The organism is Roseivivax sp. (genome assembly GCF_054552075.1).
The window spans coordinates 1-56,186 of sequence record NZ_JBTOLZ010000014.1 but is presented as its reverse complement, the minus strand read 5'-3'; the positions used below and the strand labels follow the sequence as shown (position 1 = coordinate 56,186).

Below are 56,186 nucleotides of genomic sequence, written 5' to 3'. Positions count from 1 at the left end.
ACGCCGCCGCGCAATATGTATCCGGAGACACCCCCTCATGAGCCTTGTGCATCTTTCCGCCCCCGTCGCCGCCGCGCTAGAGGCCGGAAAGCCGGTGGTGGCGCTGGAATCGACGATCATCACCCATGGGCTGCCGCGCCCGCAGAACCTCGAGGTGGCGCGCCGGATCGAGAACACCGTGCGCGAGAACGGCGCCGAGCCCGCGACCATCGCGGTCCTCGAAGGCCGTCTCTGCGTCGGCCTCGATGACGCGCAGCTTGAGTGGCTCGCCGATGCCGAACGGGTGGCCAAGCTCAGCCGCGCCGACATGGCGGTCTGCATGGCCGAGGGGCGCACCGGGGCGACCACCGTGGCCGCGACCATGATCGCCGCGCGCATGGCGGGCATCGAGGTCTTTGCCACCGGCGGGATCGGCGGTGTGCACCGCGGCGCCGAGCAAAGCTTCGACGTCTCTGCCGACCTGCAGGAGCTGGCGCGCTCTCCGGTGACCGTGGTGGCCGCCGGGGCCAAGGCGATCCTCGATTTGCCGAAAACGCTCGAGGTGCTGGAAACGCTCGGCGTGCCGGTCATGGCCTACGGGCAGGACATGCTGCCGGCCTTCTGGTCGCGCTCGGCGGGCCTGCGGGCGCCCCTGCGCATGGACAGCCCCGGGGTGATCGCCCGCGCGCACCGGATGCGCCGCGAGATGGCGCTTGATGGCGGGCAGCTCGTGGCCAACCCGATCCCCGAAGACGCCGAGATCCCGCGCGCCGAGATGACGCCGATGATCAGTCGCGCCATGCAGGACGCCGCCGACCACGGCATCACCGGCAAGGAGGTCACGCCCTACCTCCTCCAGCGCATCTACGAGCTGAGCGAAGGCCGCTCGCTCGAGGCGAACGTGGCGCTGGTCCTCAACAACGCCGCCCTCGGGGCCCGGATTGCCGCGGAATTGGTCGCAGAGCGCCCCTGAGGGGCCTTCCGCGCCGGAAAGCCGTTGTAGTTCGCGCGGCGGCGTCTTAGCTCTGTCCCGGGGACAGGGGTAATTTGGGAACATGACCGAGCCTTTTGACACCAAACCGCCGAAGCCGGGACTTCTGTCGCGGCTGCGCGCGTCCTTCCTGACCGGGATCGTGGTCATCGCGCCGGTCGGGCTGACCATCTGGCTGATCTGGACGGTGATCGGCTGGATCGACGCCTTCGTGCTGCCGCTGGTGCCGGCCCGTTTCAATCCCGAGGAATACATCGGCATCAACCTGCGCGGCATCGGGGTCATCTTCCTTCTGCTGTTCACGATCCTCGTGGGCTGGGTCGCCAAGGGGCTGATCGGCCGCTCGCTGATCCGCTGGGGCGAAAGCCTCGTGCTGCGCATGCCGATCGTGCGCTCGGTCTATTCCGGCGTGAAGCAGATCGCCGAGACGGTCTTCGTGCAGTCCGAACGCAGCTTCGAGAAGGCCTGCCTGATCGAATACCCGCGCAAGGGCATCTGGGCGATCGGCTTCATCTCGACCGACACCCGTGGCGAGGTGGCCGACAAGGCGGTGACAAGCGGCGGGCTGGTGTCGGTCTTCGTGCCGACGACGCCGAACCCGACCTCGGGCTTCCTGCTGTTCTTCCCGAAGGAGGACGTGATCGAGCTCGACATGACGCTCGAGGAGGCGGCGAAGCTGGTGATCTCGGCGGGGCTGGTCTATCCGAACTCCAAGGATCCGACGCAGCCGCCGGCCCAGCAGGTCGAGCCGCCCGCCCGCGCGGCGGAGTGACGGGCGGAGGCTGGGGCTCGTAGAGCGCCGATTGGAGGGCTCTGAAGCCTGCTGAGCCAGATGCCCGGAGAGCCCGAGGTTCGCCCTTACAAGCGCAGACCGGACCTCTGACGCGCACCTCTTTTCCCAGACAAACCGAAAAACCCGGCCCCGCGCCCTACCCCTCAGTTGAACATGGCCACCAGGTCCGCGGTCTGCCGCTGGCCCAGGTCGTCGCGGTGCTCGCTCAGGAACCGGTCCGCCGCCGCGCGGCCGGCGTCGCGCAGTTGGCAGATCAGCGTCGGCACCGGCACCATCTTCGTCGCGACCGAGAGATCCGTCATCAGGTCGTCGTCGGCGATCATATGCACCAGCACGTTCTTCATCCGCCCCGGCAACACCGAGCCGTCGGCCAGGAGCCGCTGCACGAATTCCACCGCGCGCAGCTCCTTCAGGAGCGCGGAGTTGAAGCTGATCTCGTTGATCCGGTTGTGAATCTCGGGCGCGGTGGTGGGCAGGGTCTCGCGGATCAGCGGGTTGATGTTCACGATCACCACGTCGTCGGGCAGATCCTTGGCGTAAAGCGGGAAAAGCGCGGGGTTGCCGGAATACCCCCCGTCCCAGCAGTATTCCGGCTTGCCCGAGATCGGGCAGGTCACCTCGACCGCCTGGAAGAGCGTCGGCAGACAGGCCGAGGCGAGGATCGCCTCGCGGGTGATCGCCTCGCCGGTGAAGACCCGGATCTTGCCGTCGCGCACGCTGGTGGCCCCGACAAAGAGGCGCGGCCCCCCTGCCCCGCAGACCCCGCCGAAGTCGAGCTGATCGACCACCGGCGCCAGCGGGTTGCGGTAATATGGCCCCCAGGCATAGGGCGAGATCACCCGGTTCGCGGTGTCGCCGATCGCGTAGCCCGGCGAATATTCCAGCGCCAGCGAGGTGATGCCGGGATGCGGCAGCCAGGCGTTCATCCAGTCCGGCAGGCCCAGCGTCTTGACCTGGGTGACCTCGTTCCAAAGCCAGGCCAGCCGCTCGCGGGCGCCCTCGCGGCCACCGGCCTGCCAGCCGCACTTCAGCGCCGCGCCGTTCAGCGCCCCCGCCGAGGTGCCCGAGATCGCGGCGATCTCGACCTCCTCGTCCTCGAGGATCCGGTCGAGCACGCCCCAGGTGTAAGCGCCATGCGCGCCGCCGCCCTGCAGGGCCAGGTTGATGCGTTTGGTCATGGCGTCGCCCCTTCCTGCCTGCTGGAGCGGGAGCTAATGCCGCAGCGCGGCATTGCAAGCCTCAGCCGAGGGCGTAGCCCGCCCCGCGCACGGTGCGCAGCACGTCCTCGCCGCCGTGCTGGGACAGCGCTTTGCGCAACCGTCCGACATGCACGTCGACAGTGCGTGTGTCGACATAGACGTCGCGCCCCCAGACCCGGTCGAGCAGCTGTTCGCGGCTCCAGACCCGCCCCGGCTTCTCCATGAAGGTCGAGAGCAGCCGGAACTCCGTCGGCCCGAGCTTCAGGGGCTGGCCGTCGCGGGTCACGCGATGGGTCTCGGCGTCGAGCAGGATGTCCTGGTATTCGAGCTGCTGGCCCGCCGCCGCCGGCCGGGTCCGGCGCAGCTGCGCGCGCACCCGGGCCATGAGCTCGATCACCGAATAGGGTTTCACCACGTAGTCGTCGGCGCCGGTCTCGAGGCCGCGCACGCGGTCGACCTCTTCGGAGCGGGCCGAAAGCATGATCACCGGCACGCCCCGCGTCTCGGGGCGGATCTTGATCTGGCGGCAGACCTCGATGCCCGAGAGCTTGGGCAGCATCCAGTCGAGGATCACGATGTCGGGCTGTTCCTCGTCAAAGAGCAGCATCGCCTCCTCGCCGTCCTCGGCCCGGGCCACGCGGAAGCCCTCGGCCTCCAGGTTGTAGCTCAGAACCTCGCGCTGCGCGGCCTCGTCCTCGACCACCAGCACGATCGGTTTCGCCCCGGACATGCCTCGTTACCCTTCCTTGGGATCCAGCGAATAGGTCGCGTCCGACGAGGTCTTGTCGGCTTTCTCGCGCGGCAGGTCGCCGCGTTCGCCGGAAACCACGAAGACCACCTGTTCGCAGATCGAGGTCACGTGGTCGCCCATGCGCTCCACGTTCTTGGCGATGAAATGCAGGTGCATGCAGGCGGTGATGTTGCGCGGGTCCTCGAGCATGAAGGTCAGGATCTCGCGGAAGATGGTGTTGTACATCCGGTCGAGTTCCTCGTCGCGCGCGATCACGTCGCGGGCGAGCTCGGCGTCGCGCTGGATATAGGCGTCGAGCGCGTCCTTCAGCATCAGCTCGACCTCGCGCGCCATGCGCTTCAGCGAGGCGCCGACGCCGGCGACGGGCTGCAGCTGCGCCAGCACCCCGGTGCGCTTGGCCATGTTCTTCGACAGATCGCCGATGCGCTCGAGGTTGGCCGACATCCGCATCACCGAAAGCACCAGCCGCAGGTCCGACGCGGTGGGCGCGCGCAGGGCCAGCACCCGCGCCGCCTCGTCGTTGAGGCTGTCTTCCAGCGCGTCGACCGCCCGGTCGCTGGCGCGCACCTGTTCGGCCAGCTCTTCGTCGCGGGTCGCCAGGCTCTGGGCGGCATCCCGGATCTGGGTCTCCACCAGGCCGCCCATCTTCATGATCTGGGCCTGGATGCCTTCGAGGTCGCGGTCGAAGGCCGAGCTGATGTGGGGCGTCATGTCACTCATGTCTTATCCGATCCGTCCGGTGATGTAGCTTTCGGTCCGGCTGTCCTGGGGGTTGGTGAAGATCTTGTCGGTCTCCCCGTATTCCACGAGATTGCCGAGGTGGAAGAAGGCGGTCTTCTGGCTGACCCGCGCGGCCTGCTGCATGGAGTGGGTGACGATCACCACGGAGTAATCCTGGCGCAGCTCGTCGATCAGCTCCTCGACCTGGCCGGTGGCGATCGGGTCGAGCGCCGAACAGGGCTCGTCCATGAGCAGGATCTCGGGTTCGGTGGCCACCGCGCGGGCGATGCAGAGCCGCTGCTGCTGGCCGCCCGAGAGCCCGGTGCCCGGCGCGTCGAGCCGGTCCTTCACCTCGTCCCAGAGCGCCCCGCGGCGCAGCGCCCGCTCGACGATCTCGTCGAGCTCGGCCTTGTTCTTGGCCAGCCCGTGGATCTTCGGCCCGTAGGCCACATTGTCGTAGATCGACTTCGGGAAGGGGTTCGGCTTCTGGAACACCATGCCGACCTTGGCGCGCAGCTGCACCGGGTCGACCCGCTTGTCGTAGATGTCCTCTCCGTCGATGCGGATCGAGCCTTCGATGCGGGCGATGTCGATGGTGTCGTTCATGCGGTTCAGGCAGCGCAGGAAGGTCGACTTGCCGCAGCCCGACGGGCCGATGAAGGCCGTCACCGTCTTGTCGAGGATGTCGACCGAGACGTCCTTGATGGCGTGGGTGTCGGCGTAATAGACCTGCACGTCCTTCGCGGCGATCTTGACGTCTTTGGCGCTCACTTCTCTCTCCGCTCGGGTTGGATTGTCGTACATGATGATAACTCCTTACCAGCGGCGCTCAAACTTGCGGCGCAGGATGATCGCGATGGCATTCATCGCGAAGAGGAAGACCAGGAGGATGATGATCCCGCCCCAGGCGCGCTCGTAATAGGCCGGATCGGCGCGTTTGGCCCATTCGTAGATCTGCGCCGGCATGGCCGAGTTGGGGTCGAGGAACCCAGAGGCGAGGCCGTCGGGATAATTGGTCGCGATATAGCCCACCATGCCGATCAGCAGGAGCGGCGCGGTCTCGCCCAGGGCCTGCGCGAGGCCGATGATCGTGCCGGTCAGGATGCCGGGCAGCGCCAGCGGCAGCACGTGATGGAAGACCGCCTGGGTCTGCGAGGCGCCCACCCCCAGCGCCGCGGCGCGGATCGAGGGCGGCACCGCCTTCAGCGCCGCGCGGGTCGAGATCACGATGGTCGGCAGGGTCATCAGCGTCAGCGTCAGCCCGCCCACGATGGGCGCCGACTGCGGCAGCTCCACGACCTGGATGAAGACCGCGAGCCCGAGGATGCCGAAGACGATCGAGGGCACCGCCGCGAGGTTCGAGATGTTCACCTCGATCAGGTCGGTGAAGCGGTTTTTCGGCGCGAATTCCTCGAGGTAGATCGAGGCGGCGACGCCGATCGGCAGCGACAGCCCCAGCACCACCAGCATCATGAAGAAGGAGCCCAGCATGGCGACCCCGATGCCGGCCTGTTCGGCGCGGCTTTCCGAGGCGTCGGTGCCGGTGATGAAGTCCCAGTTGAAGGATTTCTGCACCAGCCCCTCGGCGCGCATGGCGTCGATCAGGTCGAGGTGCTCGGGGTCGATGTTGCGGTCGCGCTCGGCGCTGGCGCGGTCGACCCGGCCCTTGAGGTAGCCGTCGGTGCGCGAGCCCGCAAGGATGCGCACCTCGAGCCGCTCTCCGATCAGCTCGGGGTTCTCGATCACCCGGTCGCGCACCTGTGCGGCCGCCGAGGCCGAGATCAGCGGGCCCATGTCGCCGGCGCCGCCGAATCTCTCCTCGAAGCCCAGCTCGCGTGCCTGTTCCCAGACCGCCTCCTGGATCAGCGGCTTGTAGGTGAAGGTCGTGGCCTTGGAGGGATCCTCGCGGTCGAGCTTCTCGGGATCGAGATAGACCGGCACCTCGATGAAGGTCTGCTGGAAGGCCGAGACGCCGTTCCAGAGGATCGAGCCCAGGAGCACCACCAGGAAGAAGACCCCAGTCGCGATGGCGGCGATGCCATAGGCGCGGAAGCGGCCCTCGGCGGCGTTGCGCTTGCGGGTATTGGCATCGGCCGAGATGATCGACCGGCCCTGACCGGAGGCGGCGGCCGGGCTGGCAGAGGCGTTTGCGTCGGTCATTCGTACTGCTCCCGGTACTTGCGGACGATGTAGAGGGCGAAGACGTTGAGCGCGAGCGTCAGCACGAAGAGCGTCATGCCGAGCGCGAAGGCCACCAGCGCCTCGGGCGAGGCGAAATCGGCGTCGCCGGTGAGCTGGCTGACGATCTTGGCGGTCACCGTGGTCATCGCCTCGAAGGGATTGCCCGAGATCCGCGCGGCGGCGCCGGCGCCCAGCACCACGATCATGGTCTCGCCGATGGCGCGCGAGGCGGCCAGCAGCACCGCGCCGACGATGCCCGGAAGCGCGGCGGGCAGGATCACCTGCTTGATGGTCTCGGACTGGGTGGCGCCCAGCCCGTAGGAGCCGTCGCGCAGCGACTGCGGCACGGCGTTGATGATGTCATCGGAGAGCGAGGAGACGAAGGGGATGAGCATGATGCCCATGACCAGCCCCGCGGTCATCACCGCGGTGCCCGCGGGCATGATGCCGATGCCGCCGTCGCCGAAGACCTTCATCAGGAGCGGCCCGACGGTCAGCAGCGCGAAGAGGCCGTAGACGATGGTCGGAATGCCGGCGAGGATCTCGATCGCGGGCTTGGCCACGGCGCGCACCTGCCTGGTGGCGTATTCCGACAGGTAGACCGCCGCGAAAAGCCCGATCGGCACCGCCACCAGCAGCGCGATGAAGGAGATGTAGAGCGTGCCCCAGAGGAGCGGCAGGATGCCCAGCTCCGAGCCGCCGCCGAAGGAGGGCGACCAGGTGGTCGAGAAGAAGAAGTCGCTGGCGGGATAGAGGCGGAAGAACTCGATGGTGTTGAAGACCAGGCTCAGGACGATGCCGATGGTGGTCAGGATCGCGATCGAGGCGGCCAGGATCAGGAGCGCGCGGATGCCCTGCTCCACGGTGTTGCGGGCGCGGAAGTCCTTGCGGGACTCGGCGATGCCGTAGACGAGGCCTGCGAGCGCCAGCGCCAGCACGACCACGGTGCGCAGCGTGCCCGCGGTGGCGCTGAGCGCGCGGTAGTCCTGCGCCGAGATCAGCACCTGGGCGGTCACGTCGGAGCCAAGCGCCACGCCCGCGTCGGCGAGCCGCGCGCGCACGTCCGAGGTCTCGACCCGCATGGTCTCGGCCTCGTCGAAGGTCATGCTGCCTCGCGCCACGGCCACGTCGAGCCCGTTGGCCACCCGGCGCACATCGGCCATCACCAGGCTCGTCGCCCGGTCCGAGCGCGAGGCTTCCTCGGCGATGTCGCTGCGGATTATCTGCTCGACCGCGAAGGGCTGCAGCACCAGCCAGAGCGCCATCATCAGAAGCGCCGGCACGGCGACCTTCATCGCCACGTTGGTCCCGTAATAGGAGGGCAGCGAATGCAGGCGGCGGGCGTCTCCGCCGGCCCCGGCAAGCGCCCGCTGGCGTCCGCCGACATAGCCGATCACGGCCAGCGCCAGAACGATGAGGATCAGCCAGGATGACGGCATGGTCTGTGGCTCCGCTGTCTTGGGCAGTCAAAAAGGGAAGGGGCGGCGATATAGCGGCCGCCCCTTCCCGTCAATCATCGCGGGCCGGTTAGGAGCCGGTGCCCATGACGGTTTCATTCTCGATCTTGGCCTGGGTCTCGGCCAGTTCCGGATCGGGCACCAGGCCGTAGTTGGCCAGCGGGCCGCCGGGGCCGGCGATCTCGTCGGCGACGAAGAAGGAGGCGAATTCCTTCAGGCCGGGGATGACGCCGATGTGGGCCTTCTTGATGTAGAAGAACAGCGGGCGCGAGACCGGGTATTCACCGGCTGCGATCGACTCGGTGGTCGGCTCGACGCCGCCCATGGTGGCGACCTTCAGCTTGTCGGTGTTGTTCTCGTAGAAGGCCAGGCCGAAGACGCCGACACCCTCGGGGTTGCTGTCGATGCGGGCCAGGGTCTCGGTGTAGTCGCCGTCGATGTCGACCGAGGCGCCATCGGTGCGGACCGCCATGCAGGCGTCCTCGGCGTCGTCCTCGGACATGCCGCCGTCGAGCATCGCCTGCATCGCGCCGGTGTCTTCGCAGCCCTGCAGCAGGACCTTCTCTTCGAAGACCTCGCGGGTGCCGTGCTTGGTGCCCGGGATGAAGGCCGCGATGTCGACCGCCGGCAGATCGGCGTTGGCATCGGCCCAGGTGGTGTTCGGGTTCTCGACCAGCTCGCCGTCGACGAGGATCTGCTCGCCGAGCGCGTTGAACCAGTCGGAGGGCTCGAAGGCGGTGAAGGCCGGGCCGTCGATCTGGCTGGCGAAGACGATGCCGTCATAGCCGATGCGGACCTCGATGATCTCCTCGACGCCGTTGGCGGCGCAGGTCTCGACCTCGCCGCTGCGGATGGCGCGCGATGCATTGGCGATGTCGATGGTGTTCTCGCCCACGCCTTCGCAGAAGCGCTTCAGGCCCGCCGAGGACCCGCCCGATTCCACGACCGGGGTCGGGAAGTCGAAGTTCTCGCCGAAGGCTTCGGCGACGATCGAGGCATAGGGCAGAACGGTCGAGGAACCGGCCACCTGGACGTTGTCGCGCGACTGCGCGAAGGCCGGAGCCGCGACGGCCAGCGCCAGTGCGGAGACGGTGAGGGTCTTGGTCATGAATCACTCCATTCGAGTGTGTGTTTTCCTATCGGACGAGCGCTCCCGAGGAAGCGAACTCGGCGCGACGCCTAAAGATCACCGCTGAAGCTTTTGTGACGGGGATGTAACAGTTTCATGACAGCGCCCCGGGGAATCTTCCCGAAATCGCCCCGAGGCATCACGATAAAGCCAGCGCCCTAGCCGGGCCCCTACCCCGGAATACCTTTTTGTCGGCGGGATTGGGCCGCAATCTCGTCCGCAATCGCCCGGAATTCCGCCGCCTTCGCGGGGTAGGATAAAATAATGGTCCGAGATCTGACATATTGGGGCGCAGCCCTGCACAATGGCCCACCGCTGAGTTTCCGGGCCTGGCTGACCGATGCGATCGTCAATCTCGCCGGGCTGATTCTGGCCCTCGGAGGGGCCGCCTTCCTGATGGGCTGGGCCACGGTTTCGGGCGCCTCGGGGCCGGTGCTGATGGCGCTGTCGCTCTATGCCGCGGCGCTGGTGGCGAGCTTCCTGGCCTCGCTGGTCTACAACTCCGGGCCCTGGCACGCGCAGCGCCCGCTCCTGCGGCGGCTCGACCACGCGGCGATCTACATCAAGATCGCGGGCACGGCGACGCCCTTCGCGGTGATCGTCGCCTCGCCCTTCGCGCTGTCGATGATGTCGCTGGTCTGGGTGCTGGCGCTCTACGGCGCCTCGCGCAAGCTGTTCTTCTGGTGGAAGCCCGGGCGCTTCGACCCCTTCGTCTACCTGGGCCTCGCCTGGTTCTCGGCGCTGCCCATGGTGGCGCTGCCGGGGCTGGTGCCGCAGGCGACGATGTGGCTGATGCTCGCGGGCGGGCTGATCTACACCGGCGGGGTCTATTTCTACATGCGCCACGACTGGCCTTATGCGCGGGCGCTCTGGCACATCTGCGTGCTGGCCGCCGCGAGCGCCTTCTACGCCGCGGTGATCCTCGGCGCGCCGGGCCGGCTGTTCTGAGCGGAGACGGCGGGGCCTGCGCCCGCCGGCTTGTCCCTGACCCACCCAAGTCAGAGGACAGACCCGCCGCCCCGGCCAAGTCTCACTTCCCGAAGCGCCGCATCTCCACCGTCACCAAACCCGAGGCATCAGCGCGCACGACCGCCAGGTCGCCGTAGTTCAGAGGCGCGGGCCCGGGCAGCGACAGCGCCTCCCAGATCGGGGCGATATTGCCCTTGTTGCCGACCCAGAGCAGCGCCCGCCCTTCGTTCCCCGGCAGGATGCGCGCGGCGATGCGCGAGTCGGGCACCGTCTCGATCTCGAGGTCCTGCACGGCGGCGACCGGCGCGGCGGTGGCGCGGTTCCGGGCGTAGCTCGTGGAATAGATCCGGTCGATCTGCGCCTCGGCCAGGGCCAGCGCCAGCGCCTCGGCGCGGGCGACGCCGGCCTTGGTCAGCGCGTCGCCGTCCTTCTCGCCGTGGCGCACGACGTAAAGCGTGGTGCCCGGCGCCAGCCGCGCCTGGGGCCCCGGCCCCGCGCAGCCCGCAAGCCAAAACGCGCCGGCGCCCGCCAGGAATATCCGTCGGTCCATCTGGTCATCCTCCCCCGTCCTGTCCCGGCGGAAAGACTGCCCCGCGCGGGAGGCCCTTGGCAATCGCCTAGCGCGGCAGGATGACCTGCACCTCGGTGCCCTTGCCTGGGGTGGAATCGATCCGCACACGGCCGCGGTGGCGGTTCACGATGTGCTTGACGATGGCGAGCCCCAGCCCGGTGCCGCCCTTCTCGCGCGAGCGGTGCGAATCGACGCGGTAGAAGCGTTCGGTCAGCCGCGGCAGATGCACCGGGTCCATGCCCGCGCCGGTGTCGCGCACGATGATGCGCACGCCCTCGTCGCGGACCGGTGCCTCGTAGCCCGGCCGGGTCACCGCGATGGTCACCCGCGCGCCCTTGCCGGCGTATTTCAACGCGTTCTCGGTGAGGTTCACCAGCACCTGCCGCAGCTGGTCGGAATCGCCCCGGACCTCGACGCTTTCGGGCACTTCGGTGACGATCTCGATGCCCGCGTCCTCGGCAATCCGCGAGAGGCCGAGCGCCACGGATTTCACCAGTTTCGCCAGGTCGAGCCGCGCGGTCGGGCGCACCCGCTCCTCGGCCTCGACGCGGCTGAGCGACAGGAGATCCGCGATCAGCCGGTTCATGCGCTCGGCCTCGGCCTCCATGACGCCCAGGAAACGCTCGCGCGCGGCGGGGTCCTCCTTGGCGGGGCCCTTCAGCGTCTCGATGAAGGAAATCAGCGCGGTGAGCGGCGTCTTCAGCTCGTGGCTGACGTTGGCCACGAAGTCGCGGCGCATCTGCATGGCGCGTTCGAGAGAGGTCTCGTCCTCGAAGCTGACCAGCACGCCGGTGCCGGGCACCGCCTTCACGCTGACCCGGAAGGTGGTGTCCTGCTGGCCGTCGTTGGTCAGGTAACGGGCCTCGCGCGGCTGGGCGTCGCGCATCACCGCCTCGACCGCATCCAGCACCACCGGCTGGCGCAGCGCGGTGATGAAATGCCGTCCCACGAGGCCGCGGCCCAGCATCTGCCGGGCCTTGTCGTTGGCCGCCTCGATGCGCTCGTCGCGCCGGATCAGGAGCGCGGCCAGCGGCATCGCCTCGAGGAAGGCCTCGGAGGTCATCCCCGCGCCGCCCGGGCCGCGGCGAGCCCCGCGTCGAAGGCGCCAAGGAGCGCCTCGGGCTCCTCGAGGCCGACGGAGACGCGGAACATCCCCTCGGAGATCCCCAGCGCCGCGCGGCCCTCGGGCGTCAGCGCGCGATGCGAGGAGGAGGCGGGATGCGACAGCGTGGTGCCCACATCCCCCAGCGTCGGCGCGAAGGCCAGCGCCTCCGCGCCCTTGGTGAAGGCATTGGCCGCGGCGCGGCCGCCCTCGATCTCGAAGCTGACCATATTGCAGCCCTGCCCGGCCAGAAGCCCCTGCGCGCGGTTGCGGTCGGGGTGATCGGCACGGGTCGGATAGAGCACCTTGGTGACGCCCTCCTGGCCCGCGAGATGCGCGGCCAGACGCTCGGCGCTATCCTGGGTGCGGGCGAAGCGCAGATCGAAGGTCATCATGCCGCGTTCGGCCAGCCAGCAGTCGAAGGGCGAGGGCGTCATGCCCGTCGTCACGGCGAAATCGCTCATCGCCTTCTGCTGCGCGGGATCCTTGGCGGCGACCCAGCCCAGCGTGACATCGGAATGCCCGGCGAGAAGCTTGGTCACCGAATGGATCACCACGTCGGCGCCGTGCTCGGCGGGCCGGATCGCGGAGGGGGTGGTGAAGGTGTTGTCGACGACCAGCGTGACGCCCCGCGCGCGGCAGAGCTCGGCGATGCCGTCAAGGTCGGCGACCCGCAGCGTCGGGTTCGAGACCACCTCGATCAGCGCCAGCTTGGTCTCGGGACGGAAGGCGGCGGCGAAGGCCTCGGCGTCGGTCGGATCGGCGCGCGAGGTGGCGATGCCGAGGCGCGGCAGATCCTCGGCCAGAAGCCGCAGCGAGCGGCCGTAAAGCTGGTCGCCGCCGACCACGTGGTCGCCCGCCCGCGTCAGACCCAGGAGCGCCGCGGTCACCGCCGCCATGCCCGAGCCCAGCGTCAGCCCCTGCTCCATGCCTTCGCGCCGGGCCACGGCGCGCGCGAGCGAGACGGCGTTGGGATGGCCCTCGCGGGCGTAGGTATAGCCCTGAACCCGGCCCTCGTATTGATCGTCGAGCGAATCCGGCGTCTCGGAGGCATAGACCACCGAGGGCTGGATCGGCGGGACCACCGGGCGCGAGGCGCCTTCCTCGAAACCGTCGGGGCGTTGCAGGGTGCGTTTGGTGCTCATGCACATCTCTCCTCAGGGCGGGCGCCACGCGCGCCGCGGATCATCGTCAAAAACCGTCGGGCGGCCGTCAGGGTGCAGCGCCTAGAGCGCGGTCAGCCCCTCGCGGAACCGCCGGGCGTTCTCCTGGTATTTCCGGGCCGAGAGGCGCAGGCCCTCGATGGCCTCGGCGTCGAGCTCGCGGACCACCTTGCCTGGCATGCCCATGACCAGGCTGCCGTCGGGGATCTCCTTGCCCTCAGTGATCAGCGCGCCCGCGCCGATCAGGCAGTTCTTGCCGATCCTGGCGCCGTTCAGGATCGTCGCGCCCATGCCGATCAGGCTGTTCTCGCCGATCACGCAGCCATGCAGCATGACCTTGTGGCCGATGGTGCAGCCCGCGCCCACCGTCAGCGGAAAGCCCGGGTCGGTGTGGCCCACCACGTTTTCCTGGATGTTGGTGCCATCGCCGATGGTGATCGGCTCGTTGTCGCCGCGCAGCGTCGCGCCGAACCAGACCGAGGCGCCCTGCCCCAGCGTGACCTGGCCGATGACATTGGCGTCCGGCGCCACCCAGGCATCCCCGGCCAGCTTCGGGGAGACCCCGTCGAGTGCGTAAAGCGTCATGGCTGTCCCTCCTCGAATTCCGATTGCAGGTGGCGGACGTGATCGGTCAGCCCGGGCTGCTGGCTGCGCCGCAGCCGCGTGGCGGTGACGATGGACTTGAGCCGCGCCTCGGTCTCGTCGAGGTCCTGGTTGACCAAGACGAAGTCGTAGCCGTCCCAGTGGCTGATCTCGTCCCAGCTTTTCTGCATCCGCTTGGCGATCACCTCGGGGCCATCCTGGCCGCGCCCCTCGAGCCGGCGCTTCAGCTCGGCGATCGAGGGCGGCAGCAGGAAGATCGACAGCGTGTGCATGCCGAGCGAGGAGTTGCGGATCTGCTGCGCGCCCTGCCAGTCGATGTCGAAGAGCACGTCGTGCCCGGCCTCGATGGCCTCGGCCACCGGCCCGCGCGGCGAGCCGTAGAAATTGCCAAAGACATGGGCGTGTTCCAGCATCTCGCCCTCGGCCACGAGCCGCTTGAACTCGGTCTCCGAGGTGAAGCGGTAATCCGTGCCGTCGACCTCGCCGGGACGCGGGGCGCGGGTGGTGGCCGAGACCGAGAAGACGATGCTCTTGTCCCAGGCCCGGAGCCGCCGCGCCAGGGTGGATTTGCCCGCGCCCGAAGGCGAGGAAAGGATGATCAGAAGCCCGCGCCGGGATGCCTCCATGCCGCTCACTCCACGTTCTGTATCTGTTCGCGCATCTGCTCGATGAGCGTCTTCAGCTCGAGCCCGACCTCGGTCAGCGGCGCCGAGCCAGCCTTCGAGCAAAGCGTGTTCGCCTCGCGGTTGAACTCCTGCATCAGGAAGTCGAGCTTGCGCCCGACCGCGCCTTCCGCCGCGAGCATGCCGCGCGCCGCGGCGATATGGGCGCGCAGCCGGTCGATCTCTTCGGTGACGTCGGATTTCACCGCGATCAGCGCCAGCTCCTGGGCGATGCGGGCGGGGTCGAGCCCCTCGGTGTTGTCCATGACGCGCGCGAGCTGCGCCTTCAGCCGCTCGGCCTGTTCGGGCCGGCGCGCCTCGGCACGGGCCTCGGCGGTGTCGATCAGCGTGGCCATCCGGTCGAGCTGGCCTTTCAGGATCTCGCTCAGCGCCGCGCCCTCTTCGGCGCGGGCGGCGATGAAGGCTTCGAGCAGGGCGTCGAACTCGTAGACCAGCTGGCCGCGCAGCACCTCGGGGTCGTGGCGGGTCTGGACCTCTTCCATGACACCGCGAAGGCCCAGCACCTCGGCGGCGCTGGCGGGCGTGAGGCTCAGCCCCTCGGTCCGGGCGGCGGCCTCGACGCGCGTGAGCGCCGCCAGCACGTCCGAGAGCGCCGCGTCGTTGACCGACTGCCGCGCCGTCGCGGTGCCCGGGGCGAGCTTCAGCGAGACCGAGACCGAGCCGCGGGCCAGCCGCGCCTGGGCGCGGGCGCGCAGCGCGGGCTCCAGCCCCTCGATCCAGTCGGGCACGCGCAGGCGCAGGTCGAGCCCCTTGCCGTTCACGCCGCGGATGTCCCAGGCCCAGGACAGCCCCTCGGTCGCCCCCTCCGCCGAGGCAAATCCGGTCATCGAATGCCGCATGTGGCGCGACCCTCCCGCACGTCGTCTCGCTCCCGGGTTACGTGAGCCCGGGGGGCAAGGCAAGCGCGGGCCGCTGTTAACCAGCGGTAACGAAACTTGCGGCAATTTCAGGAAAATCCGCCTAGTTAAGGCTTTGGTAACGACGTTGACACAGGATCCTCCAAGGGGCTGGCGGTGCCGTTGCGAGTGAGGACCTGCGCATGACCCGCCCGACCCGGACCGAGACTGGAGTGATTTCCATGCTGACCCACAGCCAGGCGCTGCAGCGCGCGCCGCTGGCGATCATCGACGCCTATTGGCACGGCCTGGCCGAGGTCTCGGGCGAGGTGCCGGCGCGGGCGCAGATCGACCCAAGGGCGATCGAGGATGCGCTCGACAACGCCTTCCTGCTGCACCACCTGCCCGAGGGCGTGACCCGGGTGCGGGTGGCGGGGCTGCATCTCAACGACCTTGCGGGCAAAGAGGTCGCGGGCCGGCCTCTGGGGGGTCTCTTCCACCCCAAGGCGCGCGAGGAGCTGGCGCGCGGGCTCGCGGCGGTCTTCTCCGGGCCCGCCGCGCTGAGCCTCCGGCTGAGCGCGCCCGAGGGCTTCGGCCAGGACGCGCTTTTGGGAGAGATGACGGTGCTGCCGCTCCGCGGGGAGCGCGGGCAGGCCGATCGGGCCATCGGCGGGGTGGTGACCTCGGGGCCGATCGGCCAGACGCCGCGCCGCTTCGCGATCGAGGAGATGGAGATCACCCCCATCGAGGGGCTCGCCCCCCTGCCCGCCCCCGGCCAGGGTTTCGCCGAACCCGCCGCGGCCTGGGAGCCCGCGCCGCTTTCGGGCCAGCATCTGCGGTTGGTGATTTCCAACGACTGAGGGGCTGGGTTGCGTGGGGTCCTGAGCGGGCGGATGCGGATTTGAGCGTTTGAAGACGCGACGAAAAACGCGCCCCGGTTTGATCCCGGGGCGCGTTTTTTTCTTAGAAAATGCAGTCAGGTATGGCTCGGGGCGCCCATGGCGTGCCTCTCGCTATAGAAACCGTCACCACCCGGCGCTCCGGCGGTCCGTCCAAGGGTCGCGACGGCCCGCCCCGAGGGTCGCCACCCTCACTCCGCCGCGGTCGTCAGACCGCCCGGCGGTGCGGCGAGGACCGAGGCATAGGCCGCCTGCCCGCCCGCATAGGCCATGGTTGCCGCCAGCATGCCCGCCTTCGAGCCGCAGTCGTAGCGCACACCCGAGAAGCGGAAGCCGCAAAGGCCCACCGTCTCAACGCCCGCGGCGATGGCATCGGTGAGCTGGATCTCTCCGCCCGCGCCCGGGGGCAGCCCGTCCAGGGCCTCGAAGATGCTCGCGTCGAGCAGGTAGCGCCCGACCACCGCCTGGCGCGAGGGCGCCGCCTCGGGCGCGGGCTTCTCGACCATGCCGCGCGCGAGGATCAGCCCGCCCTCGCGGCCCGTCGCATCGAGCACACCGTAGGACGAGACCTCCTCGGCACCCACCTGCATGGTGGCGACCATATGGCCCGCCCGCGCGGGGTCATAGGCCTCGATCATCTCCTTCAGGCAGCCCTCGCCGCCCAGGATCAGGTCGTCGGGCAGCACCACCGCCACCGGCCCCGGCAGCACCTCGTTGCGGGCGCAAAGCACCGCGTGCCCCAGGCCCAGCGGCTCGGGCTGCATGACGAAACGCACCTGCATCGCGTCCTCGTCGACGGCATTGTCGTGCAGCATCTCCGCCAGCCGCGCCTTGCCGCGCTCGCGCAGGGTGGCCTCGAGCTCGGCGTCGGCGCGCACGTAGCGCTCGATCGCTTCCTTCGAGGGGTGGCTGACGAAGATCATCCGCTCGATCCCGGCCTCGCGGGCCTCGTCGATGGCGAACTGGATCAGCGGCGTATCGAGAACCGGCAAGAGCTCCTTCGGCGTCGCCTTGGTGGCGGGAAGAAAGCGGGTTCCGAGCCCCGCCACGGGGAAGATCGCGGTTCTGACCCGGCGGTCTCTGGCGGTTGGCGTGCGGTCCATGTTCAATGCTCCTTGCGGGTCTGCGGTCGGGCGGCGCCCGGCCTTCTGAGAAAAAGGGTATGGATGCCTCAGCTTAAGTCAAAAGCGCCGCGCCCCGTTCCCTCGGGCGCCCGGCGGGCCCGGGATGACATCGGCTAACCCCTTGATTTTGCGCCATCGGCCCCGGGTCCATTCGGGCCGAGACCTGCCGCATTTCGCGCCGTTTCGCTGCAATGCGGCGGCTCCCCCCTGGAAATCGGCAGCCCGCCGCTGAATTCCTGTGCGTGGCCGCGAAAAATTGCCTAAAGAAGGGGCAGAGCGGCGCCTGGGCCCCTGCCCGGCCCGGATCGGGGCCCGCGGTCTGGACGATTCCGCCGCACCCCCTAGCCTTTTTCCTAGGCGCGGCCCTTCGCGGCCCGCAGGATCAACGCAAACAACCAGAGGCCCCAGGCCCCGAGCATGGACGGACAGACCCTGACCCTTCGCAGCGACACAGACGGACGCATCCGCAGATCGGCCCGCCCCTACGACCGGATCACGGTGATCGGCATGGGGGCCTGGGGCACCGCCCTGGCCGCCGTCGCCGCCTCCGCCGGCCGCGAGGTGCGGCTTTGGGGCCGGCGCGCGGATCTTGCCCGCGACATCAACGAGACCCGGGTGAACACGCGCCACCTGCCGGACGCGCATCTGCCCGAGGGCATCTTGGCCCTGACCGACCTGCCCGCCGCGCTCGAGCACAGCGAGGCGGTCCTGCTGGTCACCCCCTCGCGCACGCTGCGCAGGGTCTGCGCCGAGCTGCGCCCCTATCTGCCCCAGGGCGTGCCGCTGGTGCTGTGTTGCAAGGGCATCGAACAGGGCACCGGCTATCTTCTCAGCCACCTGGTCGAGGAGGAGCTGCCGGGCCATCCGGTCGGCGCGCTGTCGGGCCCGACCTTCGCCAAGGAGACGGTGCTGGGCCATCCGACCGCCGCGACCATCGCCTTCGAGTTCCGCTACACCGACCGACTCCGCCCCGAGGACAGCCCCGCCGCGCGGCTCTCGGTCTCGATGTCCTCCTCGGCCTTCCGGCCCTATATCTCGGACGACCTCGTCGGGGTGGAGATCGGCGGCGCGGTGAAAAACGTGATCGCCATCGCCTGCGGGATGATGACCGGCGCGGGCTTCGCCGAGAACACCCGCGCGGCTCTGATCGCCCGCGGCATGGACGAGATGAAGTTCCTCGCCGAGGCGCTGGGCGGCCGGCGCGAGACGATCACCGGGCTCTCGGGCGCGGGCGACCTGACGCTGACCTGCTCCTCGACCACCTCGCGCAACATGTCGCTGGGCGTGCAGCTCGGCCAGGGCAAGGCCCGCTCGGAGTGTTTCGACGGCAAGAAGGTCGTGGTCGAGGGCGAGGTCAACGCCATCTCGGTCGTCGACCTGGCGCGGCGGATCGGGGTGCATATGCCGATCTGCGAGACGGTGCACGCGATCCTGCACGAAGGCGCGGCGCTCGACGAGAGCTTCACCGACCTCTGGGCCCGGCCGCTCGAATCCGAGCCGCGGGCGCTCTCGATCGAACTGGTCCACCCCAAGGCAAGAAGGGATCCCGCCCAATGAGCCAGAGGCCCGCGATCACCACCCCGCTCGACGCGCGCCGCTTCGTGCTGGCGACCGATCTCGACGGCACCTTCCTGGGCGGCAGCCAAGCCGACCGGCGCCGGCTCTACGACTGGATCGAGGCCCACCGCGAGACCATCGGCCTGGTCTTCGTCACCGGCCGCGACCCGGGGTTCATCGTCGAGCTTTGCGACGGCGGCGTGCCCTGGCCGGAATACGTCATCGGCGACGTTGGCACGACCATCGCGAAGGTCGAGGGCCGCGAGATCACCCCGATCCCCGAGCTCGAGACCGAGATCACCGCCGCCTGGGGCGACGCCGGCGAGCGGGTGCGCGCCACGCTCGACGGCCACCCGGGGCTGAGGCTGCAGCCCACGGGCTTCCGCCACCGGGTCAGCTACGACCTCGACCCCGAGACCTTCGATGACAGCGCCAAGGCACGCATCGAGGCGCTGGGCCTCGACTGGCTGATCTCGGACAACCGCTATTTCGACGTGCTGCCCGCCGGGGTTTCGAAAGGCCCCTCGCTCCAACGCTTCGCCAGCGCCATGGCGCTGGACGCGGCCCGGGTCTTGGCGGCGGGCGACACGCTCAACGATGCCTCGATGCTGGAATGCGGCCTGCCCGCCGTGGCCGTCGGCGGGTCCGAGGCGGCGCTGCTCGAACGGGTGGCGCATCTGCCGCATGTGCACAAGGCCGAAGCCGTGGGCGCGGGCGGCATCCTCGAAGCCGTCGCCGCGCTGGAACTTCATCCTGTCCCGGAGGGCGTCTGAATGGGAAGCGATCTGGTCATCGTCTATCACCGCCAACCCTACGAGGAGGTGGTCGAGAACGGCAAAACCGTCTTCAAGGAGAACAAGAGCCCCAACGGCATCGTGCCGACGCTGAAAAGCTTCTTCGGCCGCGTCGAGAACGCCGCCTGGGTGGCCTGGAAAGAGGCCGAGAACGTCACCGACCCGGGCTTCGAGCGGGTCGTCCAGATCGAGGACAGCTTCGGCAAATACACCGTCTCGCGGCTGCCGCTGACCGCCTCGGATGTGTCGAGCTTCTACCATGTCACCTCGAAAGAGGCCTTCTGGCCGATCCTGCACGGCTTCAAGGAAAAGTATAACTACGACCCGGTGGACTGGGGCACCTTCCGCAAGGTGAACCAGGCCTTCGCCGAGGCCGCCGCCGCCGAGGCCGCGAAAAACGCCGCGATCTGGGTGCATGACTACAACCTCTGGCTGGTGCCGGGTTACCTGCGCAAGATGCGCCCCGACCTGCGCATCTCCTTCTTCCACCACACGCCCTTCCCGGCGGCGGACATCTTCAACGTGCTGCCCTGGCGCGGCGAGATCATCGACTCGCTCCTGGCCTGCGACGTGGTGGGCTTCCACATCCCGCGCTACGCCTCGAACTTCGTCTCGGTGGTGCGCTCGCTGCGCGACGTGGGCGAGGTGCCGCGGGTGAAGGTCTCGGAGGATTTCATCTCCGAGGGCTCGGCGCTCTCGGACCGCACCCAGCCGGTGCAGATCCAGACCGAGGACCGCGCGGTCAAGCTCGGCGTCACGCCGGTCGGCGTCGATACCGATTACATCGCGAGGGTCACCAAGTCCGACGAGACCAAGGCCCGCGCCAAGGCCATCAAGGAGGAGCTGGGCGGCGACCGGCTGATCCTGTCTGTCGGGCGCACCGATTACACCAAGGGCGGGGCCGAGCAGCTCCTGACCTACGAGCGGCTCCTGGAGAAACACGAGCACCTGCGCGGCACCACGCGGCTTCTGCATGTCTCGGTTTCGGCCAACCGCAACATGAAAGTCTATGCCGACATCCAGCAGGAGATCGAACAGATCGCGGGCCGCATCAACGGGCGTTTCGGCACCTTCACCTCGACGCCGGTGGCGCTGATCTCGCGCGCCATCCCCTTCGAGGAGCTGGTCGCCTATTACCGCGCCGCGGACGTGGCCTGGATCACGCCCCTGGCCGACGGGATGAACCTGGTCTGCAAGGAGTTCGCCGCCGCCCGCGACGACGAGGACGGGGTGCTGGTGCTGTCGGAGTTTGCCGGCGCCGCGATCGAGCTGGGCTCGGCGATCCTGACCAATCCCTACAGCAACAAGAACATGGACCACGCCATCGAGACGGCGCTGAACATGAGCGCCGAGAACCGCAAGAGCCGCATGACCGAGGCGCGCCGCAAGGTCTGGACCTACAACACCGCGCGCTGGGCGCAGGATCAGCTCGCGCTGCTCTCGCCCGAGGATTTCGCGGCGGAGGGCTGAGCCGCCGCGAGGGGCCATGGGCAATGTCGCGCGCTATCCCTGGTTTCGCGCCGCCCAGAACCTGCTGTTCTGGCAGGCGACCTGGTTTCTGTATTTTCAGGAGGCGCTGACCCCGGCGCAGGCGATCCTGCTTTACGCGGTCTATGACCTCTCGAGCACGCTGGTCGAAGTGCCCTCGGGCGCGATGTCCGACCGGCTCGGGCGCCGGGTGACGCTGATCGCCTCGGCGCTTGCGCTGGTGGCGGGCTCGGTGCTCCTGGCGCTTGGCGGGGCCTTCTGGGTCTTCGCGCTGGGCCAGGCGCTTCTGGGCGCGGGCATGGCCTTCACCTCGGGCACCGACAGCGCCTTCCTTTACGAAAGCCTCGCCGAGACCGGCGAGACCGAGCGCATCGAGGCCGAGGAGCTGCGCGCCTGGCGCTTCTCCTTCGCCGCCCTCCTGGTCGCGGCGCCCCTGGGCGGGGCCGCGGCGCTCTGGAGCCTGCCCCTGCCGTTCTGGCTCTCTGCGCTCTCCTCCGCGGTGGCGCTGGGACTGGCGCTGTCTTTCACCGAGCCGCAGCGCATCCGCAGCTCGGGCGAGGTGCAGCTCTCGCAGCTGGGCGCCCTGGGTCAGGCGCTGCGCGACCGGGTGCTGCTTTGGCTCTTTGGGCTGGCGGTGCTGATGTATGGCTTCAGCCACCTGCCCTTCATCTTCGGCCAGCCCTTCATCCTCGAGGCGCTGGAGCCCTTGGGTCTCGCCGCCGATGCGCCGCTGGTCTCGGGCGGGATCACGGCGGTGATGATGGCGGTCTCGCTTCTGGCCTCGCTGGCGGCACCGGGGCTGCGGGCGCGGATCGGGCTCGGGCCCATGCTGGTCCTGGCCTTCGCGATGCAGGTGGCGCTGGTAGCGGTGCTGGCGCTCAGCGCCTCGGCGCTGGCGATCCTGGCGCTGGCCCTGCGGATGGTGCCCGATGCCTTCTCGCGGCCTTTCCTCCTGGCGGCGATCCAGCCGCGGCTCAAGGGCGAGGCGCGGGCGACCTACCTGTCGATCCAGGCGCTGGTCGGGCGGCTGATCTTCGCGGCCTCGCTCTGGGTGGCCTCCTTCGGGACCGGCGGGGTCGACCGGATGAGCCAGTCGGAAATCTCCGCGATCCTGGGGGTTTACGCGGGCGTGGGCCTGGCCTGCCTGCTGGCGCTGGGCGTGACGGTCCGGGTGATGCGCGGGGCGGCCCCGAAGCCGCGGTGAGCCGCGGGGCGGTCGCACACGGCCATGCGCCTCGCGCCGCGGTTCAGGTCACTCAACGCTGTTTGAAGTGAGAAACGGCGGCGCATTGTTGCGCCGCCAGATGCCCAGCCGGGCGCGGCACGACTGCCCCAGCCCGCCGGAAAGCCCCCCGGGCGAGGCCCAGAAGGCCCCGCCCGGCGGTGGTCTCGATCAGCTCGCCTCGGCGGCGCGGGTCTCGCGGTGGGCGGTCAGCTCCTCGGCGACGAGGAAGGCCAGCTCCAGCGATTGCGTCGCGTTGAGGCGCGGGTCGCAGGCGGTGTGGTAGCGGTCCGAGAGGTTCTCGTCGGAGATCGCATGCACCCCGCCGGTGCATTCGGTCACGTCCTGGCCGGTCATCTCGAAATGCACGCCGCCGGGGATCGACCCCTCGGCCTTGTGCACCGCGAAGAAGTCGCGGACCTCGCGCAGCACCGCGTCGAAGGGCCGGGTCTTGTAGCCCGAGGGCGACTTGATGGTATTGCCATGCATCGGGTCGCAGACCCAGGTCACCTTGGCGCCTTCCTCGCGCACCGCCTGGACGAGCGGCGGCAGCTTCTCGCCCACCTTGCCCGCGCCGAAGCGCGCGATGAGGGTCAGCTTGCCCTCCTCGTTCTCGGGGTTGAGCTTGCGCATCAGCACCTTGAGGTCCTCGGGGTCGGTGGTCGGCCCGCACTTCAGCCCGATCGGGTTCAAGACGCCGCGGGCGAACTCCACATGCGCGCCGTCCGGCTGCCGCGTGCGGTCGCCGATCCAGATCATGTGGCCCGAGCCCGCGAGCCATTTGCCCGAGGTGGAATCAAGACGGCAGAGCGCCTCTTCGTATTCCAGCAGGAGCGACTCGTGGCTGGTGTAGAAGTCCACGGTCTTGAGGTTGTGGTTGCTCTCGCTTTCGAGGCCCGCCGCCTTCATGAAGTCCAGCGTGTCCGAGATGCGGTTGGCCATGTCGCGGTAGCGCGCGGCCTTCTCGCTCTCGATGAAGCCGAGCGTCCACTGGTGCACCTGGTGGATGTCCGCGTAACCGCCCGTCGAGAAGGCGCGCAGCAGGTTCAGCGTCGCCGCCGCCTGGGTGTAGCCCTGCAGCATCTTCTGCGGATTGGGCGTCCGCGCCTCGGGCGTGAAGGCCAGGTCGTTGATGATGTCGCCGCGGTAGGAGGGCAGCTCCTGCCCGTCCACCGTCTCGGTCGGGGCCGAGCGGGGCTTGGCGAACTGGCCCGCCATCCGGCCGACCTTCACCACCGGCACCTTGGCGCCATAGGTCAGCACCATGGCCATCTGCAGCATCACCTTGAAGGTGTCGCGGATCGCATCGGCCGAGAACTGGTCGAAGGCCTCGGCGCAGTCGCCGCCCTGCAACAGGAAGGCCTCGCCCCGGCCGGCCGCACCGAGCTGGCGCTTCAGCGCGCGGCTCTCGCCCGCAAAGACCAGCGGCGGATACTTCGAAAGCTGCGCCTCGACGGCGCTCAGTTCTGCCGCGTCGGTATAATCCGGCATTTGCACCCGAGGCTTCTGCCGCCACGTGTTTTTCTGCCAATCACTCATCGCATCTCTCCAGTCTGCCGCGCTTGCCCGCGCGTCGGGGTCCGGGTGTAGCCCATCGCAGGGCCCGGCGCCATAACCCATTTCCCCGATTTTTCCCCCGTCGCTTGACGCCGGTGCTCGGTTCGGGACTCTGGGCGGATCGGGCGGATTTGAGTCGCGCGAGGGAGGATCCGATGACGCAGGATGCAGCGGTCACCGCCGGCGCAGGAGAGGCGCGGCGCAAGCATTTCGTCTTTGTGCTTCTGCCCAATTTCACGCTGATCTCCTTTGCCGCCGCGCTCGAGACGCTGCGGCTGGCCAACCGCATGGCCGGAGAGACGCTTTATAGCTGGGCGATCCTCGGCGAGGGCGGCGGCAAGATCACCTGTTCGGCCGGCACCACCTTCGAGCTCGACGGCGACCTGGGCCAGCTCGGCCGCGACGACACCGTGGTGGTCTGCGGCGGGCTCGACATCCAGGCGGGCACCACCAAGCCGCTGTTGAACTGGCTGCGCCGCGAGGCCCGGAACGGCCACCGCATCGGCGGGCTCTGCACCGCGGCGCATGTGCTGGCGCGCGCGGGGCTGCTCGACGGCAAGCGCGCGACGATCCACTGGGAGAACCAGGACAGTTTCGCCGAGGAGTTCGACGAGGTGACGCTGACCAAGGCGGTCTTCGCGGTCGACGGCAACCGCTTCACCACCGCCGGGGGCACCGCCTCGCTCGACCTGATGCTGAAGCTCCTGGCCGACGACTACGGCGAGGGGCTGGCCAATGCGGTGGCCGACCAGCTGATCTACTCGGCGATCCGCACCGACCAGGACGTGCAGCGGCTCTCGGTGCCGACCCGGATCGGCGTGCGCCACCCCAAGCTCGCCGAGGTCATCCGCATGATGGAGGCCAACATCGAGGAGCCGATCAGCCCGGCGGCGCTGGCGCGCGACGTGGGCATGTCGACCCGGCAGCTCGAACGGCTGTTCCGCCGCTACCTCAACCGCAGCCCGAAGCGCTATTACATGGAGCTGCGGCTGCAGAAGGCGCGGAACCTCCTGATGCAGACCGACATGACGGTGATCAACGTCGCCCTGGCCTGCGGCTTCACCTCGCCGTCGCATTTCTCCAAGTGCTACCGCTCGCATTACCGCACCACGCCTTACCGCGAGCGCGGCAGCCACGCCGAGGCGCGGGCGAAGTAGCGGGGGCGCTGGGTTGATCCGGGGGTGAGCGCGCTATTGCAACTGTCGTCACCGATGAGGCCGTGGGCGTCCCTCCGCGCCGCGCGAATTGAGCCTGAAAACCCGCCTGAGACGGGCCAAACGCCCCCGCGCAGAGGCCGGAGACCCACCGCATTCGGGCCACCAACCGCCCCGCGCCCGACGCGCCAGCGGACCCGCGAGGCGTCGAAGCCCCGCCCTGCCCCGGCACGCCTCAAGCCCCCTGCCCGGCCCGCCGCAGCGCCGCTTGCGTCACCGCAATGTCACCCTTTCCTTTTCCAAAACCCGCGCCTAACCTCGCCCCAGGACTGAGATCCGAACACAGGGAGACCATTATGAAAAAACTGCTTATGGCGACCGCCGCCTCCGCTCTGACCGCGGGGGCCGCCTTCGCCGAAAGCCACGCGAGCGACGTGCGCCTCGGCATCCTGCTCAGCTTCACCGGCCCGATCGAAAGCCTGACGCCCGCCATGGGCTCCGGTGCGGAACTGGCCGTGGGTGAAGTGACCGGCAACGAGAACTTCCTGGGCGGCGCCTCGGTGACCCCGGTGCGCGGCGATGCGACCTGCGTCGACGCGGCAGCGGCCACCGCCGCGGCCGAGCGCATGATCACCTCGGAAGGTGTCATGGGCATCATGGGCGCCGACTGCTCGGGCGTGACCACCGCCGTTCTGGCCAATGTGGCCGTGCCGAACGGCGTGGTGATGATCTCGCCCGCCGCGACCTCGCCGGCGCTGTCCTCGGCCGAGGACAACGGGTTGTTCTTCCGCACCGCGCCCTCCGACGCGCGCCAGGGCCAGGTTCTGGCCAATGTGCTGAACGAAAAGGGCATCTCCTCGGTCGCCGTGACCTATACCAACAACGACTACGGCAAGGGCTTCGCCGATGCCTTCTCGGCCGCCTTCGAGGAGACCGGCGGCGAGGTGACCCTGGTCGCCGCGCATGAGGACGGCAAGGCCGACTACTCGGCCGAGGTCGGCGCGCTTGCCTCCGCGGGCGGCGATGCGCTGGTCGTGCTGGGCTACGTCGACCAGGGTGGCGCGGGCGTCATCCAGGGCGCGCTCGACACCGGTGCCTTCGACACCTTCGCCTTCGGCGACGGGATGATCGGCGACGCGCTGACCGATGCCTTCGGCAGCGACATCGACGGCTCCTTCGGCACCGCGCCGGGCAGCGAGAACGAGGGCGGCGCCCTCTTCGCCGAGATGGCCGCCGAAGCCGGCATCGACGGCACCTCGGTCTACGCGGGCGAGAGCTATGACGCGGCGGCGCTGATCCTGCTGGCCATGGCGGCCTCGGGCTCGACCGACTCGACCGAATATTCGGGCGCGATCATGGACATCGCCAACGCCCCCGGCGAGCCGATCCTGCCGGGCGAGCTGCAGAAGGCCCTCCAGATCATCGCCGACGGCGGTGAGATCGACTACCAGGGCGCCTCGGGCGTCGAGCTGGTGGGCTCGGGCGAAGCGGCCGGCTCCTATGCCGAATACACCGTCGAAGGCGGCGAGCTGAAGGTGGTCGGCTACCGCTGATCGTGGTGTTGCGCTAACAGGCGGCCCGGGGGTTCCATCCCGGGCCGTTTTCGTTAAAAGGCCGGATCAGCCGGCCAAAGAAGCCGGCGCATCGAAGGGATATTCCAGTGATCCGGGTCGAGAACCTCCACCGCCATTTCGGCGGATTCCGGGCCGTCGACGGCGCCTCTCTCGAGATCGCCACGGGGTCGATCACCGGCCTCGTCGGGCCGAACGGGGCCGGCAAGTCGACGCTGTTCAACGTCATCGCGGGCGCGCTGCCGCCGACCAGCGGGTCGGTCTTCATGGACGGTGAGGACATCACCGGGCTGGCGCCGCACGAGCTGTTCCACAAGGGCCTCTTGCGCACCTTCCAGATCGCGCATGAGTTCTCCTCCATGTCGTGCCGCGAGAACCTGATGATGGTGCCCGGCGCGCAATCGGGCGAGACGCTCTGGAACGCCTGGTTCGGGCGCGGGCGCATCGCCCAGGAAGAGGCCGCGCTTCTGAAGAAGGCCGACGAGGTCCTCGACTTCCTGACCATCAGCCATCTCAAGGACGAGAAGGCCGGCAACCTCTCGGGCGGGCAGAAGAAGCTGCTCGAGCTGGGCCGCACCATGATGGTCGACGCCAAGGTGGTCTTCCTCGACGAGGTCGGCGCCGGGGTGAACCGCACGCTGCTCAACACCATCGGCGACGCGATCAAGCGGCTGAACGAGGAGCGCGGCTATACCTTCTGCATGATCGAACACGACATGGATTTCATCGGCCGTCTTTGCGACCCGGTGATCGTCATGGCCGAGGGCAAGGTCCTGGCCCGCGGCACCATCGCCGAGATCAAGGCCAACGACGAGGTGATCGAGGCCTATCTCGGCACCGGGCTCAAGAACAAGGAGACCGCGGGATGAGCGACAGCGCCTATTCCGGCCGCGGCAACAAGGACCGCTCGATCGGGCGCGAACCCGCGGCGCGCTCGGGCGACCCGGTGCCCGCCGGCGGCAAGGCCCGCCCCGCCCCCGAGGGCCCCTTCCTGATCGGCGAGGCGATGACCGGCGGCTACGGCCGCGGCGCCGACATCCTGCATTCCTGCACCATCGCCGTGGAGCGCGGCGAGATCGCGGTGATCGTCGGCCCCAACGGCGCCGGCAAATCGACCGCGATGAAGGCCGTCTTCGGCATGCTGAACCTGCGCGAGGGCGCGGTGCGGCTCGACGGCGAGGAGATCACCCAGCTCAGCCCCCAGGACCGGGTGCTGAAGGGCATGGGCTTCGTGCCCCAAACCTCGAACATCTTCACCTCGATGACGGTGGAAGAGAACCTCGAGATGGGCGCCTTCATCCGCACCGACGACTTCTCGGACACCATGGCGCAGGTCTACGACCTCTTCCCGATCCTGAAGGAAAAGCGCCGCCAGGCGGCGGGGGAGCTCTCGGGCGGCCAGCGCCAGCAGGTGGCCGTGGGCCGGGCGCTGATGACCAAGCCCAAGGTGCTGATGCTCGACGAGCCCACCGCCGGCGTCTCGCCGATCGTCATGGACGAGCTTTTCGACCGGATCATCGAGGTCGCCCGCACCGGCATCCCGATCCTCATGGTCGAACAGAACGCCCGCCAGGCGCTGGCCATCGCCGACAAGGGCTACGTGCTGGTCCAGGGCCGCAACGCCCATACCGGCACCGGCCGCGAGCTTCTCGAAGACCCGGAGGTGCGCGCCTCCTTCCTGGGTGGATGAGGCAGGGCATGGCACGCGGCATGACATATCACGACACAACGACGGGAGGCCCGGCGCGCATGGCGCCCGGAGCGGCCCGCACGGGGGGCTTTTGCTGATGGATCTTCTGAACGCCTTCGTGGCGCTTTCGAACTTCGTGCTGATCCCGGCCATCGCCTACGGCAGCCAGCTGGCCATCGGGGCGCTGGGGGTCACCATGGTCTACGGCATCCTGCGGTTTTCCAACTTCGCCCATGGCGACACCATGGCCTTCGGCACCATGGCCACGATCATCGCAACCTGGGGGCTGCAGTCCATGGGCGTCTCGCTCGGGCCGCTGCCGACGGCGCTCCTGGCGATCCCGGTGGGCATCGCGGCCTGCGCGGCGCTGGTGCTCGCGACCGACCGGGTGATCTTCCGCTTCTACCGCGCCCAGAAGGTGGTGCCGGTGATCCTGGTGATCGTCTCCATCGGGGTGATGTTCATCTACAACGGCATCACGCGGATCATCCTCGGCCCCGACGACCAGCGCTTCGCCGACGGCGAGCGCTTCATCATCAGCGCGCGCGACTTCAAGGAGATGACCGGCCTCGAGGAGGGCCTGGCGATCCGCACCACCCAGGGCATCACGCTGGTGACCGCGGTGATCGTCGTGGCGCTTCTGTTCTGGTTCCTGAACCGCACGCGCACCGGCAAGTCGATGCGGGCCTATTCCGACAACGAGGACCTGGCGCTTCTGTCGGGCATCGACCCCGAGCGGGTCGTGCGCGTGACCTGGCTGATCGTCGCCGCGCTGGCGACCATCGCGGGCGTGCTTTACGGGCTCGACAAGAGCTACAAGCCCTTCACCTACTTCCAGCTCCTGCTGCCGATCTTCGCCGCCGCCATCGTCGGCGGGCTCGGCTCGCCGCTCGGCGCCATCGCCGGCGGCTTCGTCATCGCCTTCTCGGAGGTGGCGATCACCTATGCCTGGAAGAAGGTGCTGGAATATTCCCTGCCGGAGAGCCTCGCGCCCGAGGGCCTCGTGCAGCTTCTGTCCACCGACTACAAATTCGCGGTGAGCTTCGTGATCCTGGTGATCGTCCTGCTCTTCCGCCCGACGGGTCTTTTCAGGGGGAAAGCGGTATGACCGACAGGCTCCGGGCTGTTTCGCTCTTCGCGCTGGTGGCGCTTCTGATCCTCGGCACCGGGGTTCTGCAAAGCTGGAACTCGGCGCTTCTGATCCTGAACATGGGGCTCGTCAGCGCGCTCATGGCTCTGGGGGTCAACCTGCAATGGGGCTTTGCCGGGCTCTTCAACGTGGGCGTCATGGGGTTCGTGGCGCTTGGCGGGCTCGCGGTGGTGCTGACCTCCATGCCGCCCGTGGGCGCGGCCTGGCAGGCCGGCGGGCTGCGCATCCTCGCGGGCCTCGCGCTTGGCGCGGCCTCGGTGGTGGCGGCGGTCCTGGCCTGGCGGCGGACCTCGGGAAAGATGCGCGGCTGGATCGTCGCGGCGATCCTGCTCGTGGGCTTCTTCCTCTACCGCGCGGTCTTCGACGCCGGCGTCGAGGCCGTGGAGGCCGTGGACGCGGCGACCTCGGGCTACCTGGGCGGGCTGGGCCTGCCGGTCCTCCTGGCCTGGCCGGTCGGCGGGCTCCTGGCCGCGGGCGCGGCCTGGATCATCGGCAAGACCGCGCTTGGCCTGCGCTCGGACTACCTGGCCATCGCAACGCTCGGCATCGCCGAGATCGTCATCGCGATCCTCAAGAACGAGGACTGGATGGCGCGCGGGGTGAAGAACGTGAACGGCCTGCCGCGCCCGGTCCCCTACGAGATCGACCTGCAGGCCGACCCGGCTTTCGTGGAACGCGCGGCGGGCTTCGGGCTCGACCCGACCACCGCCTCGACGCTCTGGGTCAAGGCGGGCTACGCGCTCCTCTTCACCGTGGTGCTGGTCATCGTGCTGATCCTCGCGCAACTCGCGCTGAAAAGCCCCTGGGGCCGGATGATGCGGGCGATCCGCGACAACGAGACCGCGGCGCGGGCCATGGGCAAGAACGTCACCGGGCGGCACCTGCAGGTCTTCATCCTGGGCTCTGCGATCTGCGGCATCGCGGGCGCGATGATGACCACGCTCGACGGGCAGCTGACGCCGACCTCCTACCAGCCGCTGCGCTACACCTTCCTGATCTGGGTCATGGTGATCGTCGGCGGCTCGGGCAACAACCTGGGCGCGGTGCTGGGCGGCTTCTTCATCTGGTTCGCCTGGGTGCAGGTCGAACCCCTGGGCCAGGCGATCATGGGGCTGGTGACCTCGGGCATGGCCGAGGGCGAGCTGAAGCGGCACCTGCTGGACAGCGTGCAGCACATGCGGCTCCTGACCATGGGGGTGATCCTGCTCCTGGTGCTGCGCTTCAGCCCGCGGGGGCTGCTGCCCGAACGCTGAGGCCCGTAGCCCACCCGACATGCAGACAGGCCCCGCGCCCCGCGCGACCTGCCCTGCCCGCTTAAAGCTAAGACCTTTCGGCAGGTGACAGGACGCGCGGGCCGGGCGTAGGCTTTTGCCAGAGGGATGCGAAGGAGAAGTGCGTCACGCCATGATCCAAGCCATGCATGACCAGGGACCGCCGCGTTTCACCCGGGCGCTGGTGGTCGACGATCACCCGCTGTTTTGCGACGCGCTGACGCTCACGCTGACCTCGATCAGCGATTTCGACAGCGTCGCCACCGCCGGCACCCTGCAGGAGGCCCTGGGCAAGATCGACAGCGAGGGCGCGGATTTTGTCGTGCTCGACCTCAACCTGCCGGATGTGAACGGGCTCGACGGGCTGGTGCGGCTGCGCAAGGCGGTGCCCGAGGCGGCGATCCTCATCGCCTCCTCCATGGCCGACAACCGGATGATCAGCCATGCGCTGAAGGCCGGAGCCAATGGTTTCGTGCCGAAACATTCCCAGCGCGCGGTCTTCGCCCGCGCCTATGAGACCGTCGCCCGCGGCGAGGATTACCTGCCCGACGGCTATATCGACCCCGAGGGCGGCCCCTCGGAGACCGGTCCCCTCGACGCCGTCGAACGGCTGGCGACGCTGACCAACCAGCAGGCGCGTATCCTCGCGTTGATCTGCGAGGGCAAGCTCAACAAGCAGATCGCCTACGAGCTCTCGATCGCCGAGACGACGGTCAAGGCGCATGTCACCGCGATCATGCGCAAGCTCGGCGTGCACAGCCGCACACAGGCCGTGCTCATCGCCCAGAAGGCAAGCTTCAACCAGGTCTTGCCAAGCGGCGAGGAGGCCCAATAACCTCGCCCCCCGAGGGAGGACTTCCAGCTTGGACGGAGCCATCGACAGCTCTGATCGCGACGACGCGCGAGCCGCGGGCCCGGTCCTGCGGACGGCCCAGGTCGCCGCGCGCGACCCCGAGGCCGCGGCCGGCATCTCCGAGGCGCTGGGGCCCGGCCCCTTCGCGCTGATCTGCCTCTTCGTCTCGCCCGAGGCGGCCTTCGGCCCCTTGATGAAGCGGATCGAGGAACGCTACCCGCACGCCCAGATCATGGCCTGCACCACCGCCGGAGAGATCGGCCGCGCGGGTTACGAGACCGGGCAGATCGTCGCCGCGGGCTTCGGCGAAGCCGACTTCCGGGTGCAGCTGGTGAAGATCCCCGACTTGGGCGGGGTGAAGGACCAGCCGCTCATCGACAAGGTGATCCAGACCCGGCTGGCGCTTGGCGCCGCGGCACCCGAGGGCTGGTCGGAGTTCGCCTTCCTCATGGTCGACGGGCTGTCGCTGGCCGAGGAACGGCTGGCCTCGCTCCTGGCGACCGGGCTCGGCTCCATGCCGCTTTTCGGCGGCTCCTCGGGCGACGGCGCGCGGTTCTCCGAGACGCGGCTCTATTTCGACGGGGCCGAGCGGCGCAACGCCGCCGTGGCCGCGCTCATCCGCTCGCGCGCGCAGGTCAAGGTCTTCACGCTCGACCACCTCCAGCCCACCGACACCCGCATGGTGGTCACCGGCGCCCGGCCCGAAGAGCGCATCGTCACCGAGATCAACGCCGAACCGGCCGCGCAGGAATACGCCCGGCTCCTGGGCAAGGACCCGCACCAGCTCGATCCCTTCACCTTCGCCGCGCATCCGGTCGTCGTGCGGCTGGGCGACAGCCACCATGTCCGCGCCATCCAGCGCGTGAACGACGCGGGCGAGCTGGTCTTCTTCTCCGCCATCAACGAGGGCATGGTGCTGACGCTGGCCGATCACGACGACATCGCCGCCCATCTCGATGCGCGGCTCGGCGACATGCAGGAGGATTTCGCCCCGGTGCAGATCCTCGCCTGCGACTGCATCCTGCGCCGCATCGAGGCCGAGCAGAGCCAGAAGGCGCGCACCATCTCGGACATCCTGCGGCGCCACAACGTCACCGGCTTCTCGACCTACGGCGAACAGGTGGGCGCGATGCATGTGAACCAGACCCTGACCGGCGTCGCCTTCTATCCCGCCGGGTCCGGGCGATGAGCTCGGCTTCGCTGATCAACCCCGCCGATTCCGTCGAGCGCCAGAACGAGAAGCTCCTGCATATCGCCGATGCGCTGATGCGGCGAATCGAGAACCAGACCGCGCAGTCGGGCGCCGCCTATGCGCAGTTCGAACGCGCGGCGCTTCTGGAAAAGCGGGTGCGCCAGCGCACCGAGGAGCTCGAGCGCACGCTGGACCTTCTGCAGGAATCGAACGCCCAGCTCGCCCGCGCCAATGCCGAGGCGCAGGACGCCCGCCGCGACCTCGCCGATGCCATCGAGACCGTGCAGGAGGGCTTCGCCCTCTTCGATCCCGACGACCGGCTGGTGATGTTCAACTCGCGCTTCTGCCGGGATTTCCGCGACGTGGCGCCCCGGCTGACCCGCGGCATGTCCTTCGTCGACTACATCGACCATATCGCCCAGAGCCGCTGCCTCGCCCTGCCCGAGAGCGACAGCCCCGAGGGCTGGCGGGTGCGCCGCCTCGCGCGGCACGCCGACCGCAACGTCATGTTCAACGTCGAGCTGACGCATGACCGCTGGCTTCAGGTCTCCGAACAGCGCACCTCCAAGGGCGGCACCGTGGTCCTGCAGACCGATGTGACCGACCTCGTGCGGATCGAACGGCAGGAGCGCGCGCGGCTCGAAAGCGCCCAGACCCGGATGATCCAGGCGACGCTCGACCACATGAACCAGGGCGTGGCGATCTTCGACGAGGCCGGACGGCTCCTGGGCTGGAACCGGCGCATCGGCACGCTTCTGTCGGTGCCCGCGCGGCTGATGCAGCTGGGTGTGACCTTCGACGCGATCATCGGCCAGCTCGGCCATGCCTTCGACTTCCTCGGCGGGGTCGACCGCGCCACCTTCCGCGCCTGGGCCGCCGCCCGCCACAAGAGCGAAGAGATCGACTTCGAGGTCCGCCACGGGCGGCGCGACGTGCTGCATGTCTTCGGCAGCGGCCTGCCCGACGGCGGCTTCCTGGTCTCGGTCACCGATGTAACCGCCGAGCGCGAGGCGGCGCAGCGGCTCTTCGAGATCAACGAGATGCTGGAACAGCGGGTGATGGAGCGCACGCTGGAACTGGAAGACGCGCTCTCGGCCGCCGAACGGGCCAATGCCTCGAAGAACCGCTTTGTCGCGGCGGCCTCGCACGACCTGCTGCAGCCGCTCTCCGCCGCCGAGCTTTTCATCGCCTCCCTCGCCGACCGTCTGCCCGAGGAAGCCGATCGGCAGGTGCTGAACAAGGCGGGCTCCGCGATCAAGAGCGCTGTCGGTCTGATCGACGCGCTCCTCGACATCTCGCGGCTCGACAGCGACAAGCAGCGTTTCGACATCCGCCCCGTGGCGCTGAACGAGGTCTTCGGGCCCCTCCGCGACGAGATGGAGGTGCTGGCGGCCGAAAAGGGCCTCGATTTCCGCATCGTGCCCTGCGGGGTCACGGTGGAAAGCGATCCGACCTACCTGCGGCGGATCATCCAGAACCTCGCCGCCAATGCGATCCGTTACACCGACAGGGGCCGGGTGCTGATCGGCGCGCGCCGCCAGGGCAACGCCCTGCGCATCGAGGTGCACGACAGCGGCCCCGGCATCGCCGAGGACGACCAGGACAGCATCTTCGAGGAATTCCACCGCCTCGACGCCACCGCCAGCCGCAACGACGGGCTGGGCCTGGGCCTCGCCATCGTGGAGCGCGCCTGTGCCCGGCTGGGCCATCCTCTGGGGCTCTGGTCCGAGGTCGGGCGCGGCTCCTGCTTCCGGGTCAGCGTGCCCGTGGCGGGCCGCGCCAAGGCGCTGAAGATCCCGCCGCCGCGCCGCGACCGGGTGGACCTGGGCCGCAGCGGGCTGATCGTGCTTCTGGTCGAGAACGAACCCGAGCTGCGCCGCGCGATCCAGCTTCTGATGGAAAGCTGGGGCGTCGACGTGATCGACGCCGATACCGCCGAGGCGGCGCTGGCGCTGATCGAGGACCTGGGCATCACGCCCGACGTCATGGTGCTGGACTACCAGCTCGGGGCCGGGCTGACGGGCACCGAGCTTCTCTCCGAGCTGACCCGCCGCTTCGGGCCGCGCCCGGCGCTGATCCTGACCGCCGACCGCTCCGAGGCGGTTGCGCGCGCCTGCGAGGCGCAGGGCGTCGAGCGGATGTTAAAGCCGCTCGACCGAGGGCGGCTCGGCGCCTTCCTGACGGAGGCGGCGCAGAGCCTGCCGTAGGCGGGGCTTGGGCCGAGGTCGGCGGACTAGGTTTGCACGACCGCCGAGGTTTTGCGGCAAGCCCCAACGAAGCGACGGGCCGCCGGACGTCCCGGCAATGCGCGACACCCAAGCCCCGAGGGCACTCTCCGTCCCCTACCCCTGCAGCATCGCCTGGCAGCCGCGATGCGCGTTGGGCTTGCCGATATGGCGCGGGTTCTTGACGATGATCCAGATCGGCGCCTGTCCCGGCGCACCGGCGCGGCTGTAGGTGCAGCCGTCGGGCGTGGTGAACCACTGGCCCTCATAGCTCGCGGGCGGCGTCACTGACCCGCCCTGGGTCTCGGGCGCCGTGGCCCTGGGCTTCTGGACCTGGGCCTGGAGCGGCGCGGCGGTCAGCGCCAGGGCCAATGCGGCGAGGGATGCGATACGAGCGGTCATGCGGGCCTCCGAGTGATCAGGCATGGAAAAACGAGAGGCCCCGAATGCCATGCCGGCCCGGGCGGCGGGATGGCGCGATCTGGGCAGGAGCATGACGATTGCGCGCAATTGAGCCGATCAGCGCGCGATGACGATATCCGCCGAAAGCCCACCCAGCCGGTCGCTGCGCCCGAGCCGCAGAACCCCGCCATGCGCCCGCGCGATGTCGGCGGCGATGGCCAGCCCCAGGCCCACGCCCGAGCCGCGGTTCTGGTTGCGCGCCGGATCGAGCCGCACGAAGGGCCGCAGCGCATCCTCGCGGTCCTCGGGCGCGATGCCCGGCCCGTCGTCCTCGACCCGGAGCCTGAGGGCGTTGCGACTGAGCCGCAGGCTGACCTCGCAGCGGGTGCCGTAGCGCACCGCGTTGCCGATCAGGTTCTCGAGCGCCCGGCGCAGCGCCACAGGGCGCAAGGGTACCTCGCCCTGCCCCTCGAGCGGTCCGAGGCTGACCGCCGTGCCCGCGCGCTGCGCATCCTCGACGATGCGGGTCACCAGCGCCACCGGGTCGGTCGGCTCCGCCGGGCCCGCCTCGGCGTCGCCGCGGGCGAACTCCAGGAAGGCGTCGATCAGCCGCTCCATCTCCTGCACGTCCTCCTCAAGCGGCGCGCGGTCCTCGTCGTCGAGAAGCGAGAGCCCCAGCTTCATCCGGGTGAGCGGCGTGCGCAGGTCGTGGCTCACGCCCGAGAGCATCATGGTGCGCTGTTCGATCTGCCGCTCGATCCGGGCCCGCATGTCGAGGAAGGCATGGCCCGCGATCCGCACCTCGTTGGCGCCCGCCGGGCTGTAGGGCAGATGCCGCCCGCGCCCGAAGGCCTGGGCCGCATCCGCGAGCCGCGTGATCGGCCTCAGCTGGTTGCGCAGGTAGAGATAGGCGATGGCGGTCATCAGCACCCCGAAGACCACCATGTTCACCAGAAGCTGGTGCGGGTTCGAGGCCGAGGCCCGGGTCCGCGCGAAGCGCACCTTGTAGAACTGCTCGCCGTGCTTGAGGTAGACGAAGACATCGGTGTCGTCGGGCACCTGCACGTGGCGGATGCCGCGCACCCGCTGCATCAGCTCGTCGACCACCACGATGGCCGAGAAGTCGTACCAGCGCCGGTCGGTCTCGGCGGGGATCTCCTCTTCGGTGATCGGGCGGAACTCGAACTGCAGGAGCGCGCGGCGGAAGCCGGTGTCATAGATCATCGCGACGTTCAGCGCCTGGGCGACCTCCTCGGTGAGCTGCCGGGTCACCCCTTCGAAATGCCGCTGGATGAAGACCACCGAGACCACCAGCTGCAGGGTCACCACCGGCAGGACCAGGATCAGGAAGGCCCGGCCGTAAAGACCGCGGGGCATGTAGCGTTTCAGCCAGTCGAAGGACATGCCATAGTGCTAGCGCAGGTCCGCCCCAGGAGCCATCGCGAAAGGAGCCTCCCCTGACCGATCCCGACCCAGATTTCGCGCCCCGCCCGGGCGTGCCCGAGGTGCTTGGCCGCGGGGTGGCGCGGATCCTCGCGCCGAATGCCTCGCCGATGACCTTCCGGGGCACCAATACCTACCTCCTGGGCGAGCGCGAGATCGCGGTGATCGACCCCGGCCCCGAAGACCCCGCGCATCTGCAGGCGATCCTGGCGGCGGTGCCCGCGGGCGGCCGGATCACGCGGATCCTGGTGACCCATGCGCATCTCGATCATTCCGCCGGGGTGCCTGCGCTCAAGCGCGAGACCGGCGCAGAGGTCCTGGCCTTCGGCACCGCCGAGGCCGGCCGCAGCGCGGTCATGCAGCGCCTCGCCGCCGAGGGTGCGATCGGCGGCGGCGAGGGCCAGGACCTCGGGTTTATGCCCGACCGCCTGCTGTCTGACGGCGAGAAGATCACCGCGGGCGACCTGCCCCAGCCGCTCGAGGTGCTGCACACCCCCGGCCACACCGGCAACCACCTCTCCTTCGCGCTTGGCGACACGCTCTTCGTCGGCGATCTGGTGATGAGCTGGGCCACCTCGCTTGTCTCCCCGCCGGACGGAGACCTCACGGCCTTCCTCACCTCGCTCGACCGGCTCGCCGCGCGCGACTGGGCGGTCCTGCATTCGGGCCACGGCGCGCCCGTGACCGCGCCGCGCGCCCGGCTGGAGGAGCTCTCTGCCCACCGCCGCGCCCGCCACGCCCAGATCCGCGCCGCCCTGGAAGAGGCCCCCGGCAGCGCCCGCCAGCTCGCGGGTCGCATCTACACCGATGTGCCCGAGGCCCTCCTGCCCGCCGCCGCCCGCAATGTCCTCGCGCATCTCATTGACATGCATGAGAAATCCCAAGCCCACCCGCGCGGCCCCCTGGGCGCCGAGGCGATCTTCGAGCCGCGGTGAAATTTCCGGCAAAAAATTTGCCGGACCCTCTGGACGCCCTGAATCGGCGTTGTTATACGCCCTCCCAGTGTTCCGGCGTAGCTCAGCGGTAGAGCAGTTGACTGTTAATCAATTGGTCGTAGGTTCGATCCCTACCGCCGGAGCCAAAACTTCCCTTAGCTACTGAAACCGCTCGCGGGTGGAGATTGTCTCCCACCGTTACGGGTGCGTTCTGCGAAAATAGTGCGCATGCGTTGCGCCGGTGATCGCAAACCATGTTGCCGCGTCCACGCGCGCCGCAACCCACGCGCCGCGATTCCCCACCTAGACCTCCGCCCCGCCCTCGATTATCTATAATCCATGGCGGACACCAAATCTGAATCCCACGCGGCGCGCATCACCCGCGAGCTGGCGCAGCGCATCGTTTCCGGGCGGCTCGCCGCGGGAGCGCGGCTGCGGCAGGATCACATCGCCCTGGAGTTCAGCACCAGCCATGTGCCGGTCAGGGAAGCCTTCCGGCGGCTCGAAGCCCAGGGGCTGGTCGAGAGCGAACCGCGCCGGGGCGTGCGGGTGGCGGCCTTCGGCGCCGAGGAGATCCGGGAGGTCGCCCAGATGCGCGCCTCTCTCGAGGTTCTGGCGCTGCGCAATGCCGCGCCGCATCTGACGCCGGCCATCCTCGACGAGGCGGAAGAGGCAACGGGTGCAGGCGATTGCGCCGGCGATGTCTACGGCTGGGAGGCCGAGAACCGCAGGTTTCATCGGGCGATCCTGACGCCCTGCGGCATGCCGCGCCTGTTGCGGACGATCGACGATCTGCACCTTGCGAGCGCGCGCATCCTCTTCGCGCGCTGGAGCGCGGACTGGGAAACCCCCACCGACCGCGACCACCGCGCGATCCTCGTGGCGCTGCGCGCCGGGAACATCGACCGGGCCGCAGCGCTTCTCGCGCAGCACGTCGGAAAGACCGAGGCGCAGGCGCGTCCGCAGGCGCTGCGCGCCCCGGCACGGTAATCATTTCCAGGTCAAATCTTGATCGCAGGGCCGCGCCTTGGCCGGGTGGCCTTGCCTTCCGCGCATGCGCGCGGCAATCATTAAGTATCAAACCAAGTTTCTATCTATTATTTGGAAAGGACGCCTCTATGAGCCCGTCACCCGCCCTGTCCACAGACACCCCCCGCGCGCCTCTCGACCTGCACAACCGCTCGCTCCCCTGGCAGATCGGCGCGGTGATCCTCGGCACGATGTTCCTCGCGCTCTCGTCTTACATCGAAGTGCCCATGGTCCCGGTGCCGGTGACCATGCAGACCTTCGCGGTCGCGCTGATCGGCGCGCTCTACGGATGGCGGCTCGGCGGCATCACGATCACCGCCTGGCTGATCGAGGGCGCCTTGGGCCTGCCGGTCCTCGCGGGCGGGGCCGCGGGCGCACAGCATTTCGTCGGGCCCACCGGCGGCTATCTTTTTGCTTTCCCCATCGCCGGCATGATCGTGGGCTGGCTGGCCGAACGCGGCTGGAGCGGCGAACGCGTCGGGCTGGCCTTCCTCGGCATGCTCATCAGCAACCTCGTCTGCCTGGGTTTCGGCGCGGCCTGGCTGGCACTCCTCATCGGGGTCGAACAGGCCATCATGGCCGGCGTCGTTCCCTTCCTGCTGGGCGCCGTCCTGAAATCCGCGCTCGGCGCGATGGTGCTGAAGCTCATCGCAGGCCGGATGGCGCGGTCCGGCGGATGACGGTCCGGCTGCGTCCGCACCATTTGTTGTGCGTTCTCACCCATGTCGGCAGGGGATATTCCCCTGCCTTCACCGCGAATATGGCCGAGGTCATCGCCCGGATCGGCGCGGGCGAGGAGATCGAGATCGTCCACGGCCCCGACGATATCTGCTCGCCCCTGCTCGGTGGAGAGGAGGCGCATTGCCACCGCGACAGCGTGCGCACACGGGACCATGCCGCCTCTGAGGAGGTGGGCGCGATCCTGGGGCGGACCGTCAAGCCGGGCGCGCGGCTGGTCCTGGATGCGGCGGCGCTGGACGCGTTGCGCGACGCTTTTGCGGCCAAGCGCGTGAAGTCGGCCTGCACGGGATGCGAATGGGCCTCGCTCTGCGGCTCGGTCGCGGCAGAGCGGTATGCGGGGGCGCTGCTCTGAGGCTGGCGTGCTGAGCTAGGGGGCTGGCGGTTGGTTTGGGCCTCGGGTGAGGTGTTTGCCCCCGCTATGCGGTGCCCTACCGCTGCTGCAAAAACTCTTACTGCGGACAGCGGCGCGGGTCCCTCTCCGGTGCAAAAGAGAGTTGCGGCGCCAAAAATGAAAGCGCATGACCTTCAACACCGATCCCGCACCACAAAACGGGCGACCTCTACAGATCGCCCGCCCCTAGGCCACACAACAGCCCTACAAACTCCCCTCACTCGGCCTGCAGGACCTCCATCCTCAAGCCCTTGGCCGTCCGCTCCGGGAATCCCGCCCAGTAGCTATGGTCCGCGTCAGGCGCGCCATCATCACCCATCGACCACACACCCTCTTCCGAATTTTCGACCAGGTCGAAGAACCGCCCCGCGTCGTCCGCGCTCTTGAGGTGCTGATCGAACCAGGCGGTCGCGAAGTGCTGCAGCACGTTGTTCATGCGCGTCGTGTCCCAGACCGCGTCGGCGTAGTGCTCGAAGGGCGCCCAGCCGAGCGTCTCGGAGACCTCCCAGGCGTTGTCGGGCGCGGGCATCGGCGCGGCGGCATTGTGGTTCGCGCCCTCGAAGCTCAAGAGGTAGCGGTCGGTGCCGCTGGTCTCCTCGAAGATGTTGCGGATGTGATCGTAGCCCGAGACGTCGTCCTGATCGCCCGCGACCAGCAGGAGCGGCTTCTCGAAGCCCGCGAGCCCCTCGGCGTCCCAGAAATCGCGGTTTCGCCCCCAGGGGCCGATGGCGATCACCGCCTTGACGCGCGGATCGATCAGCGCGGCGTGGCTCTCGCTCCCGGCGGCGTGCTGGTCGAGGAGGTCGCGCGGCGCCACGAAGGCCCCGGGTTCCTCGCGGGTCACGGCGGTCTGTGACAGCCCGGCGCCACCGAAGATCAGCGCACCGTATCCGCCCATCGAGTAGCCGACGAGCCCGGCATTGTCGGCGTCGATGATCGCGCCGATCTCGCCCTCCATCTCGGCCAGCGCGTCGAAGAGGAAGGCCTGGTCCAGCGGCCGGTTGACCAGGGTCGAGGCGAAGAGCGCCATGTCGTCATAGGTGCTGTCAGGGTGGTCGGTGGAGACCACCACGTAGCCCTTGGACGACAGGTTCTCGCCCAGGTGGCTCATCAGAAAGCGGTTGCCGGGGTAGCCGTGCGAGATGAGCACCAGCGGGAAGGACCCCGAGGCGGGCGCGGCGTCGCGCGCCGCCCGGCCCGAGAGGCGCACCGGTGTCTCGCCGTCGCGCAACACGGTCTCATAGGTCGTGCCCGGGACGGTGCCCTCGGCGGCGGGATACCAGATTTCCGTGGTCAGGGTCCGGTCGGCGCGGGGGATCTCGCCCTCGGCCTCCTGCGCGGCGATGACATCCGCGCGGCCGGTGTCGGTGAAGCTGCGCGTGACGACGCCCACCGGGTAGCTGCCATAGGCCGCGCGCTCGGGCGCGTCGGGGCGCACCCGGTCGATCGGGTTCTCGGCGGCGAGAGGCGGGGCGACGACGGCCGCCGCGATGAGCGAAAAGAACAGGCGTTTCATGGGGGTCCTCCTTCTACGGCGCCAGCTTTGCTGCTGAGCCGCGCGCATTCAACCGTCGGATGTGTGCCTGCCCCAGCGTCATGCGCGGCGTTGGCGCGGTTGGTTGCCGTGGTCTCGGCGGATGAGGTGGCGCGCGGCGGCGTGACTGGGCGCGCGTCTGTCATCGGATTCTTGCGGCTGTCTTATGAGGGCGGAGCCCGCAAATGGTGGCTGAGAGCATTGCGTTTCTGAGGAAGAAAATGCCTCGGACGCGGGCGCTTTCAGCTGCCCGCCACTTTCAAGCCGACTGCATCAAACTGCCTGGCCAAACGAGGCCACCAAGACCCCCTTCCTTCTAGGCCCGCAGCCGCAGATCGCGCAGCTCGGCGCCCTCCTCGCGCACTTCGCCGCCAGCCACCCCAACCGGCTCCCGCCAGTCCGCGCGGCGCGTCTTGTCGAGCGCCACCAGGATCATCGCGCAGCCCGTCACATCCGCAGCGTGGATCTCGGCTGCCATATCCGCCAGCGCCGTGCGGATCACCCGCTGGCCGGGCTTGGTCGCCTCCACCACGAACTCCACCGGCGTCTCGGGCGGCGCACCGCGGGAAAGCAGCACCTGGGCCAGCGCGCCTGAATTGCGCACGCCCATGTAGATGCAGAGCCGCGCGCCCGGGCGGACATGGTCCGCGATCTCGGGCAGACGACCCTCCTCCTGCAGCTGGCCGGTGGTCAGGACCAGCGTGTCCGTCGCCCCCCGGCAGGTCAGCGGCACCCCGAGGCTCGCCGCCGCGCCGCTGGCCGCGGTTACGCCGGGGATCACCTCGCAGGGCACGCCGGCCTCGCGCGCGGCGGATAGCTCCTCCTCGAGCCGGCCGAAGATGCCGGGATCGCCGGACTTCAGCCGCACCACCCGGCGGCCTTTCCGGGCCTCAGCCAGCATCACCTGGTTGATGCGGTCCTGCGGCCAGCTGTTGGCGCCGACAAGCTTGCCGACAAAGACCCGTTCGGCGTCGCGGCGGGCGAGTTCCAGGACCTCGGCCTCGACCAGCCGGTCGTAGAAGATCACGTCGGCCTCCTGCAGCCGGGCGACCGCGCGCAGGGTCAGGAGGTCGCGCGCCCCGGGCCCCGCGCCGACCAGCGCGATGCGGCCCGGGCTCACGCCCTCGGGCGCGGCGCCCGCGGCGATGGCGGATTTGAGCGCCGCGGCGGCCTCGCGTTCGCGCCCGGCCTCCCAGAGCGCGCGGGGGGCCTCGGCGAAGACCCAGCGCCAGAAGGCGCGCCGGGCGGTCTTGGGCACGCGCGCCGCGACGGCCCCGCGCATCCGGCCCGCGAGCGCGGCCAAGCCGCCGAGGTTCGGCGCGAGCATTTCCTCCACCCGGGTCTTGATCTGCCGCGCGAGGACCGGCGCCGTGCCCTCGGTGCCGATCGCCACGACCACCGGGTCGCGGTCGACCAGCGACGGCGTGGTCAGGTCGCAGAGCTCGGGCCGGTCGACGACATTGACCGGGCAGCGCGCAGCCCGGGCAAGCGCCTGCAGGCAGGCATCCGCCCCGGCGCAGCCTGTGGCGATGAAGCCCATGGCCGCGCCTTCGAAAAGCGCGGCAGTCACCGGGCCCGCGTGGTGGCTTGCCCGGCCACCCGCCACGAGGTCGGCCAGCTCGGGGTCGAGATCATCCGTGGCAAGCACCAGCGCCGCGTCGGTCTTGAGCATCAGCCGCGCCTTCTGCGCCGCTTCCTCGCCGCCGCCCGCGATGACGACGCGCCGCCCGGTGGTGCGGATGAACATCGGAAAGCTCTTCATGTCGGCACTCCTGCAAGCTGTGGCTCAGGCAGGCGGCGTGGCCGGTCCGCCCAGAGGTCGCGGGCCCGGGCGTGATGCCCGAGCGTGTCGAGGGCCAGCTGGGCGGTCGAGAGCACGATCGCCTCGGCGAAGGGATCCCGAAGCCGCCCCTCCCATAGCGCGGCCAGCGCGGCGGGGTCGCCCGGCGCATCCGCGAGCCGCTGGTGGCCCTCCAGCGGCTGGCCGCTCTGGCCCTGCCAGGCCCGCCCGCCGCGCAGCCCGAAGGTCGAGATGTCCTTGGTCGGGTGATGCTCGAACTCGCCGCCGCCGCCCTTCAGGACGGTCAGATGTGCGAGCCCCATGCGCTCTGCCGCATCCGCCTGAAGCCTCCGGTAGGCGGGGTGGAAGACGCCCTGCACCGCCGCCTCGGCGCGCCCGGGATTGAGCATGCGGACGACCGTGTTCAGGCAGGAGCGCAACCCGAGCCTGTCGCGCAGGGTCAGAAGCGCAAAGAGCCGCGGCGACAGGCTCTCGAGCGGCAGATAGGCGATGCCCCCTGCCCCGAGCGCCTGCCCTGCCTCAAGCACCGAGCGCACGACCGAGATGCCCAGCCCCGGCAAAGCGGCGCGGACCGAGGCGGCCTCGCGCTGGTGCGAGTTCCAGCCGTGCAGGAGCACCGGGACGCCCGCCGCCGCCACGAGCCGCGCCGAGAGCAGGAACCAGGGCAGCCCCCGGCTGCGCCCGGCGGCATAGCTCGGCCAGTCGAGCCCGGGGCGCGGGCCGACCCAGGGTGGAATGGCAGCCCGCGCGGCCTCGGCAAAACCGGCGATTTCCGCCGCGGTCTCGCCCTTCATGCGCAGGACCATGAGGATCGCGCCGATGGCCTCGGGGTCGGCCTCCTCGCCAAGCATCAGCGTCATCGCCTCCCGCGCCTCGGCCTGGGTCAGCCCGCGCGACCGGCCCGGGCCGCGCGCGAGGATGCGGACGTAGGGCGCGAGGCTCATTCCGCCGCCTCCCGGCTGGCGCGGCGGCTGGCGGAGAGAAGCGCCGCGATCTCTGGCTGGCAGGAGCCGCAGTTGGTGCCCGCGCCGAGCGCCGCGCCGACCTCGGTCACGCTGGCCAAGCCGTCGGTCTCGATCGCGGTCAGGATGGTGTTCACGCCAAGGCTGAAGCAGGAGCAGAGCGTCGGCCCGGGGTCCGGCAGATCCGCCGGCGCGCGGCCCGTGAGCGCGTGGTCTGCCGGGTCGCCCGGAAGCTGCGCCAGGTGATCGCGCTGCAGCGCCATCGGCTCGGGCCCGGCGAAGACGGCGGCGATGAGCCGGCCTCGGGTGTCGCGAAAGGCGATGCGCGCCCGCCCGCCGTCGCGATCGATCACCGTCTGGGCCCCGGCCTCGGGCAGATCGAAAAGCGCCCGCGCCCAGGCCTCCCAATCCTCGGGCGGGGAAAGCCCCGCCAGTTCCGCGCGCCAGCCCGCCTCGGTCCGGGCGCGGGCCCAATAGGCGGTGTCGGGCGTGAGCGCCCGCGCGGAGACCGCGAAGGCGTGAAACCCCGCCGCGAAAGGCGCCAGCGCGCAGACCGAGGCCTTGCTTTCCGGCTGGCCCGAGAGCGGATCGGTGACCGCCGCCACCAGCGCGTCGATCCGGGCCGAGGGCGCGGTCTCGCCGGTCCAATGCATCGGCGCGAAGACCTCGCCCGGGCGCACCGCATCGGTGATCTGGGCGCGCAGGATCGCGCGGCCGGTGGGGCTGGTCAGTTCGACGAGGCTGTCGGGGCCGATTCTCAGGCGGCGGGCGTCCTCTGGGTGGATCTCGGCGAAGGGTTCGGCCAGATGAGCCGAGAGCCGGGGCGAGAGCGCGGTGCGCGTCATCGTGTGCCACTGGTCGCGTATCCGCCCGGTGTTCAGCCGGAAGGGAAAGCGCCGCTCGCGGCGCGCGGCGGGCGGGCGGTGGCGCACCGGCACCATCCACATCTTGCCGTCCGGGTGGAAGGAGGCGCCCTCCGCGAAGAACCGCCCGCCCCGGCGCGCCGCGATCGGCCAGCGCTGCGGAGCGAAGGCGTCGTAGTCGGCGTCCGACATCTCGGCGAGGCCGGAGATGTCGAAGTCGAGCCCGAAGCCGCCCGCGATCCCCGAAAGGGCGGCGTGTTCGCGGAAGATCTCGGCCGGGCCGGCGTAGTCGAAGGCGTCTTTCCAACCGAGGCGGCGGCCCAGCTCGGCCATCTGCTGCCAGTCGGGCCGCGCCAATCCGGGGGCGTCACGCACCGCCCGCTGGCGCGAGATCATGCGGTCGGAATTGGTCACCGTGCCGGATTTCTCCGACCAGGCGGCGGCGGGCAGGAGCACGCTCGCAAGCCGCGCGGTGTCGGTCTCGGCGGTGATGTCCGAGACCACGGCGAAGCTCGAGGCGCGGATCGCCTCGCGCACGGCATCGGCCTCGGGCAGTGTCACGGCGGGGTTGGAATGCATCACCCAGAGCGCCTTGATCCGGCCGTCGGCAACGGCGTCGAACATCTCCACCGCCTTCAGCCCCGGCGCCTCGGGCATGGCGGGCGCGTCCCAGAACTGCCGCACGGCGGCGCGATGGGCGGGGTTCTCGAGCGCCATGTGGCAGGCGAGCATATTGGCCAGCCCGCCGACCTCGCGCCCGCCCATGGCGTTGGGCTGGCCGGTGACCGAGAAGGGCCCCATACCGGGCTGCCCGATCCGTCCCGTGGCGAGATGGCAGTTCAGGATCGCGTTGACCTTGTCGGACCCCGAAGAGGATTGGTTCACCCCCTGGCTGAAGACGGTGACCACCTTCTTCTGGCCGATCCACATCTCGCAGAAGCGCGCCAGCAGCGCCGGGTCGAGCCCGGTCGGATCGGCGCTGGCCTCGCGGGCGGCGGCCAGGGCCTCGGGCAGGCCCGCGACCCGGTCCAGGTAGTCGGCATCCAGCGCGCCCCGTGCGGCGATCTCCGCCAGGAGCAGGTTGAAGAGCGCCACGTCCGAGCCGATCTTGAGCGGCAGATGCAGGTCCGCCTTGTCGCAAGAGGCCGTGCGGCGCGGGTCGACCACCACGATCTTCGTGCCCCGCGCGGCCTTGGCCTCCAGCACCCGCCGGTGGAGCACCGGGTGGCACCAGGCGAGGTTCGAGCCGACCAGCACCACCAGGTCCGCCTCGTCCAGGTCCTCGTAGGTGCCGGGCACCGTGTCGGTCCCGAAGGCGCGGCGGTGGCCCGCCACGGTCGAGGCCATGCAGAGCCGCGAATTGGTGTCGATATTGGCCGAGCCGATGAAGCCCTTCATGAGCTTGTTGGCGACGTAGTAATCCTCGGTCAGCATCTGGCCCGAGACGTAGAAGGCCACGCTGTCGGGCCCGTGCTCGGCGATGGCGGCGCGGAACTTCTCGGCGACAAGGCCCATGGCGCTGTCCCAATCCGCCGCCCGGCCCCCGATCTGCGGGGTCAGCAGCCGGCCGCTGAGGTCCAGCGTCTCACCCAGGGCGGCGCCCTTGGAGCAGAGCCTGCCGCGGTTGGCCGGATGCGCCGGGTCGCCGCTGACCGCGAGGCCGCCCTGCGCATCCCGCGACAGGAGCACCCCGCAGCCGACGCCGCAGTAGGGACAGGTGGAGCGGAGGCCTGTCACGCGGCGCTCCGCCGGCCGATGGCCTCCGCCTCGATCAGGACGCGGCCCTGGGCAACGCGCACCGGGTAGGTCGCGATCCGGCCCGCGTCGGCGCCCTGCGCCTCGCCGGTTTCGAGCGAGAAGACCCAGTTGTGCAGCGGGCAGGTCACCTTGCGGTCGTGCACGATGCCTTCGGAGAGCGGCCCGCCCTTGTGCGGGCAGCTGTTGGAGGTCGCGAAGACCTCGGCCTCGGCGGTGCGGAACAGCGCGAGGCAGCCGAGCGGCGTCTTCACGATGCGCGCGCCGCGCAGGGGGATGTCCTCGAGGGCGCCAAGGTCGATCCAGCTCATGTCTCTGCTCCGTCAGCTCGGGGGGATTGGCGCGCGCCGGGGGCGCGGGGCGCGGCAGGCGCAAGGGTCTGGGGGCCGTGATGGGGGGCGTGGGCGCTGAAGCCGCACGCCGCACCATGGGACGCGGGCGCCCCGAGGCCGCACGCGGCGCGAAGGGATGAAACGACCCCGCTCATTCCGCCGCCTCCAGCGTCATATCGGCCAGCGGCGCGAAGCGCCGTGCGGCCTCGGGCGTGGCGCTTTCGGCCCAGGGGTCCTTCTGGTGGACCTCCTGGCTCAGGTCGAAGCGCGCGATCAGCGCGGCGCGGGTGTCCGCGTCGGCCAGCGTCTCCTGCACCCAGTCGAGCCCCACCTTCGCGACCCATTTGTAAGGCCGGTCGAGATACTTGGCGTGCTCGCGGTAGAGCTGGACGAAGGCCACCGTCCAGTCGATGGCCTCATCTTCAGTGGCCACATCGACCAGCCGCTCGGTCTCCTTCACGTCCATGCCCGCGGCGCCCGCGACGCCGACCTGGTAGCCGCTGTCGACGCAGACGATGCCCACGTCCTTGCAGGTCGCCTCGGCGCAGTTCCTCGGACAGCCCGAGACCCCCAGCTTGACCTTGTGCGGCGTCCAGGAGCCCCAGAGCCGCTGTTCAAGCTTCACCCCGAGGCCGGTCGAATCCTGCGTGCCGAAGCGGCAATGTTCCGAGCCCACGCAGGTCTTCACGGTCCGCAGCCCCTTGGAATAGGCGTGGCCCGAGACCAGCCCCGCGCGGTTCAGATCGGCCCAGATCGCGGGCAGATCCTCGCCCCGCACGCCCAGAAGGTCGATGCGCTGCCCGCCGGTGACCTTGACCGTCGGCACGGCGTATTTCTCGGCGGCGTCGGCGATGGCGCGCAGCTCTCCGGGCGTGGTCAGCCCGCCCCACATGCGCGGCACGACCGAGAAGGTGCCGTCCTTCTGGATGTTGGCGTGCTTGCGCTCGTTGACGAAGCGCGACTGCGGGTCGTCGCGATACTCCAGCGGCCAGTCGGCGAGCAGGTAGTAGTTCACAGCCGGCCGGCAGACGTGGCAGCCGTTCCGCGTGGTCCAGCCCAGCTCCTGCCAGACCGCCTCCTGGCTTTTCAGCTCCTGCGACTTGATCAGCCGGCGCACATCCTCGTGGGTGAGATCGGTGCAGGCGCAAACGGGCTGCGCGGTGGGCGCGACGAACTCCGCGCCCAGCTCCACCGCCAGCACCTGTTCCACGAGCCCCGTGCAGGTCCCGCAGGAGGCCGAGGCCTTGGTGGTCGCCCGAAGCGCGCCGAGGTCGGTCGCGCCCGCGCCGATGGCCGCGGTGATCTGGCCCTTGCAGACGCCGTTGCAGCCGCAGATCTCTGCGTCAGCCGGCAAGGCTGCAACGGCGGCCAAAGGGTCCGCGGCGGCCCCTCCCTGGTAGGCGGGCCCGAAGATCAGCGTCTCGCGCATCTGCGAGATGTCGGTGCGGTCCTTGATCAGGCCGAAGAACCAGTTGCCGTCGGCGGTGTCGCCATACATCACCGCGCCGATCAGCCGGTCGCCCTCGATCACCAGGCGCTTGTAGACGCCGCGCGCGGGGTCGCGGAAGACGATGTCCTCGCGGCCCTCGCCCTCGGCGAAATCGCCCGCCGAGAAAAGGTCGACGCCGGTGACCTTGAGCTTGGTCGAGAGCTCCTTCTGCGCGAAGCCCGCCTGCCCGCCCGAGAGCGTTTCCGCCAGCACCTTGGCCTGGTCGTAGAGCGGCGCCACCAGCCCGAAGACCGCGCCCTGGTGTTCGACGCATTCCCCGAGCGCATAGATCGATCCGTCCGAGGTGCCCATCTGGTCGTCGACATGGATGCCGCGCCCGACGGCCAGCCCCGCCTCCTGCGCCAGCGCCACGTTCGGGCGGATGCCCACGGCCATGACCAGGAGGTCGCAGGGGATCTCTTCGCCGCTGTCGAGCTCCAGCGCCCGAACCTGGCCGTCCTGCCCCAGGATCTGCTTCGAATTGGTCGCGCAGCGGATCGTGATGCCGCGGTCGCTCAACTCCTTGCGCAAGAGGTAGCCCGCCGCCTCGTCGAGCTGGCGCTCCATCAGGTGGCCCATGAGGTGCACCACGGTGGTCTCGATGCCCCGCGCGTGCAGGCCCGCCGCGGCCTCGAGGCCCAGGAGCCCGCCGCCGATCACCACGGCCTTCTGGCCGGGGCGCAGCGCCATCATGCGCTCGGTGTCCTCGAGATCGCGATAGGCGATGACCCCTTCGAGGTCGTGGCCGGGCAGCGGGATGATGAAGGGCTGCGAGCCGGTGGCGATCACCAGCCGGTCGTAGTCCAGCTCCGCGCCCGCGTCGGTGGTCACGCGCCGGGCGGCGCGGTCGATGCCCGTCACCCGCTCGCCGAAGCGGCAGGTCACGCCGCGCTCGGCATACCAATCGGCGTCATGGGTCACGATCTCTTCGAAGGTCTTCTCGCCCGAGAGCACCGGCGAGAGCATGATCCGGTTGTAGCAGCCGCGCGGCTCGGCGTTGATCAGGGTGACCTCCCAGTCGCCCTGCGCCTCCAGGAGATGTTCGAGCAGGCGGCCCGAGGCCATGCCCGCGCCGATGACGATCAGTTTCTGGCTCATTGTGTCACTCCGCGGCCATGGCTTGGGGTTTGGGGGCGGATTTCGGCGTCGCGCCGTGCTCGTAGTCCTCGAGGAAATCGAGCACCTCCTGCCGGTAGGCGTAGTAATCGGGGTGTTCGAGCAGCTCCTTGCGCGAGCGCGGGCGCGGCAGGTCCACGTCGACGATCTTGCCGATGGTGGCCTGCGGGCCGTTGGTCATCATCACCACGCGGTCGGCCAGCAGGATCGCCTCGTCGACGTCATGGGTGACGCAGATCGCGGTGACCTTGGTGCGGTCCCAGACCTCCATCAGCACTTCCTGCAGCTCCCAGCGGGTGAGGCTGTCGAGCATGCCGAAGGGCTCATCGAGGAGCAGCAGCTTGGGGCTGAGCGCGAAGGCCCGCGCGATGCCCACGCGCTGCTTCATGCCGTTCGACAGATCCGCCGCCGGGCGGTCCATCGCCTCGGCGAGGCCCACCCGTTCTAGGTAGTAGTCCACCACGTCCTGCCGCTCGCCCCGGCTGGCGCGCGGGTAGACCTTGTCGACGCCGATGGCGACGTTCTCGCGCGCGGTCAGCCAGGGAAAGAGCGAGGGCGACTGGAAGACCACCGCGCGTTCGGGGTCCGCGCCCTCGACGTGGCGGCCGTCGAGCTTGATCGCGCCCTGGCTGATCTCGTTCAGCCCCGCCGCCATGGTCAGCACCGTCGACTTGCCGCAGCCCGAATGGCCGATCAGCGAGACGAACTCGCCCTTGTTCATCTTGAGGTCGAAATCCTCGACCACGGTCAGCGGCCCCTTGGGGGTCGGATAGACCTTGTGCAGCTGCGAGAAGTCGAGGAACCGGTCGGTGATCGCCCCGGCGCCGGCCTCGGCCACCGCCTTCGGCAGCCCGTGGATCGGCGTGACATTGGGCAGGGTCCGGCTGCCCTCGGCGCGGGCGGCGATGCCCACGTCCATCAGGTAGCCGGTGATCCGGGCGCGCAGCGCCTTGAAGCCCTCGTGGTGGTTCATCTCGCCCCGTTCGCGCGGGCGCGGGATCGAGACGGCGAACTCTTCGCCCAGCGTGCCGTCGGGGTTGAGCGCGATGATCCGGTCGGCCAGCACGATGGCCTCGTCGACGTCATTGGTGATCAGCACGCAGGTCTTTCGGTCGGCCTGCCAGATCGCCTCGATCTCGTCGGCGAGATTGGCCCGCGTCAGCGCGTCCAGCGCCGAGAGCGGCTCGTCCAGAAGCAGCATCTCGGGGTCCATCGCCAGCGCGCGGGCCACGTTGACCCGCTGGCGCATGCCGCCCGAAAGCTCCGCCGGCCGCCGCGTGGCGGCGTGGGACAGGCCCACCATCTCGACGTAATGCGCCGTCTTCTCGGCCTTTTCCGCCGCCGAGAGCCCCGGGAAGACCGTGTCGACCGCCAGCCGGACGTTGCCGGTGACGGTCAGCCAGGGCATCAGCGAGTAGTTCTGGAAGACCACGCCGCGTTCGGGGCCGGGCCCCGCGACGGGCAAGCCCTTGAAGAGGACCCGGCCCGCCGAGGGCTGCTCGAGCCCGGCCATGAGGTTGATGAGGGTGGTCTTGCCGGTGCCCGAGAAGCCCAGGATCACCACGAACTCGCCCTCGGCCACGTCGAGCTCGATGCCCGAGAGCACCTCCTCTTCGCCGTAGCGCTTGGTGACGGTCTCGAAAGTCAGGATACCCATGATATCTCCTTGCTGCGCGATCGCGTCGCTGCTTGAGCGCCGCTTACCGCTGGTTCGAGAAGGTGAAGGCGGCCTGGATCGCGAACATCAGCCGGTCGAGCAGGAAGCCGATGATGCCGATGGTGAAGACCGCGACCATGATCCGCGCGAGGCTGGAGGAGGAGCCGTTCTGGAACTCGTCCCAGACGAACTTTCCGAGCCCGGGGTTCTGCGCCAGCATCTCGGCGGCGATCAGCACCATCCATCCCACGCCAAGGCTGAGCCGCAGGCCGGTGAAGATCAGCGGCAGCGCGGAGGGCAGGACCAGCTTGGTGATCTTGGTCCGGGTGCTCATCTTCAGCACCTTGGAGACATTCACCAGGTCGCGGTCGATCGAGGCCACGCCAAGCGCGGTGTTGATCAGCGTCGGCCAGAGCGAACAGAGCGTCACGGTGATTGCCGAGACCAGGAAGCTTTTCTCGAAGAGCCCGTCGTCGGTGACATAGACCGCCGAGACGACCATGGTCACGATCGGCAGCCAGGCCAGCGGCGAGACCGGCTTGAAGATCTGGATGATCGGGTTCAGCGCGGCATTGGCGGTGGCCGAGAGCCCCGCGAGGATGCCGAGCGGCACCGCCGCGGCGGTGGCGATCAGGAAGCCGAAGAACACCGTGCGGATCGAGGTGGCGATCTGCTGGTAGAACGAGGGCGCGCCGGTGAAGGCGACGGTCTTGACCTCGTCCTCGCGGCCCGCGGCGATCAGGCGTTCGTTGCGCTGGGCGACCATGGCCTCGAACTTCTCGCGCTTCTCGCCGGTGCGCACGGCGTCCTCGTGCAGGCCCGTGGCCTCCTGCCAGACCGCCGCGGGCCCCGGCACGGCACCAAGCGAGGTCTGCACCTGCGGGGCGAGCGTCGCCCAGAGCGCGAGGAAGCCCAGAATCGCCACGAGCGGCACGCCGAGAAGGCGCCAGACCTCGCGGCCCTGGGCGCGGGGGTTGTCGCCGGCGGCGGCGCGCAGAAGCGGCGTGATCCAGGCCAGGCCCAGGACCTTGAACCAGGCGTCGGCCTTGGTGATGCGGGTGAAGAGCCGGGCGCGGCGGGCCGCGCGGTCGCTCTCTTCGACGGTGGTGGGGTCAACGGCGGTCATGGAACGCTCCGTGAGACGGGAAGTGTCGGGGGTCCGCCTCCCGGCCCGGTGCAAGCGTGCCCATCTAGGGACGCGCGAGGGGCCGGAAGGCGGCGTGAATGTGGGGAGGGCTCAGCCCTGGATGTCGTTGCCGACGACCACCTGCGCGCCCTTCAGCCCGATCGAGAGGCTCTCGAGGTAGGCATTGGGCGTCCGGCCGTCGTAGGGCACGCCGTCGATGACGTCCTCGGCGGGCGTGGCGGCCTTGTAGCCGTCGCTCTCCCAGGGGAAATCCGCCGGATCGGCCAGCCCCTCGTCGACCAGGAGCTCCGCGGCCTCGAGGTAGATCGCGGGCTTGTAGACCGAGCGCGCGATCTCGTCGTACCAGCTGTCCGGCTTGGCCTCGGAGATCTGCCCCCAGCGGCGCATCTGGGTCAGATACCAGACCGCGTCCGAATAGAAGGGATAGGTCGCGTTGTAGCGGAAGAAGACGTTGAAGTCGGGCACCTCGCGCACGTCGCCCTTCTCGTATTCGAAGGTGCCGGTCATCGAGTTGGCGATCACCTCGTAATCCGCGCCCACGTATTCGGGCCGCGACAGGATCTCGACCGCCTCCTCGCGGTTGGCGTTGCCGTTCTCGTCGAGCCACATGGCCGCGCGGATCAGCGCCTTGATGACGGCGAGCGTGGTGTTGGGGTTCTCCTCGGTGAACTCGGCGGTCAGGCCGAAGACCTTCTCGGGGTTGTTCTTCCAGATCTCGTAATCGGTCACGACCGGCACGCCGATGCCCTTGAAGACCGCCTGCTGGTTCCAGGGCTCGCCCACGCAATAGCCGTGGATCGTGCCCGCCTCGAGCGTCGCGGGCATCTGCGGCGGCGGGGTCACCGAGAGGAAGACATCGGCGTTGACCTGGCCGGTGGCGTCGCCCTCGCCGTAGAAGCCCGGGTTCAGCCCGCCGGCGGCAAGCCAGTAGCGCAGCTCGTAATTGTGGGTGGAGACCGGAAAGACCATGCCCATGTTGAAGGCTTCGCCGTTGTCGCGGAAGCTTTCGACCACCGGCGCCAGGGCCTCGGCCGAGATCGGGTGCTGGGGCCGTCCGTCCTCCATGACGGGGATGTTGGGTTTCATCATCTCCCAAACCTCGTTCGACACGGTGATGCCGTTGCCGTTGAGGTCCATGGAGAAAGGCGTGACGATATGCGCCTCGGTGCCGTAGCCGATGGTCGCCGCCAGGGGCTGGCCGGCGAGCATATGCGCCCCGTCGAGCGTGCCGTCGATGACGCCGTCCAGCAGCACCTTCCAGTTGGCCTGCGCCTCGAGCGTCACGAAAAGCCCTTCGTCGAGGAAATAGCCCTGCTCGTAGGCCACCGCGAGCGGCGCCATGTCGGTGAGCTTGATGAAGCCGAAGGTCAGCTCGTCTTTCTCGAGAGGCAGCATCTCGGCCAGGGCCGGGCTGGTGAGCGCAGTGGTGGCCGCGAGGCCAAGGAGGATATTCTTCATGTCGCATCCTGTTGGTGAGGCCGGAGGAGATGGCCGGAAACGCGAAAAAAGCCGCTGACGCGCCCTGCCCCTTCGGAAAAGGAAACAGAGGGTCGAGCGGCTTTGCTCAGACAACCCGGACGTTCGGGAAATTCAGGTCGGAAAGCGCCCCGTTGCGCCTTCGTGGGTCCACCATGCGGTGCCCGGGGTCAGCCCGGCAAGCCTCGCGAGCCCTTGAGCGCGCGGATGTTCTGCATTGCAGCAAAAATTCCGGCACCTGCCGAAAAATGCAGCATCAAAAGGACGCCGGATCGAACCTGGCACCGTCGAAGAAGGTGTTTCCGGGCGATGTCAGCACCCCGTGGACGCCGGTGACCTGGGAATCGCCGGCGAAGGCACCCTCGACCCGCGAGGAGGCCGGCGGCAGGATCGCGCTGGTCTGCGCCAGCGCCGCGCGGTGGATGTCGCTGCGAAAGGTGCGCTCGGCGCTGCGCATGGCGCTGGCGCGGTCGAGCCCGGTCCGCGCGGCAAGCTGGCTGCCGATCCAGGCCGCCTGGCTGCGCCAGGGGAAATGCGCGGCGCCTTCGTGGAAGCTGAGGAAGGGCTGGACCTCGCGCATGCCGAGCCCGCCGCCCAGGTCGAACTGCCCGGTGAAGGCCCGTTCGATCAGCTCGGCCCCGACGTCGAGGTATTCCCGCCGCGCCAACAGCTCGGCGGCCAGCGAACGCGCATCGGCGGCCTCGAGCCAGCGGCTCGCGCGCCAGACCGCCCGGATCAGCCGCGCGGACAGCTCCGGCTCGCCGTCGGCCCAGCCCGCGCGGGTGGCCAGCACCTTCTCGGGCGCCCAGGACCAGATCGCCTTGCCTGCCAGCAAGAGAACACCCCCGTCCTTGGCCGCGACCTGCGAGGCCCAGGGCTCGCCCACGCAGAAGGCGTCGATCTCGCCGGTCTGGATCGCATCGGCCATCAGGGGCGGCGGCACGGTGCGCACCACCAGGCTTTGCGGGCTGGGCAGACCCAGGGCGGAGAGCCAGTGGAAGACCAGCTCGGCATGCATGGAGAAGGGAAAAGGCACCCCGAAGCGCAGCGGTTTCGGCGCCCCGGAGATCAGCAGCCGACCGGCCCTTTCCGCCGCCATGAGGTCGAAGTCATGGCCCGCCGCGCGCATCTTCTCGGCCAGGGGCGCGCTGAGGCCCACCATCGTGCCGTTGACCGAGAGGACCGAGACCACGTCGAAACCCGTCGCCCCGCCGCCGAGCCCCAGCGCGGTCGCGACCGGCACCGGGGCCAGCATATGCGCCGCATCGACCTGCCCCACCGAGAGCGCGTCGCGCAGCCGCGACCAGGAGGGCGCCTGCACCAGGTCGAGGCTCAGCCCCTCGGCGGCGGCAAAGCCCATCTCCTCGGCGACAATCAGAGGCGCCGCGTCGACCAGCGGCACATAGCCCAGCGAAATCGGCGTTGTCCTCATCCCAGGAGCCTCGCCGAGGTCACCAGCGCCTGCGCCACATCGGCGATGCGCCGGTTCTGCTCCATCGCGGTGCGGCGCAGGAGGGCATAGGCCTCTTCCTCGTCGATGCCGCGGGCGCGCATGACCAGCCCCTTGGCGCGGTCGATGACCTTGCGCTCCTCGAGCGCCTTCTTGGTCTCGGCCAGCTCGGTGCGCATGCGCTTGACCATCTGGAAGCGCGCGATGGCCGCGTCGAGCACCGGTTTGACCCGCGCCCGCGTGAGCCCGTCGACCACATAGGCCGAGAGCCCCGCCTCGATCGCCGCGGTCGAGAGCGCCTGATCGGTCCGGTCGACGAACAGCGCCACCGGCCGGTCGAGCGGCCCCGAGGCCAGGGCCAGCTCCTCGAGCGTGTCGCGCGAGGGGTCGGCCTCGTCGACCAGCACCACGTCGGGGCTGTGCAGCTGGATCTGCCGCTGCAGGGCGGCGCGCTCGCCGATGATGTGGATGTCGTAGTCCCCGGCCTCGCGCAGCGCATCGACGATGAGCTTGGCGCGATCCGGGTCCGCTTCGACGATCACGATGGTGAGCACGGAGGACATGGGCTCCACCCAGCACAGCGCGCGGCGCTTGGCAAAAGAGAAGCGGCAGCGGGGGGTGATGGCTGAGGCGCTGTGCCCAAAGAATGGGCAGTTTGTGGGTGGGCCGGGTTGCGGGCTTGGGCTTGGGCTTGGGCTTGGGCTTGGGCTTGGGCTTGGGCTTGGGCTTGGGCTTGGGCTTGGGCTTGGGCTTGGGCTTGGGCTTGGGCTTGGGCTTGGGCTTGGGCTT

General features: G+C 69.4%; 50 protein-coding genes and 1 tRNA gene (1 of these 51 running past the window's edge). 23 read left to right on the top strand and 28 right to left on the bottom strand.

Annotation, left to right across the window (positions count from 1 at the left end; translation table 11 throughout):
* The 3 genes from ACX938_RS11895 to ACX938_RS11885 form a co-directional block, all read left to right on the top strand.
* Nucleotides 1-41: the end of a PfkB family carbohydrate kinase gene (locus tag ACX938_RS11895; protein WP_459431210.1), read on the top strand. 853 nt of this gene lie to the left of the window's left edge; 41 of the gene's 894 nt are visible here — the last part of the coding sequence; its start codon lies off the left edge, out of view; its stop codon occupies nt 39-41.
* Nucleotides 38-952 carry a pseudouridine-5'-phosphate glycosidase gene (locus tag ACX938_RS11890; protein WP_459431209.1) on the top strand — a complete coding sequence of 305 codons (915 nt, stop codon included), beginning with the start codon at nt 38-40 and terminating at the stop codon, nt 950-952. Before ACX938_RS11895 ends, ACX938_RS11890 begins: the two co-directional genes overlap by 4 nt.
* 82 nt (nt 953-1,034) lie before the next feature.
* Nucleotides 1,035-1,742 (top strand): DUF502 domain-containing protein, encoded by a 708-nt coding sequence (locus ACX938_RS11885; RefSeq protein ID WP_232752927.1) that lies wholly within the window; start codon nt 1,035-1,037, stop codon nt 1,740-1,742.
* Nucleotides 1,743-1,906: 164 nt separating this feature from the next.
* Here ACX938_RS11885 and ACX938_RS11880 read toward each other — a convergent pair whose 3' ends face one another.
* The 7 genes from ACX938_RS11880 to ACX938_RS11850 form a co-directional block, all read right to left on the bottom strand.
* A complete protein-coding gene (locus tag ACX938_RS11880) occupies nt 1,907-2,941 on the bottom strand; it encodes a patatin-like phospholipase family protein (RefSeq protein ID WP_459431208.1) in 1,035 nt (344 codons plus the stop codon).
* A gap of 61 nt (nt 2,942-3,002) precedes the next feature.
* On the bottom strand, nt 3,003-3,692 hold the full coding sequence (phoB, locus tag ACX938_RS11875; protein WP_232752925.1) for a phosphate regulon transcriptional regulator PhoB: 690 nt from the start codon (nt 3,690-3,692) through the stop codon (nt 3,003-3,005).
* Between the two features lie 6 nt (nt 3,693-3,698).
* Entirely contained in the window at nt 3,699-4,433 is a 735-nt protein-coding gene (gene phoU, locus ACX938_RS11870) for a phosphate signaling complex protein PhoU (protein WP_232752924.1), read from the bottom strand.
* A 3-nt stretch (nt 4,434-4,436) separates the two neighbouring features.
* The gene (gene pstB / locus ACX938_RS11865; protein ID WP_232752923.1) at nt 4,437-5,237 is read right to left on the bottom strand and encodes a phosphate ABC transporter ATP-binding protein PstB; all 801 of its coding nucleotides are present in this window, start codon (nt 5,235-5,237) and stop codon (nt 4,437-4,439) included.
* Nucleotides 5,238-5,249: 12 nt separating this feature from the next.
* Nucleotides 5,250-6,593 (bottom strand): phosphate ABC transporter permease PstA, encoded by a 1,344-nt coding sequence (pstA, locus tag ACX938_RS11860; RefSeq protein ID WP_459431207.1) that lies wholly within the window; start codon nt 6,591-6,593, stop codon nt 5,250-5,252.
* Nucleotides 6,590-8,053, bottom strand: a complete 1,464-nt coding sequence (pstC, locus tag ACX938_RS11855) for a phosphate ABC transporter permease subunit PstC (RefSeq protein ID WP_459431206.1) — start codon at nt 8,051-8,053, stop codon at nt 6,590-6,592. Before pstC ends, pstA begins: the two co-directional genes overlap by 4 nt.
* Before the next feature lie 88 nt (nt 8,054-8,141).
* Nucleotides 8,142-9,179 (bottom strand): substrate-binding domain-containing protein, encoded by a 1,038-nt coding sequence (locus ACX938_RS11850; RefSeq protein ID WP_232752920.1) that lies wholly within the window; start codon nt 9,177-9,179, stop codon nt 8,142-8,144.
* Nucleotides 9,180-9,464: 285 nt separating this feature from the next.
* Here ACX938_RS11850 and trhA point away from each other — a divergent pair, with 285 nt between their 5' ends.
* The gene (gene trhA, locus ACX938_RS11845; RefSeq protein WP_232752919.1) at nt 9,465-10,148 is read left to right on the top strand and encodes a PAQR family membrane homeostasis protein TrhA; all 684 of its coding nucleotides are present in this window, start codon (nt 9,465-9,467) and stop codon (nt 10,146-10,148) included.
* An 82-nt stretch (nt 10,149-10,230) separates the two neighbouring features.
* Here the strand turns inward: trhA and ACX938_RS11840 are convergent, their stop codons facing one another.
* The 6 genes from ACX938_RS11840 to ACX938_RS11815 form a co-directional block, all read right to left on the bottom strand.
* A complete protein-coding gene (locus ACX938_RS11840; protein WP_459431205.1) occupies nt 10,231-10,719 on the bottom strand; it encodes a histidine phosphatase family protein in 489 nt (162 codons plus the stop codon).
* Nucleotides 10,720-10,786: 67 nt separating this feature from the next.
* A complete protein-coding gene (locus ACX938_RS11835; protein WP_459431204.1) occupies nt 10,787-11,803 on the bottom strand; it encodes a sensor histidine kinase in 1,017 nt (338 codons plus the stop codon).
* A complete protein-coding gene (locus ACX938_RS11830; RefSeq protein ID WP_459431203.1) occupies nt 11,800-12,987 on the bottom strand; it encodes a trans-sulfuration enzyme family protein in 1,188 nt (395 codons plus the stop codon). The genes ACX938_RS11835 and ACX938_RS11830 overlap by 4 nt, the downstream gene beginning before the upstream one ends.
* Nucleotides 12,988-13,068: 81 nt before the next feature.
* Nucleotides 13,069-13,590: a gamma carbonic anhydrase family protein gene (locus tag ACX938_RS11825; protein WP_459431202.1), complete on the bottom strand. Its 522-nt coding sequence runs from the start codon at nt 13,588-13,590 to the stop codon at nt 13,069-13,071.
* Entirely contained in the window at nt 13,587-14,234 is a 648-nt protein-coding gene (gmk, locus tag ACX938_RS11820) for a guanylate kinase (RefSeq protein ID WP_459431201.1), read from the bottom strand. The genes ACX938_RS11825 and gmk overlap by 4 nt, the downstream gene beginning before the upstream one ends.
* A gap of 5 nt (nt 14,235-14,239) precedes the next feature.
* Nucleotides 14,240-15,118: a YicC/YloC family endoribonuclease gene (locus ACX938_RS11815; protein WP_459431200.1), complete on the bottom strand. Its 879-nt coding sequence runs from the start codon at nt 15,116-15,118 to the stop codon at nt 14,240-14,242.
* Between the two features lie 212 nt (nt 15,119-15,330).
* Here ACX938_RS11815 and ACX938_RS11810 point away from each other — a divergent pair, with 212 nt between their 5' ends.
* The gene (locus ACX938_RS11810) at nt 15,331-15,987 is read left to right on the top strand and encodes a PAS domain-containing protein (protein WP_459431199.1); all 657 of its coding nucleotides are present in this window, start codon (nt 15,331-15,333) and stop codon (nt 15,985-15,987) included.
* Between the two features lie 230 nt (nt 15,988-16,217).
* Here ACX938_RS11810 and ACX938_RS11805 read toward each other — a convergent pair whose 3' ends face one another.
* A complete protein-coding gene (locus tag ACX938_RS11805) occupies nt 16,218-17,129 on the bottom strand; it encodes a UTP--glucose-1-phosphate uridylyltransferase (protein WP_459431198.1) in 912 nt (303 codons plus the stop codon).
* A 438-nt stretch (nt 17,130-17,567) separates the two neighbouring features.
* Here ACX938_RS11805 and ACX938_RS11800 point away from each other — a divergent pair, with 438 nt between their 5' ends.
* Genes ACX938_RS11800 through ACX938_RS11785 form a run of 4 tightly spaced genes read left to right on the top strand, consistent with a single transcriptional unit; the run spans nt 17,568 to nt 22,193 of the window.
* Entirely contained in the window at nt 17,568-18,707 is a 1,140-nt protein-coding gene (locus ACX938_RS11800) for an NAD(P)H-dependent glycerol-3-phosphate dehydrogenase (protein ID WP_459431197.1), read from the top strand.
* The gene (locus ACX938_RS11795; RefSeq protein WP_459431196.1) at nt 18,704-19,480 is read left to right on the top strand and encodes an HAD-IIB family hydrolase; all 777 of its coding nucleotides are present in this window, start codon (nt 18,704-18,706) and stop codon (nt 19,478-19,480) included. The genes ACX938_RS11800 and ACX938_RS11795 overlap by 4 nt, the downstream gene beginning before the upstream one ends.
* Nucleotides 19,481-20,971: a glucosylglycerol-phosphate synthase gene (gene ggpS, locus ACX938_RS11790; protein WP_459431195.1), complete on the top strand. Its 1,491-nt coding sequence runs from the start codon at nt 19,481-19,483 to the stop codon at nt 20,969-20,971.
* Nucleotides 20,972-20,987: 16 nt separating this feature from the next.
* Nucleotides 20,988-22,193, top strand: a complete 1,206-nt coding sequence (locus ACX938_RS11785) for an MFS transporter (RefSeq protein ID WP_459431194.1) — start codon at nt 20,988-20,990, stop codon at nt 22,191-22,193.
* A 189-nt stretch (nt 22,194-22,382) separates the two neighbouring features.
* On the opposite strand, the gene ACX938_RS11780 is transcribed toward ACX938_RS11785, so the two are convergent.
* The gene (locus tag ACX938_RS11780; RefSeq protein ID WP_232752906.1) at nt 22,383-23,750 is read right to left on the bottom strand and encodes a class II 3-deoxy-7-phosphoheptulonate synthase; all 1,368 of its coding nucleotides are present in this window, start codon (nt 23,748-23,750) and stop codon (nt 22,383-22,385) included.
* Between the two features lie 173 nt (nt 23,751-23,923).
* Here ACX938_RS11780 and ACX938_RS11775 point away from each other — a divergent pair, with 173 nt between their 5' ends.
* The 9 genes from ACX938_RS11775 to ACX938_RS11735 all read left to right on the top strand — a co-directional run bounded on the left by ACX938_RS11775 (nt 23,924) and on the right by ACX938_RS11735 (nt 34,856).
* Nucleotides 23,924-24,925 carry a GlxA family transcriptional regulator gene (locus tag ACX938_RS11775; RefSeq protein ID WP_459431193.1) on the top strand — a complete coding sequence of 334 codons (1,002 nt, stop codon included), beginning with the start codon at nt 23,924-23,926 and terminating at the stop codon, nt 24,923-24,925.
* Nucleotides 24,926-25,278: 353 nt separating this feature from the next.
* Nucleotides 25,279-26,475, top strand: a complete 1,197-nt coding sequence (locus tag ACX938_RS11770; RefSeq protein WP_232752904.1) for an ABC transporter substrate-binding protein — start codon at nt 25,279-25,281, stop codon at nt 26,473-26,475.
* Nucleotides 26,476-26,582: 107 nt separating this feature from the next.
* Complete coding sequence (locus ACX938_RS11765) at nt 26,583-27,362, top strand: ABC transporter ATP-binding protein (protein ID WP_232752903.1); 780 nt, start codon at nt 26,583-26,585, stop codon at nt 27,360-27,362.
* Complete coding sequence (locus ACX938_RS11760; RefSeq protein WP_232752902.1) at nt 27,359-28,183, top strand: ABC transporter ATP-binding protein; 825 nt, start codon at nt 27,359-27,361, stop codon at nt 28,181-28,183. Before ACX938_RS11765 ends, ACX938_RS11760 begins: the two co-directional genes overlap by 4 nt.
* A gap of 97 nt (nt 28,184-28,280) precedes the next feature.
* Nucleotides 28,281-29,291, top strand: a complete 1,011-nt coding sequence (locus tag ACX938_RS11755; RefSeq protein WP_459431192.1) for a branched-chain amino acid ABC transporter permease — start codon at nt 28,281-28,283, stop codon at nt 29,289-29,291.
* Nucleotides 29,288-30,586, top strand: coding sequence for a branched-chain amino acid ABC transporter permease (locus tag ACX938_RS11750; RefSeq protein WP_232752900.1), 1,299 nt, complete (start codon nt 29,288-29,290; stop codon nt 30,584-30,586). The genes ACX938_RS11755 and ACX938_RS11750 overlap by 4 nt, the downstream gene beginning before the upstream one ends.
* A 151-nt stretch (nt 30,587-30,737) precedes the next feature.
* On the top strand, nt 30,738-31,439 hold the full coding sequence (locus ACX938_RS11745) for a response regulator transcription factor (RefSeq protein WP_232752899.1): 702 nt from the start codon (nt 30,738-30,740) through the stop codon (nt 31,437-31,439).
* 28 nt (nt 31,440-31,467) lie between these two features.
* The gene (locus ACX938_RS11740; RefSeq protein WP_459431191.1) at nt 31,468-32,646 is read left to right on the top strand and encodes an FIST N-terminal domain-containing protein; all 1,179 of its coding nucleotides are present in this window, start codon (nt 31,468-31,470) and stop codon (nt 32,644-32,646) included.
* Nucleotides 32,643-34,856: a hybrid sensor histidine kinase/response regulator gene (locus tag ACX938_RS11735; protein WP_459431190.1), complete on the top strand. Its 2,214-nt coding sequence runs from the start codon at nt 32,643-32,645 to the stop codon at nt 34,854-34,856. The genes ACX938_RS11740 and ACX938_RS11735 overlap by 4 nt, the downstream gene beginning before the upstream one ends.
* Nucleotides 34,857-34,991: 135 nt before the next feature.
* Here the strand turns inward: ACX938_RS11735 and ACX938_RS11730 are convergent, their stop codons facing one another.
* Together ACX938_RS11730 and ACX938_RS11725 are read right to left on the bottom strand one after the other, a co-directional pair.
* On the bottom strand, nt 34,992-35,276 hold the full coding sequence (locus ACX938_RS11730; RefSeq protein ID WP_459431189.1) for a hypothetical protein: 285 nt from the start codon (nt 35,274-35,276) through the stop codon (nt 34,992-34,994).
* A gap of 117 nt (nt 35,277-35,393) precedes the next feature.
* The gene (locus tag ACX938_RS11725; RefSeq protein ID WP_232752895.1) at nt 35,394-36,680 is read right to left on the bottom strand and encodes an ATP-binding protein; all 1,287 of its coding nucleotides are present in this window, start codon (nt 36,678-36,680) and stop codon (nt 35,394-35,396) included.
* A gap of 53 nt (nt 36,681-36,733) precedes the next feature.
* Here ACX938_RS11725 and ACX938_RS11720 point away from each other — a divergent pair, with 53 nt between their 5' ends.
* The 5 genes from ACX938_RS11720 (at nt 36,734) to ACX938_RS11700 (ending at nt 39,776) form a co-directional block, all read left to right on the top strand.
* Nucleotides 36,734-37,654: an MBL fold metallo-hydrolase gene (locus ACX938_RS11720; RefSeq protein WP_459431256.1), complete on the top strand. Its 921-nt coding sequence runs from the start codon at nt 36,734-36,736 to the stop codon at nt 37,652-37,654.
* A gap of 71 nt (nt 37,655-37,725) precedes the next feature.
* Nucleotides 37,726-37,800 (top strand) — tRNA-Asn (locus ACX938_RS11715).
* Between the two features lie 193 nt (nt 37,801-37,993).
* On the top strand, nt 37,994-38,644 hold the full coding sequence (locus ACX938_RS11710) for a GntR family transcriptional regulator (RefSeq protein ID WP_459431188.1): 651 nt from the start codon (nt 37,994-37,996) through the stop codon (nt 38,642-38,644).
* Between the two features lie 128 nt (nt 38,645-38,772).
* Complete coding sequence (locus ACX938_RS11705; protein ID WP_459431187.1) at nt 38,773-39,363, top strand: biotin transporter BioY; 591 nt, start codon at nt 38,773-38,775, stop codon at nt 39,361-39,363.
* Nucleotides 39,360-39,776, top strand: coding sequence for a DUF1284 domain-containing protein (locus ACX938_RS11700; RefSeq protein WP_459431186.1), 417 nt, complete (start codon nt 39,360-39,362; stop codon nt 39,774-39,776). The genes ACX938_RS11705 and ACX938_RS11700 overlap by 4 nt, the downstream gene beginning before the upstream one ends.
* 256 nt (nt 39,777-40,032) lie before the next feature.
* On the opposite strand, the gene ACX938_RS11695 is transcribed toward ACX938_RS11700, so the two are convergent.
* From ACX938_RS11695 to ACX938_RS11645, 11 genes are all read right to left on the bottom strand, one after another.
* Nucleotides 40,033-41,331: an alpha/beta hydrolase family protein gene (locus tag ACX938_RS11695; RefSeq protein ID WP_459431185.1), complete on the bottom strand. Its 1,299-nt coding sequence runs from the start codon at nt 41,329-41,331 to the stop codon at nt 40,033-40,035.
* 334 nt (nt 41,332-41,665) lie between these two features.
* On the bottom strand, nt 41,666-43,111 hold the full coding sequence (cysG, locus tag ACX938_RS11690) for a siroheme synthase CysG (RefSeq protein ID WP_459431184.1): 1,446 nt from the start codon (nt 43,109-43,111) through the stop codon (nt 41,666-41,668).
* A complete protein-coding gene (locus tag ACX938_RS11685; protein WP_459431183.1) occupies nt 43,108-44,094 on the bottom strand; it encodes a glycosyl transferase family protein in 987 nt (328 codons plus the stop codon). Before ACX938_RS11685 ends, cysG begins: the two co-directional genes overlap by 4 nt.
* Nucleotides 44,091-46,712, bottom strand: a complete 2,622-nt coding sequence (locus ACX938_RS11680) for a molybdopterin-dependent oxidoreductase (protein WP_459431182.1) — start codon at nt 46,710-46,712, stop codon at nt 44,091-44,093. Before ACX938_RS11680 ends, ACX938_RS11685 begins: the two co-directional genes overlap by 4 nt.
* Nucleotides 46,709-47,041 (bottom strand): nitrite reductase small subunit NirD, encoded by a 333-nt coding sequence (gene nirD, locus ACX938_RS11675; RefSeq protein ID WP_232752885.1) that lies wholly within the window; start codon nt 47,039-47,041, stop codon nt 46,709-46,711. The genes ACX938_RS11680 and nirD overlap by 4 nt, the downstream gene beginning before the upstream one ends.
* 172 nt (nt 47,042-47,213) lie before the next feature.
* Entirely contained in the window at nt 47,214-49,649 is a 2,436-nt protein-coding gene (gene nirB / locus ACX938_RS11670; RefSeq protein WP_459431181.1) for a nitrite reductase large subunit NirB, read from the bottom strand.
* A 4-nt stretch (nt 49,650-49,653) separates the two neighbouring features.
* Nucleotides 49,654-51,324 carry an ABC transporter ATP-binding protein gene (locus ACX938_RS11665; RefSeq protein ID WP_459431180.1) on the bottom strand — a complete coding sequence of 557 codons (1,671 nt, stop codon included), beginning with the start codon at nt 51,322-51,324 and terminating at the stop codon, nt 49,654-49,656.
* Nucleotides 51,325-51,367: 43 nt separating this feature from the next.
* Nucleotides 51,368-52,450: an ABC transporter permease gene (locus ACX938_RS11660; protein ID WP_459431179.1), complete on the bottom strand. Its 1,083-nt coding sequence runs from the start codon at nt 52,448-52,450 to the stop codon at nt 51,368-51,370.
* Nucleotides 52,451-52,561: 111 nt separating this feature from the next.
* Nucleotides 52,562-53,929, bottom strand: a complete 1,368-nt coding sequence (locus ACX938_RS11655) for a CmpA/NrtA family ABC transporter substrate-binding protein (RefSeq protein ID WP_459431178.1) — start codon at nt 53,927-53,929, stop codon at nt 52,562-52,564.
* 274 nt (nt 53,930-54,203) lie between these two features.
* Entirely contained in the window at nt 54,204-55,379 is a 1,176-nt protein-coding gene (locus ACX938_RS11650) for a CmpA/NrtA family ABC transporter substrate-binding protein (protein WP_459431177.1), read from the bottom strand.
* On the bottom strand, nt 55,376-55,960 hold the full coding sequence (locus ACX938_RS11645) for an ANTAR domain-containing response regulator (RefSeq protein WP_232752880.1): 585 nt from the start codon (nt 55,958-55,960) through the stop codon (nt 55,376-55,378). The genes ACX938_RS11650 and ACX938_RS11645 overlap by 4 nt, the downstream gene beginning before the upstream one ends.
* Between the last annotated feature and the right edge of the window lie 226 nt (nt 55,961-56,186).

Bases quoted from the DNA above. Each gene is read 5' to 3' on its own strand.
- ACX938_RS11890 (WP_459431209.1), top strand. From the start codon at position 38: ATGAGCCTTGTGCATCTTTCCGCCCCCGTCGCCGCCGCGCTAGAGGCC.
- ACX938_RS11885 (WP_232752927.1), top strand. From the start codon at position 1,035: ATGACCGAGCCTTTTGACACCAAACCGCCGAAGCCGGGACTTCTGTCG.
- ACX938_RS11880 (WP_459431208.1), bottom strand. From the start codon at position 2,941: ATGACCAAACGCATCAACCTGGCCCTGCAGGGCGGCGGCGCGCATGGC.
- phoB (WP_232752925.1), bottom strand. From the start codon at position 3,692: ATGTCCGGGGCGAAACCGATCGTGCTGGTGGTCGAGGACGAGGCCGCG.
- phoU (WP_232752924.1), bottom strand. From the start codon at position 4,433: ATGAGTGACATGACGCCCCACATCAGCTCGGCCTTCGACCGCGACCTC.
- pstB (WP_232752923.1), bottom strand. From the start codon at position 5,237: ATGTACGACAATCCAACCCGAGCGGAGAGAGAAGTGAGCGCCAAAGAC.
- pstA (WP_459431207.1), bottom strand. From the start codon at position 6,593: ATGACCGACGCAAACGCCTCTGCCAGCCCGGCCGCCGCCTCCGGTCAG.
- pstC (WP_459431206.1), bottom strand. From the start codon at position 8,053: ATGCCGTCATCCTGGCTGATCCTCATCGTTCTGGCGCTGGCCGTGATC.
- ACX938_RS11850 (WP_232752920.1), bottom strand. From the start codon at position 9,179: ATGACCAAGACCCTCACCGTCTCCGCACTGGCGCTGGCCGTCGCGGCT.
- trhA (WP_232752919.1), top strand. From the start codon at position 9,465: ATGGTCCGAGATCTGACATATTGGGGCGCAGCCCTGCACAATGGCCCA.
- ACX938_RS11840 (WP_459431205.1), bottom strand. From the start codon at position 10,719: ATGGACCGACGGATATTCCTGGCGGGCGCCGGCGCGTTTTGGCTTGCG.
- ACX938_RS11835 (WP_459431204.1), bottom strand. From the start codon at position 11,803: ATGACCTCCGAGGCCTTCCTCGAGGCGATGCCGCTGGCCGCGCTCCTG.
- ACX938_RS11830 (WP_459431203.1), bottom strand. From the start codon at position 12,987: ATGAGCACCAAACGCACCCTGCAACGCCCCGACGGTTTCGAGGAAGGC.
- ACX938_RS11825 (WP_459431202.1), bottom strand. From the start codon at position 13,590: ATGACGCTTTACGCACTCGACGGGGTCTCCCCGAAGCTGGCCGGGGAT.
- gmk (WP_459431201.1), bottom strand. From the start codon at position 14,234: ATGGAGGCATCCCGGCGCGGGCTTCTGATCATCCTTTCCTCGCCTTCG.
- ACX938_RS11815 (WP_459431200.1), bottom strand. From the start codon at position 15,118: ATGACCGGATTTGCCTCGGCGGAGGGGGCGACCGAGGGGCTGTCCTGG.
- ACX938_RS11810 (WP_459431199.1), top strand. From the start codon at position 15,331: ATGACCCGCCCGACCCGGACCGAGACTGGAGTGATTTCCATGCTGACC.
- ACX938_RS11805 (WP_459431198.1), bottom strand. From the start codon at position 17,129: ATGGACCGCACGCCAACCGCCAGAGACCGCCGGGTCAGAACCGCGATC.
- ACX938_RS11800 (WP_459431197.1), top strand. From the start codon at position 17,568: ATGGACGGACAGACCCTGACCCTTCGCAGCGACACAGACGGACGCATC.
- ACX938_RS11795 (WP_459431196.1), top strand. From the start codon at position 18,704: ATGAGCCAGAGGCCCGCGATCACCACCCCGCTCGACGCGCGCCGCTTC.
- ggpS (WP_459431195.1), top strand. From the start codon at position 19,481: ATGGGAAGCGATCTGGTCATCGTCTATCACCGCCAACCCTACGAGGAG.
- ACX938_RS11785 (WP_459431194.1), top strand. From the start codon at position 20,988: ATGGGCAATGTCGCGCGCTATCCCTGGTTTCGCGCCGCCCAGAACCTG.
- ACX938_RS11780 (WP_232752906.1), bottom strand. From the start codon at position 23,750: ATGAGTGATTGGCAGAAAAACACGTGGCGGCAGAAGCCTCGGGTGCAA.
- ACX938_RS11775 (WP_459431193.1), top strand. From the start codon at position 23,924: ATGACGCAGGATGCAGCGGTCACCGCCGGCGCAGGAGAGGCGCGGCGC.
- ACX938_RS11770 (WP_232752904.1), top strand. From the start codon at position 25,279: ATGAAAAAACTGCTTATGGCGACCGCCGCCTCCGCTCTGACCGCGGGG.
- ACX938_RS11760 (WP_232752902.1), top strand. From the start codon at position 27,359: ATGAGCGACAGCGCCTATTCCGGCCGCGGCAACAAGGACCGCTCGATC.
- ACX938_RS11755 (WP_459431192.1), top strand. From the start codon at position 28,281: ATGGATCTTCTGAACGCCTTCGTGGCGCTTTCGAACTTCGTGCTGATC.
- ACX938_RS11750 (WP_232752900.1), top strand. From the start codon at position 29,288: ATGACCGACAGGCTCCGGGCTGTTTCGCTCTTCGCGCTGGTGGCGCTT.
- ACX938_RS11745 (WP_232752899.1), top strand. From the start codon at position 30,738: ATGATCCAAGCCATGCATGACCAGGGACCGCCGCGTTTCACCCGGGCG.
- ACX938_RS11735 (WP_459431190.1), top strand. From the start codon at position 32,643: ATGAGCTCGGCTTCGCTGATCAACCCCGCCGATTCCGTCGAGCGCCAG.
- ACX938_RS11730 (WP_459431189.1), bottom strand. From the start codon at position 35,276: ATGACCGCTCGTATCGCATCCCTCGCCGCATTGGCCCTGGCGCTGACC.
- ACX938_RS11725 (WP_232752895.1), bottom strand. From the start codon at position 36,680: ATGTCCTTCGACTGGCTGAAACGCTACATGCCCCGCGGTCTTTACGGC.
- ACX938_RS11710 (WP_459431188.1), top strand. From the start codon at position 37,994: ATGGCGGACACCAAATCTGAATCCCACGCGGCGCGCATCACCCGCGAG.
- ACX938_RS11705 (WP_459431187.1), top strand. From the start codon at position 38,773: ATGAGCCCGTCACCCGCCCTGTCCACAGACACCCCCCGCGCGCCTCTC.
- ACX938_RS11700 (WP_459431186.1), top strand. From the start codon at position 39,360: ATGACGGTCCGGCTGCGTCCGCACCATTTGTTGTGCGTTCTCACCCAT.
- ACX938_RS11695 (WP_459431185.1), bottom strand. From the start codon at position 41,331: ATGAAACGCCTGTTCTTTTCGCTCATCGCGGCGGCCGTCGTCGCCCCG.
- cysG (WP_459431184.1), bottom strand. From the start codon at position 43,111: ATGAAGAGCTTTCCGATGTTCATCCGCACCACCGGGCGGCGCGTCGTC.
- ACX938_RS11685 (WP_459431183.1), bottom strand. From the start codon at position 44,094: ATGAGCCTCGCGCCCTACGTCCGCATCCTCGCGCGCGGCCCGGGCCGG.
- nirD (WP_232752885.1), bottom strand. From the start codon at position 47,041: ATGAGCTGGATCGACCTTGGCGCCCTCGAGGACATCCCCCTGCGCGGC.
- nirB (WP_459431181.1), bottom strand. From the start codon at position 49,649: ATGAGCCAGAAACTGATCGTCATCGGCGCGGGCATGGCCTCGGGCCGC.
- ACX938_RS11665 (WP_459431180.1), bottom strand. From the start codon at position 51,324: ATGGGTATCCTGACTTTCGAGACCGTCACCAAGCGCTACGGCGAAGAG.
- ACX938_RS11660 (WP_459431179.1), bottom strand. From the start codon at position 52,450: ATGACCGCCGTTGACCCCACCACCGTCGAAGAGAGCGACCGCGCGGCC.
- ACX938_RS11655 (WP_459431178.1), bottom strand. From the start codon at position 53,929: ATGAAGAATATCCTCCTTGGCCTCGCGGCCACCACTGCGCTCACCAGC.
- ACX938_RS11650 (WP_459431177.1), bottom strand. From the start codon at position 55,379: ATGAGGACAACGCCGATTTCGCTGGGCTATGTGCCGCTGGTCGACGCG.
- ACX938_RS11645 (WP_232752880.1), bottom strand. From the start codon at position 55,960: ATGTCCTCCGTGCTCACCATCGTGATCGTCGAAGCGGACCCGGATCGC.